The organism is Streptomyces sp. NPDC021562 (genome assembly GCF_040640875.1).
Lineage (GTDB): Bacteria > Actinomycetota > Actinomycetes > Streptomycetales > Streptomycetaceae > Streptomyces.
In genome coordinates this window covers 1-56393 of sequence record NZ_JBFACN010000030.1, presented here as the reverse complement: position 1 = coordinate 56393, position 56393 = coordinate 1, and the positions used below count along the sequence as shown (strand labels likewise).

Sequence of the window (56393 nt, the reverse complement as noted above, 5' to 3'; positions counted from 1 at the left end):
CTGGACGCCTACCTGACCCGTGTCGGTTACCGGGGCGACGTGGCCGCGGACCTCGCCACGCTGCGGGGCCTGCACGCCGCCCACGTCGACGCGATCGCCTTCGACAACCTCGACGCGCTGCTCGGGGGCACCGCGGTGCCGCTTGACCTGGACAGCGTCCAGGACAAGATCGTGCGGCGGGGCCGCGGCGGCTGGTGCCTGGAACAGGTCGTCCTGATGGCGGCGGTGCTGGACCGGATCGGCTTCACGTTCTCGGCGCTCGCGGGACGAACCCGGATCCGCACCGGGAACAGGTTCGGTCCCGCGCTCCACGTCGCCCTGTGCGTGGAACTCGACGACGAACCCTGGCTCTTCGACGTGAGTTTCGGTGCGTACGGGCCGCACGCCCCCATCCGTCTCGCCGAGAACGCGCGACTGGAGGGTGACTGGCCCTTCGACCTGGTGCGGGAACCGAACGGTGAACACGTGCTGCGGTTCCTGCGGCCCGAAGGGCCGGCGGAGCTCTACGGTTTCACCACCGACGCGCGCTATCCGTCGGACTTCGAACTCCTCAACCACTTCTGCCTCACGCACCCGCGCTCGCCGTTCAACCACCGGATGGTCCTCCAGCGCACCCGGCCCGACGTGCGGTACCTCCTCGCCGGCGACACCCTCACGGAAATACGTCCCGCGGAGCCGGCGACCACCAGGGAACTGGACAGGGACGAACTGCTCGCCGCGCCCGCGGAGATCTTCGGAATCACCCTGGAGCCGGGCGACGTCCAAGCGCTCTCGAAGATCCTGGACGGTCCCTGATGCGTACCCTGCTGCTGGACAACTACGACTCGTACACCTTCAACCTGTACCAGCTGATCGCCGGCATCAACGGCCAGGAGCCGGTCGTCATGGTCAACGACGACCCGGTGCTGTCCGGCCTGCGGCTGGAGGACTTCGACAACATCGTGGTCTCACCCGGCCCCGGACGACCGCAGAACCCCCGCGACGCCGGTCTCGTCGGCGACCTGCTGCGCCGCACCACCCTGCCCGTGCTGGGCGTCTGCTTCGGACATCAGCTGATCGCGCACCTGGCCGGGGCGGAGGTGGCCGCCGCGCCCGAACCGAGACACGGGCACCTCGCCAAGGTCACCCACGAGGGAGACCCGCTGTTCGCCGGGGTCCCGCGGGAGTTCGTCGCGGTCCGCTACCACTCGCTGTGCGTGCGGGAACCGCTCCCCGAGGAACTCGTCGCCACCGCGTGGGCGGACGACGGTGTGCTCATGGCGCTGCGTCACCGCGATCTGCCGCAGTGGGGCGTGCAGTTCCACCCCGAGTCGATCGCCTCCCAGCACGGGCGGGAGATCCTGCGGAACTTCGCCGACCTGACCCGCCGGACGCGGCACGGACAACGACCGTCCGTCACCCTCACCGACGTCACCACCGACCCCGCGCTCTTCGACGACACGCCCGGCGCGGCCGGGGGACTGGGGATCATCAGCACGGTCGTGCCGACCGCCGCCGATGCCGAGGCCGTGTTCCTCGAACTCCTCGACGACGCCCCGTACTGCTTCTGGCTGGACAGCAGCCGGGTGGAGAAGGGCCTGTCGCGGTTCTCGTTCCTCGGCGACACCTCGGGCCCGCTCAGCGAGGTCCTGACCTACCGCACCGGCAGCGGCGCCGTGGAAGTACGCGACGCGCACGGCGTCCGCCTCGTCAGCGGCAGCGTGTTCGACGTCCTCGACCAGCGGCTGCGCGCACGGCGCGTCCCCGACACGGACCTGCCGTTCGACCTGACCGGCGGCTACGTCGGCTACTTCGGCTACGAACTCAAGGCCGAGTGCGGGTCCACGGCCCGCCACACCGCCGAGACCCCGGACGCCGTCTGGATGTTCGCCGACCGCGTCGTCGCCGTCGACCACCAGGAGGGCCTGACCTACCTGGTGGCCGTCCACGACGAGCGGACCCGGAACGACGCGCAGGAGTGGGTGGACCGGACGGCCGCCCTCCTGACGGCCCTGAACCCGGCCGACGCCGAACCGCCGGACGACCCCGCCGGGGGCCCTCCCGCGCAGGCCGAGGCGCACCTCCGCCGCGACCGCGGCCAGTACCTGGCCGACATCGCGGAGTGCCGGCGGCAGCTGAACCGCGGCGAGAGCTACGAGATCTGCCTGACCAACAAGATGCACCTGCCGTTCCACGACGACGACACCTCCTTCTACCTGAGGCTGCGCCGGGCGAACCCCGCACCGTACGCCGCGCTCCTGCGCCTCGGCGACGTCACGGTCTTCAGCTCCTCACCGGAACGGTTCCTGCGGATCGAGAGAGACCGCACGGTCACCAGCAAGCCGATCAAGGGCACCGCCCCTCGCGACGCCGACCCCGTGCGCGACGCCGAACTGGCCGCCACTCTCGCCTCCAGCGCCAAGACACGGGCCGAGAACCTGATGATCGTCGACCTGCTCCGCAACGACCTGGGCCGGGTCTGCGAGGTGGGCAGCATCGAGGTCGACCCGTACCTGGCCGTCGAGAGCTACGAGACCGTGCACCAACTGGTCTCCACGGTCCGCGGACGGCTCGCCGACGGGGTGAGCGCGATCGGCTGCGCCCGGCAGTGCTTCCCGGGCGGCTCGATGACCGGAGCGCCGAAGCTGCGCACCATGGAGATCATCGACGGCCTGGAGACGGAGGCCCGGGGTGTCTACTCCGGTGCCCTCGGCTACTTCGGTCTCTCCGGCGGCACCGACCTGAACATCGTGATCCGCACCGCGGTCCGTGTCGGTGACCGGTTGACGATCGGCGCCGGCGGAGCGATCGTGCTCGACTCCGACCCGGACGACGAGTACGAGGAGATGCTGCTCAAGGCGGCGGCCTCGCTCCGCGCCTGGCGCGCGCCGACCGTGTCGCACCTGAGCGGTCCCCGGCGATGAACACCGTGGCGGGCACAGCGACGGGGACGGCGCCGGGCCAGGGCGTCCGCCGGTGGTGGGACGCCGAAGGCGGATGGGCGCCGGCCGACGCCGCCGGGACGGTCCTGGTCGCCGACTCCTGGCTCGTGGACGAGGGACGGGTACGGGGACTCGACCGGCACGCCGCACGCTTCGGTGCGGCCTGCCTCCGGTTCCCCGGACCGGCAACGGACACCACGGACCGGTTCCTGCGTGCGGTCGCCGCGTCACTGCCCGCCCGGGGCCGATGGTTTCCTCGCGTCGAACTCGTGCAGACCGGGCCGGGAACACGGCTGCGGATGTGGCTGCGTCCCGCGCCACCGCGCACCGCGACCGTCCGGCTGTGGACCGCGCCGGGACCCGACCGACGACGGCTGCCGGCCGTCAAGGGCGCCGACCTCGACCACCTGGCCGCCCTCCGCGCCGCCGCGGTCGCGGCGGGAGCCGACGAGGCACTGCTGGTCTCGCCGGAAGGCCACGTGCTCGAAGGGGCGACCACGAGCGTCGTCTGGTGGCGGGACGACACGCTGTGCGGGCCACCGCCCGGTCCCGGACTGCTTCCCGGGATCACCCGCGCCCTGCTCGGCGAACTCGCCGGCACGGCGGGCCACCAGGTCGTCACCGAGCGGGCCACCGCCGCGGATCTCGCCGGCGTACCCGTCTGGACGCTGAACGCCCTGCACGGCATCAGGCCCGTCACCGAGGGCCTGGGCCGGTTCCAGGACACCGACGTCGCGACGGCCGAACACTGGCAGTCGCGCCTGGCCGCGCTCGCCGTCCCGGCAGCCGCCGCCCTGATTCCCGTGGTGAACCCATGAGGGAGGTTTCCCGATGACCGCGGCACGTGAAGAGCCCGCCTACGAGCGCGACCTGCTGGTGCAGCTGACGCGCCGCTGGGGGAAGCGGGTGGCCGTCAAGAAGGACGAGCTCGACCTCGACGGCCACTTCGACACGGCGCTGCCGGACTTCCCCGAACGCCTCGTCCCGGTACTGTTCCTGCCGGGTGCCGACCGGCTCGACCGGGAGGCCCGCGAACGCATCCTGTCCGCCGCGTGGATCTCCTACAACGCCAAGACCGCGGCCATCGAGGACGAGATCATCCTGCCGGCCTGCCGGCTCATGCTCCAGGAACGGATCCCCGTCCGCCGCGACGACGTCGCCGTCGACGCCCTGCACCAGACGATCATCGACGAGCACTACCACATCCTGATGTGCCACAACGCCGTCGGCGTCACCCGCAGGCGGCGCGACCTGGCGGACCTGAGATTCGCGCCGGACGTCTGGTCGGTCGTCCAGGGGCGGGACGCGGTCCGCGCCGGGCTGTCCGGGTTCGACCGCGACATCGTCGACATCGCGTTCTCCCTGGCCGCGGAGACCACCATCAGCGGGTTCCTCTCCGCACTCGCCACCGCCCAGGAGATCCAGCCGATGAACCGGATCACCACCGATCTGCACCGCCGGGACGAGGGCGGACACGCGGTCGTGTTCCGCGAGTTGTGCGGTTCGCTCTACCGCAACCTGGACGGCGCACAGCAGCGGATGTTCCGCGAAGCACTCGTCGACGGACTGACCGCGTTCCGCTCCGCGGACCTGGAACCCTGGGTGACCGTGGCGGCCCAGGGCGGCCTGGAGGTCGACGCCGGTCAGCTGGGCGAGTGGGCCGCGTCCCGTCCCGTACCCGCGCGGGACACCGGGCCCTTGCAGCTGCTGCTCGACGACCTGGGCATCAGCCACGACCTCGTCGAGACGGTCCGGCGCTGACCGCCCCGCACCGCCCAGCCACGAGAAGCGGACGGAGACCATGGTGACCCGCACCGGCGAAGCCGCCGCGCACTGGCGGACACTCGTCGCCCACCAGCGGCCGGAGTGGCCCAGCCCGGCCGAACTCGGTGACGTGGTGGACCACCTGGCCGCCCGGGCCCCCTTGGTCACCCCGGAGGAATGCGACCTGCTCACCGCACGACTCGCCCAGGCGGCGGACGGCAGAGCGTTCCTGTTCCAGGGGGGCGACTGCGCCGAACGTTTCGACCGCCTCTCGACGCAGGCGATCCACGGCAAACTGCGCCTCCTCCGGCAGGTGGCGGTGATCCTGGCGCACGCGTCGGCGGGGCCGGTGGTCACGGTGGGCCGGATCGCCGGACAGTACGCGAAGCCCCGGTCACGTCCGACCGAGACAGTCGACGGCCGCACCCTCCCCGTCTACCGCGGCGACGCGGTGAACGGCACCGGCTTCAGCCAGGCCGAACGGCGGCCGGACCCGGCCCGGCTCCTGCGGATGTACGACGCCTCACGCCACACCCTGGACGTCCTGCGGGACTTCACCCGCGACGGCCCCGACCTGCACCGGCTCCACGAGGAGAACCAGGACTTCGTCTGCCGCTCGCCCGCCGGTGAACGCTACGGAGCGCTCGCCGACCGCATCGGCCAGGCACTGTCCCGCGAGGACGCGCACGCCGGCGAACCGCCCGGCGGCACGGAGGTGTTCGCCAGCCACGAAGGACTGCTGCTCGACTACGAGGCCGCGCTGACCCGCCGTCACCCGCGCACCGGCCGACGGTACGCGGGGAGCGGCCACATGCTGTGGATCGGCGAACGCACCAGACAGCTCGACGGCGCCCACGTCGCCTACTTCGCGACCATCGACAACCCGATCGCGGTGAAGCTGGGCCCGGCCGGCACGCCCGCGCAGGCACTGGCCCTCATCGACCGCCTCGACCCCGATCGGCGGCCGGGCCGGCTGACGTTCATCGTGCGCATGGGAGCGCACCGGGTGCGGGACCTGCTGCCGGAACTCGTGGAGAAGGTCACCGCTTCCGGTGCGCCGGTGGTGTGGGTGTGCGATCCGATGCACGGCAACACCTTCGAGGCGCCCAGCGGACACAAGACCAGACGGTTCGACGACATCCTCGCCGAGATCGCCGGCTTCTTCGAGGTGCACCGGGCCCTGGGCACCCACCCGGGCGGCCTGCACGTGGAGCTGACCGGCGAGGACGTCACCGAGTGCGTCGGCGGAGGCTCAGGGCTGGGTTTCGACGATCTGCACCGCAGGTACGAGTCGGCGTGCGACCCGCGCCTCAACGGGGACCAGGCGCTCGACCTGGCCTTCCACGTCGCCGAGTTGCTCAGCCCCAAAGCGTCCGGCGCCGTGGCGCCGGACGCAGCGGTGAGTGCCGCGGTCTGGAGCGGACGTCAGTGATCGCTTCCTTCCCGCGCCGCCGTCCCTGGCCCGGCTGCCGCGGCCTGCCCCGTGAGTTCCCGCCTGGCGGCACGTGCCCTCGCCAGCACCTTGTCCCGGTAGGGATGCGCCGCGCCGAGGGCCGACGCCACCGCCACCGCCTCGTCCAACAGCGCCAGCCGCTGCTCGGGCAGCTCCCGCACCAGTGCCGACATGCTCGCCTCGACCAGCACGTACGCCAGCTTGGACCCGTACACCTCCGGCGCGACCTGCGTCAGCAGGCGGTAGATCCGCAACCCCTCGGTGCCGCGTACCACTCGACGGTTGGCACTGAGCAACTGGACCCTCGCCCGTACGACCATGTCCTGATCCAACGATCCCCCTCCGTTCCCTCACCCCCACCTGCACCCGTCCCACGACGAGACAGCACGACGAACGCGTCGGCACCCGGGAACGGGATGCCGACACGGACGCCGGAGAGTGGATGACGACGAGTCTCCGGCAGGCCGCCACCCCGGACAAGCCTGGACGGACGTGTGCTCGGTCCTACCGCGAACCACGTCCGAACAGGCATGATGGACCTGACACCCGCTCACGTCGGAAGGCAGCCGGTCAGCGCACTGACAGACAGTGCGCGCAGACACGTGATCGAGCGCGGAGTGTCAACTGCCGTGCCGGCGGCGCAACTCGCTCACGGTCGCGCCGAATTCGCGTTTCAGGGCTCTGCCCAGGTGTTTCACGTCGTGCACGCCCCACTTGGCCGCGATCGCGGCCGTGGAGATGCCGGACGAGGCCGGGGCCGCGAGGTCGCGACGGATCCGCAGGAGGCGTTCGTGCCGGACCCAAGCGGCGAACGTGAGGTCGCCGCCTTTGAAGAGGGAGTGGAGGTGACGGACCGAGATGCGGTGCAGGCGCGCGACGCGCTCCGCGCTGAGATGGGGATCGCTCAGGTGGGCCAGCACATAGGCCCGGATGCGGTCGACGAGACAACTGGTGACAGAGGTCCGCTCGGGACTCGTGTCGGCGAACGCCGCGAGCAGGAGCGCTATGAGAGCGTCGGCGAGATGCGCACGGGCCGCATCGCCCTGGACGCCGCCGTCGGCCGTGGACAGTGCGTGAGCGAGGAGCCCGCCGATCCCGTCCTGCACCGGGATGGGGTGCGCGGTGCGTTCGCTGAGGGAGTCCACGTGCCTGCCGAGACGTGCACGCGGAACGCACAGCACCGTCATGTCGATCGGGCCCGCACCGGCGAGCCGGTAGGGCCTGGTGTTGTCGCAGGCGAACACCTGGCCCGGCCTGACGGTCGCGCTCCGGTCGTCCTGGACCGCGGTGAGCGGACCGCGGTGCTGGAGGTTGAAGTGCATCCACTCCACGTCGCTCGAGGTGATGCTCCGACCGTCCCGAGTCACCGTGCCGGCGGTGGCGTTGATGTGGGCAATGGTCACGGGCCCCATGACCACGTGGTTGACCACCGCTTCGAAACCCGGAGGGCCCGCGTCGCCGACGCGCAGGGGCGCGAACAAGGCTGAGGCGACCGACTCGAACGCCTCCGTCCCTCGTAACCGGAACCCTGCGCAGTCTGTCATGACGCTCTGCCTCCTCGACTGCCAGCTTGGACGGGCCCCGGGTCGTGGAGCGCGCTGTGCACGAACTGGGGTGCCTCGGTGCACGTACTGGTGCCTGCGAGCCGCGGCTTGCTCCTACGGTCGTCGACAGCGGTGCACATGGCCGACTGTGCCGCGAACTCACCGTGTCGACAACTCAGTTCGTCGAAAGCCGGCCCCTCAGGCTGCGCCTTGCGCTGCGTCACACATGAAGGAGAAGCAATATGCGTCCTCGTTTCCTGACATCGGCCATGCTCGCGGCCCTGGCGACGGCGGGGCTCATGGTCAGCGCCCCGCAAGCCCTGGCCGCCCCACAGGTGCCCCATGCGCCGGCCTCGGCGTCCACGTACAACCTCACGACCGTCATCGACCAGTGGACCCACTGGAGCCCGGACGCGAACACCTCGTCCCATGCGGGCACCCTTTACCGCGGCACCAGCTACTTCTACTGCTGGACGTACGGCGCCACCTACTCCAACAACGGCCACACGGACAACGTGTGGCTCCTGACCGACGACGACACCGGGAACCGGGGCGTCTACGTGAGCGACGTCAACCTCGACCTCTGGGGCTGGCAGCACGACCAGCAGGTCCTGCCGCAGTGCTGAGACCCCTGTGCCACGACCGGCCATGACATAGCCGGCCCGTCCGGAATCGATCCGTCCCTCGCCGCCCGCTTCCCGGGCGGCGAGGGACGTTGACGTGTGCCGCCGGCCGATCGGGAGGCCGCCGGGAGCGGCGCGCCCTTCGGCCGGTCCCGCGTGCTCACCGGCCGGACTGTGACACGGCCAGCTGGTCCTTGACCCAGGGATCGAACACCGCCAGCCGATGGGCCGCCGAAGGGTAGAACGTCGCCAGCTGATCAGCGATCCATGGATCCGTGGGCTGCCGTGCGGAGCCATCGCCCCTGACGCCCGCCGCGGCGCCGGTGACCGGACGATGCGCGCAGGCATGAGAGGTGACCGCCATGGCCGAGCCGCCTCCGGCCAGCACAGCGCCTCCGGCCAGCACAGCACAGACGGCTGCGCCGGTGATCCGTCGCGTCAACTTCATGCTCTTCTCCTCCTGGCTCGGTCCGGCTTGCGCGCTCACCCCTGCGAGGTGAGCCGCACCGCGATCCGGAAGCATTTGTTCCGGTTGGTGTGTCTACCCCTGCGGGCTCCGCGCACACCTCTGCCCGCGAGGCGCATCCACTTCCGGGGTGGTTCGGGAAGGAAAGGCGAGGGTTCGGGCCGACGTGCCCGTTCGAGCGCCCGCCGACGCGAGGGATACGGGAGGCGGCGCGCTCCCGGGCCCCTGCGCGGCGGTGCACGGGGCCCGGTCCGGAAGCCTGGGGCACCGGGCCCGGCTCCGGACCGGGAACCAAACGGGAACGGAGACGGAGAAGGTGGCGGCTGACGGACAGCGGCGGGGTCCGGTGCCGCCGCCTCGTCGTTCCTGGACTCGTTCCAGCGACCCAGCGACCCAGCGACCGTTCGGGAGACTCGTATGCACCCCCTGTTGCGTATCAGTGAGGAAGTCGGTGACGCGCTGGCCGAGAACCGGCCCGTCGTCGCCCTGGAATCGACGGTGATCGCGCACGGCCTGCCGTATCCGCAGAACGTGGAGACGGCGCTCGCCATCGAGAAGGCGGTGCGGGACTCGGGCGCCGTGCCGGCGACCGTGGGGCTGGACGGCGGCCGGTTCACCGTGGGCATGTCGCCCGACGACATGGAGCGCTTCGCGGCCGGTACCGGTGTGCCGAAGGTGTCCAGCCGGGACGTCGGTGTGGTGCTGTCGGGCGGCGGGCTGGGGGCCACCACGGTGGCGTCGTCCCTCGTGGCCGCCGATCTCGCCGGCATCCCGTTCTTCTCCACGGCGGGGATCGGCGGCGTCCACCGGGGCGCGGGCGAGAGCTTCGACGTCTCCGCCGACCTGGTGCAGTTCACCCGGAGCAAGGTGGCCGTGGTGTGTGCCGGCGCCAAGAGCATCCTCGACCTGGGACTCACCCTGGAGTACCTGGAGACGCTCGGCGTACCGGTGATCGGCTACCGCTTCGACGACTTCCCCGCCTTCTACTGCCGCTCCAGCGGCCTGCGCGTGCCGCAGCGGCTCGACGACCCCGGTGACGTCGCGCGGGCGCTGCGGATGCACTGGGCGGCCGGTCTGCCGGGAGGCGCGCTGGTCACCGCGCCCATCAGCGAGGAGCACGCCCTGGACGGGGACCTGATGGAGGGGGTGATCCAGGAGGCGCTGCGCGCCGCCGAGCGGGACGGCGTACGCGGTCCCGCCGCCACCCCCTACCTGATGAAGGCCGTCTCGCGGGCCACGCAGGGGCGCTCCGCCGCCGCCAACCGCGAGGTCCTCATCAGCACCGCCCGGCTCGCCGGACACCTGGCCGTCGCCTACGCGGCCACCGCCGACGACCCGGCCACCGCCGTGCCCGCGGAAGGAGTCGCGGCATGACCTCCGTGTTCGTCTTCGACATCGACGGCACCCTGGCCGACACGCCCGCCGCCATCGCGGAACTGATCGGTGACGTGGTCCGCGACTTCGGCGCGCGTCCCGGCCGCCGGGAGGTGCTGGCGACCGTGGGCAAGCCCCTGGAGTCCTCCCTCGCGCGCCTGCTGGGCACCGGCGTGCACGACGCCGTGACCGCCGAGGCCGCGGCGCGCTACCGCAGCCGCTTCGCCGTGGACGTGCTCAGCCGCGGGCCGGAACTCCTGCTGCCCGGCGTGGCCGAGGGGCTGGAGCGGATGCGGGCGGCGGGGCACCCGCTCGGTGTCGCCACCTCCAAGATCCACGCCAGCGCGCACGCGCTGCTGGACGCCACCGGAATCCTCGACAAGTTCGACACCGTCGTCTGCCACGACATGGTCGGACGAGGCAAGCCGCACCCCGACATGGCGCTGCGGGTCCTGTCCGAACTGGGCGGCCGGCCCTCGCGCTCCTGGTACGTGGGCGACACCGTCACCGACGTGACGATGGCGCATGCCGCCGGGCTGCGGACGGTGGCGGTCACCTACGGCGTCGACACCGCCGAGGCCCTCACGTCCGCCGGCGCCGACCACGTGGTGGCCGACTTCGGCACGGTCACCGACCTGCTGCTGCGCACGGCGGCACCGTCCGCCGGGACCCGCACCGCGACCGGCACCGGACTGACCGGAGTCCGCTCATGACCCTCCGGAGCGAAGAGACCACCGTCCCCGCCGCCCCCGCGGCCCCCACCCGGTTCACCGGCCGTATGGCGGCCGCGCTGCTGGCCCTGTCCATCGCCCAGTTCCTGGTGGCGCTCGACTACTCGATCATCTACGTGGCACTGCCCAGCATCGGAACGGGACTGGGCCTGGCCCCGGAGCGGCTCCAGTGGGTCGTGTCGGCGTACGCCGTCTTCTTCGCCAGTTTCCTCGTCGTCGGCGGCCGAGCGGCGGACCTGACCGGCCCGCGCAGGCTCTTCCTCGGTGCGTTGGCGCTGTTCGGCCTGGGCTCCCTCGCCGCCGGTCTGGCCGGGGACCAGTGGCTGCTGATCGGCTCGCGCGCCGCCCAGGGCATCGGCGCGGCCGCCCTGACCCCGTCCATGCTGGCCCTGATCGGGGCCGCGTTCCCGGCCGGGAACGTACGCTCCCGGGCGCTGGCGATCTGGGGGGCGATCGGCGCGGTGGGGCTCGCGGCGGGGGTGCTGATCGGCGGAGTGCTCACCTCGGCACTGTCCTGGCGGTGGGTGTTCTTCGTGAACGTGCCGCTCATCCTGGTCACCGTCGCCCTCGCCCTGCGGGTGCTGCCGGCCGGCGCCCGCACCAGGGCTTCGGTCCGGGATCTCAACGTCCCCGGCGCGGCCCTGTTCACCGGGGCCGTCCTGTGCCTCGTGGCGGCGCTCACCCAGGCGGCGGTGGGCGGCTGGACCTCCGGGTCCTGCCTCGGGTGCCTGGCGGCGGCCGTCGCGCTGGCCGCGGCCTGGACGGCGTACGACCGGCGCCCGGCCACCACGCCCCTCATCCCGCGGCCACTGCTGCGGGTGCGCTCACTGGCGGGTGCGAGCGCGATGTCGGCGCTGTACATGGCGAGCGTGGGCGCCGAGTTCTTCCTGATCACCCTCTTCCTCCAGGACGTGTGGGGCTACGGCGCCCTCGAGGCGGGCATCGCCTTCCTGCCGCTGACGCTGAGCGTGGTGGCGGGCAACCTCGTCACCGGGAGGCTGGCGCAGCCCTGGGGCATCCGGCGCACCCTCGCCACCGGCTTCGCGGTCGGCGCGGCGGGCCTTGCCCTGCTCGGCATCGGCACGAACGGCTCGGGCTACTGGACCGCCGTACTGCCCGGCCTGCTGGTCAGCGGCCTCGGTCAGGGCATGGCCTTCGCCGGCATGTACATCGGGGGCACGAAGGACGTGCCGGACAGCGAGCAGGGCACCGCGTCGGCGGTGCTGACGACGACGCAGTACACGGGCGGGGCCATGGGCCTGGCGGTGCTGGTCCTCATGCTCGGTGACGCACCGGGCGACGCGGCGTTCGGCCGGGCCTACGCGCTCACCGCCGTACTCGCCCTGGTCGCCGCAGCGACCGCGCTGACGACGCTGACCACCCGCGCCGAGGACGGCGGGCCGAACGCCCGGGCCGAGGTCGCCGGGCCGGGCACCGGGGGCGGGCGATGACGCTGCCCAGGGTCATCGGTCCCGGCGCCGGCCCCCGCGCCGTCGTGGGCGGCACCGCCGTCTCGTTCCTGGTCACCGGGGACGACACGGCCGGCCGCTTCGGCCTCACCGAGCACCGGATCCCGCCCCGGGCCCCGGGGGCACCGCTGCACTTCCACAGCGAACTGACGGAGATGTTCTACGTGGCCGAGGGTGACGTCCTGCTCACGCTCGGCACGGACCGGCGGGTGGCGGCTCCCGGCACCTTCATGCTGGTGCCGCCCGGAACCACCCACGCCTTCGGCAACCCCGGCACCGACCCGGCCACCCTGCTGGTCATGTTCACCCCCGACGGGGGCCGGGAGAAGTACTTCCGCGAGCTGGGCGAGCTGCTCGACTCCTCGCCCGGGCCGACCCCGCAGATGCTGGAGGAACTGGCCCGCAGATTCGACCAGTTCCCGGCCTGAGAGCCACAACCGAACCGCGAAATGAGGAGAAGACCATGCCTGTCGTGACCGTGGACTGGTGGAAGGGCAACGACCGACAGAAACGAGCCGATCTCGTGCACGAGGTGACGGCCGCCGTGGCCCGGATCGCGGGATGCCCGACGGCCGCCGTGACCGTCCTGGTGAGGGACGTCGAGCAGGATCACTGGGGGAGCGGGGGCGTGCTCGCCGACACCCCGGCCGGGGCGCCCGCGGACCTCCCGCACCAGGAGGCCGGTGTCCACTGAAATGACCATGCGCATACGGTGGGTGGCCGACAGCAGCACGCTGTCGGCCACCCACCGTGTGCGTCCTCCTCGATCGCCCCGCCGGGACACGGCCGTCCGGTGCACGTGTCCGCGGGGGAGAGGTGCCGCGCGACCGGGGATCCGGCCGGCACACCCGGCCGAGGCCGAGGAGGCACCGGAAACGAGCGACGGCTACGCACCGTGACGGCCGTGCGGAAGTGCGGGGCGCGGCGCACCCACCCCGCCCGCACCGCGTGCGCCCCCTTCACCGTCCGGCGCGCCGTGGGGACCCCCGCCCGCCGCCACCGGTCGGCCGCCGTTCGCCTCCCGCGGCCCGCCGTACCCCCCGGCCTGCGCACGGGGCTTCGGGGATCCGCGAAAACCTGTCCGATATTTGACAGCGTGCCTCCTGGCGCGCCTGGCACGACCACCAACGCGCGCCACGCGGTCCACCGCATGGGTGAGAATGTCGGCATCTACGTCGGCCGCCCTGTGCCGTTCACCGCGGAACGTGAGGAAACGGGAAGCCGTCTCCGGTCCCTCGGTCCCTGCGGTCGCGGTGTCGTGGCAGCCGTCCAGGACCGAGGAGAGGACACGCGCCATGCGCCAGACAGGGCCCATCCGCTTCAGCATCCTCGGATCCCTGGAATGTTGGGACGGGGACGAACGCGTCCACGTCGGAGGACCCGTCAACGAGCGCGTCCTGGTGACGCTGCTCCTCGAACCGCAACGGGTGCTTCCCGTCCACCGGCTCATCGAGGCCGTCTGGGACCAGGACGCTCCCGCGACCGCCGCGCACCAGGTCCGCAAGGCCGTCGCCGAGCTGCGTCAGCGCATCCCCGACGGACGGACCCTCATCGCGACGGACGGACCCGGCTACCGGGCCGCCGTGACCCTCGAACAGCTCGACCTGCTCCAGTTCACCGACGCGCTGCAGCGGGCCCGCGACCACATCGCCGCCGGCCGGACCACGGAGGCCACGGCGCTGCTGAGGACGGCCCTCGCCCTGTGGCGTGGCCCGGTGCTGTCCGGCAGCGGCGGCGCTGTCGTGGACGCGGCCTCCGCCTCCCTGGAGGAACGTCGGACGACCGCGGTGGAGCAGCTCTTCGAGCTGAGACTGGAGGCGGGCGAGAGTGCCGCGCTGATCGCCGAGATCCGCGAGGCGATCCGCGACAACCCGCTGCGCGAGCCCCTGCGCGGACATCTGATGCTCGCCCTGTACCGCTCGGGGCGCCAGGCCGAGGCCCTGGAGGAGTACGGCACGATCCGCGCCGTCCTCGACGAGGAACTGGGCATCCAGCCGGGCACCTCGCTGCGCGAACTGCACCAGGCGATCCTGCGCAACGACCCCTCGCTGAACGGCCCTGCCCCCACGGACCCGGCGGCGCCCGCGGTGAGCGGCGGCCGGTCCACCCTCCCCTACGACCTGCGCGACTTCACCGGCCGCGAGGAGGAACTGCACAAGCTCCTCGGCTTCGTCGAGGACGCCGACGGCTCCGGGCCGCTCATCGTCGCCATCGACGGCATGGGCGGCAGCGGCAAGACCTCGCTCGCGGTCCGGGCGGCGCACCGTCTCGCCGAGCGGTACCCCGACGCCCAGCTCCACCTCGACCTGCGTGGCTACACACCCGACGAGGAACCGCTGACTCCGGCGGCCGCCGCCGAGGCCCTGCTGCGCATGCTGGGCGTGCCCGGCGAGCGGATACCGGACGATCCGCAGGGCCGCATCGCCCTGTGGCGCGCCACCATGATCAAGCACAGGATGATCCTCCTGCTTGACAACGTAGTCGACGAGTCCCAGGTGCGGCCGCTGCTGGCCTCCCCCACCAGCACGATCGTCCTGGTCACCAGCCGCGCCCTGCTCGTGGACCTGGACGCCGCGCACTCCATCTCGCTCGGCACCATGGCGCCGCCGGACAGTGTCGCGCTGATCGTGAGCATCATCGGTGAACGCCGGGCCCAGGCCGAGCCCGAGGCGGTCGCCGAACTGGCGGATCTGAGCGGCCACTTACCCTTGGCGCTGCGCATCGCCGCGGCCCGGCTGCGCAAGCGCCCCCGCTGGAGCGTGCGATACCTCGTGGACCGGCTCCGCGACGACACCCACCGACTGGCGGAACTCAGCGCCGGCGAACGCAGCGTGGAGGTCACGCTGCGGCTGTCGTACGAGGGACTGGACGCCGGGTACCGCAAGTCCTTCCGCCTGCTGGGCCAGTACCCGGGCGCCGAGCTCGACGTGTACACGGCGGCGGCGCTGCTCGACCTCGGGCTCCGGGACGCCGAGGACGTCCTGGAGTACCTCCTCGACATGCACCTGGTGCAGCAGCACGAGCCCGGCCGCTACGCCTTCCACGACCTGGTGCGCAGTTTCGCCCACATGCTGTCGCGCACCCGGCATTCGGGAGGCACCGGCGAGTTCAGCGAGGAGGCGGCGGGGGCGGTCCGCCGGCTCATGGAGTACTCGCTGACGGCCTCGGACGTCGCCTGCGACCTGCTCTTTCCCGGCCGGGTGCGGATGGCGCGGCCGACGCCGTCGTTCCGTCCCGAGCTGACGCCCCTGCGCACGCCGGAAGCCGCTCGCGACTGGTTCGAACGCGAGCAGGACAGCCTCCTCGCGGCGATCGCCCTGGCGTTCCGGCGGAACCTCGACCGTGAGGTGGCGCTGCTCGCGGCCAACGTCGTCTTCCACCTCGATCTGCGCGGCCGGCTCGACGAGTTCCTCGCGCTCTGCCATACGGCGGTCGCCGCGGCCCGTCGCCTCGGCGAAGCCGATCTGCTCCGGCTGAGTCTGTCCAACCTGGCGGTCGCCTGCTGGAAACGCGGCCGGTTCGAGGACGGCATCGCGGCCGCCGTCGAGGCCCACGAGCTGGCGGTCGAACTCGGCGACCGCCGGGGACAGGCCAAGGACACCGGCGTGCTGGGGCTGCTCCTGGCCACCACGGGCCGGTTCGACGAAGCGCTGTCACGGCTGGAGCAGTCCATCGCCCTCAAGCGCGAACTCGGCGCGGAGCGGGCCGAGGCGGAGTCCCTGTCCAACATCAGCGCCGTCCACATGGAGCGCGGGGACTTCCAGGAGGCGGTGCGTACGGCCACCCGTTCCGTCCACCTGGCCCGCAAGATCGGGGCGTTGGAGAAGGAGCTGGTCGGCCTCGGCGACCTCGCGCAGGCCCAGTTGGCGATGGGGGACGCGGAGGCCGCGGCCCGTACGCTGGGCACGGCCCGCGACCGTATGCCGGCTGTCGTGGCGCCTGCCGAACGGGCGCTGCTGCTCATCCTCTCCGCGGAGGCGGAGGGCCGGCTCGGGCACCGGCACCAGGTGCTGCACTGGGTGGAGGAGGCGCTGGCCACCAAGGGACTCGAGGACGCGCCGGTGCGGGAGGCCACCGTGTGGAACACCGCGGGGCGCTTCTTCCACCGCTGCGGCGATCATCAGCGGGCGTTGCGGCTGCACCGGCAGGCACACGCGTCCGCCGCCCGGCTCGGGCACCGGGTGGAGGAGGCCTACGCCCTGGACGGCCTCGCCCAGGCGCTGGCGGCCCTCGGGCACACGGCGGAGGCAGCCGAGCGGACGGACGCCGCGCACGCGGCGTTCCGCGCCATGGGAATCCCCGGCCGGATCCACCGGGCGGACTGAACGCCGGGACCACGACGAGCCGGTGCCCGCCGTTCGTCACGGCGGGCACCGGCCCAGGACGCTCTGCACCCTCGCTCAGACGGCGACGACATTCGGCCCTTCGTCGCCGTCCGTGCCGGCCGTGATGACGTTGGGTCCTTCGTCGCCGTCGGTGGCGACCGTGATGACGTTGGGTCCTTCGTCGCCGTCGGTGGCGACCGTGATGACGTTCGGTCCTTCGTCGCCGTCCGTGCCGGTCGTCGTCGCGTTCGGGTTCCCGGTGTGGGAGGACGTCGTGGCGACGGTGCGGACGAGCGAGACGCTCGGGACGAGGTTCGGGCCCTCGTCCGAGGCGGGGTGTGTGACCGGCGCGCCGACAGCCACACCGAAGCCGAGAGCCACGGTGATCGCCGCGGTGGCGAAGAAGCCCGCCGGGTTCGTGAATCCCTTGCTGGTCATGATGCCCGCCTTCTGTCGGTCGCGGTGTGCGGTGCTGACAGAAAGAAAGGTCGCGGCCAGCGCTCCCGGCGCATTCCGCATCCGATACCGCGCCGTCGGCCCCGAAAGGGAAGGACTCAGGAACGGACCGGGCGGGTACCGGCGGCCGCCGACGACACCGACGGGAACCGCCCGCACGGCCGAGGGCCGTGCGGGCGGTTCGTGCGGACGGACGCGGTCAGCGCTGGTCGGGGCGCCGGCTCACCTCCGCCCGCACCAGCCTCCCCACCGCCGCGACGACCCCCGCGACCTCCTGCGGCGAATCCGCGGTCAGCATCACGTAACCCTCCCCGCCGTGCCCGTCGCCGGGAATGTCGTCCCCCGACCGGTACGGGAAGTGCACCCGGTGCACCCCCGCGAGCTCACACACCGCTTCCAGTCCCGACACCGACAACAGCCGCCCCGCGGGCAGCCGGTAGGACGCCACCGCCGCGTACCGGTCGGCCGTCGGCACGCCCACCGGTTTGCCGGCGAGCGCCTGCACCAGCTCCTCGTCGGCCCGGAAGCCCGTGGCGACCTCGATCAGGGAGGCCACCGGCTCCTCCGGGTACGCGGCCCGCGAGCGGACCACCCGCGGTCCGTCGGCCGTCAGCACGACCACGGTGTACGCGTAACCGAACTCGTACCCGGCGAGATCGAGCAGTTCGGTCACGAGCGCGCGCGCCTCCGCCTCGTCCCGCTCCGGCAGGGGCGCCGGGAACAGGTGGCAGCCGGCCTGCCAGGCGCCGTGCAGCGCCACCACGCCCACGACACGGTGCATCCCGTCCACGGTGAGCGTCACCACGCCGTACTCCGGGCCTTGCAGGTACCGCTCCACCAGGTAGGCACGCTCACCCGCCGCCGACGGGCAGCCGGACTCCTCGGCGCCGGAGGGCAGCGAGCGTACGGTGACCGGACCGCCGATCTCCTCGACCGCGGCGGGCAGTTCCTGGGCGGAGCGGGCCCGCGCGGCCGGGACGTAGGAGTGCCGGCTGCCGTTGAGCAGCGCCCGCATGGCGGCCGGCTCGCTCAGCAGGCGGGCCGCGTCCGGCGGGTTGGGCGTCACCTGCAGGCGGGCCGCGGTCGCGGCCACCGCGGGCAGCTCCGCCGTGCCGGCGCAGGCCAGCAGCCGTTGTGTGCCGTGGACCCGGACCGACATCTCGACCGCCTCGGCGAGCGCGGCACCGTCGGCGAGGTCCACGAGGTCCACGGGCACCCCGGGCGGTATCCGGTCGTCCGGCGACACAGGGGTGCCGGAGATGATCCGGACGGCGAAGCCCGCGCCGACGGCGGCGCGCACGAGGTCCGGTGACGGGCCGATCAGCAGCAGCCGCTGCGGAGTGCCGTCCACGGGACATGGCTCGTTCTCTCGGTCGGCCGTCGCGCTCATGGCTGGGTCCTCGTTTCCTCGTCGGCAGCCGGGATCCGCCGGACGTCGTGCCGGCCAGCGTCCCGGGTGCCCCGGACAACTGATGGTTCGCGCATGGGTGGTGCTCTCTGGAACGGGTGGGGCGCCGTACCGGCCGTCCTGGCCGTGCCCCCGCTCGTCTCGGCGCGGAGGGGCGCTCGGGGGGAGTGTCCCTCCGACCGTTCCCGGTTCGCTCCCTGGCCGCTCCCGGCACCGGCCACGCCGCCGTGGTCGCCCGCCGACGGCCGGGGACCCGGGCGGGAAGAGAACGGGAACGGCACCGGCGACGCTCTCCACGATCCCCGGACCGCGGCGACCGCCGGGCCACCCCTCCCTGCCCTGGGACACGGGTCCCGGCGCCGCCCGCGACCGCCCCCTGCGAAGACTGGAGACTCCGTGAGCGCCACCTCGAAGGAGCCCGCGTCCGTCCTTCCGTTCCGGCGGGCCGGCTCGGACGCTGCCCGCGCCGTGCCGTCCGCCACCCCGCCCGACACCACCCGCACCGGTCTGCTCCGTCTGATGCGCGAGGACCTGGGCGTCGTGGTCGAGCGGGACCCGTCCGTCCGCGGCCGCCTGGAAGCGGCACTGCACCCCGCGCTGACCGCGCTGTGGACCCACCGGGTGGCACACCGGCTGCACACCCGCGGACACCGGATGACGGCACGTCTGCTGGCCCGCTGGGCACGACGGCTGACCGCCGTGGAGATCCACCCGGGAGCGGTCCTCGGCCGCCGGGTCTTCATCGATCACGGGGCCGCGGTGGTGATCGGCGAAACCTGCGTCGTCGGCGACGACGTGACGATCTACCACCAGGTGACGCTCGGCGCGGTCGGCTGGTGGAGCGACAACGAGCGGCCGCCGGGCGCCCGCCGGCACCCGGTGGTGGGCCGCGACGTCGTGCTCGGCACCAACGCCACGGTGCTCGGTCCGGTGACCGTCGGCGACGGCGCGGTGATCGGCGCCCAGGCGCTGGTCAACAAGGACGTGCCGGAGGGGACGCGGATGCTGGCCGCCACCGCCACCGGGCGTGCGCCGGGCCGCCCGGCCGAGGACGTCGTCGCGAGCATCGCCTCGGCCGGTTCCTGGTAGCCCCGCGCCCCGTCCCGTCTCCCCTCCAGTTCCCCGCGGGCTCCTCCGCGCCGGAACCGGTCCGCCACCGTCCAGACATGACGAGGAATCACATCATGCGCACCATGACGCCGCACACAACCCTGCCCACCCTGGTCCGCCCGGCGGTCGCCGACGGGATCGACGACCTGGTGGGCGGCACCCCGCTGATCCGGCTCAGACTCGCGGGACTGGCACCGGGCGCCGAGGTACTGGCCAAGCTGGAGGCGGCCAACCCGATGTCCAGCAGCAAGGACCGGGCGGCGCTGTACATGCTCAGGGCCGCCGAGGCACGCGGTGACCTGGCGCCGGGGGGCACGATCGTCGAGGCCACCTCCGGCAACACCGGTATCTCGCTCGCCGCCCTGGCCGCCGCGCGCGGCTACCGCTGCGTCATCGTGCTCCCCGACAACGCGACCAGCGAGCGGATCCGTCTGCTGTCGGCGCTGGGCGCACAGGTGGTCCAGACGCCCGCCGAACGGGGCTACCCGGGCGCGATCGAGCGGGCCGAGGAGATCCACGCGGCCACCGCGGGTTCCTGGTTCCCGTGCCAGCACGAGAACGCGGACAACGTCGAGGCCCACTACGCCACGACGGGTCCCGAGATCACCACGGCCCTGGCCTCGACCGGGCGCCGCGCCGACACCCTGGTCTGTGCGGTGGGCACCGGCGGCACCCTCACCGGCATCGGGCGTCACCTGCGCGAGCAGGACCCCGGCGTGACGATCGTGGCCGTCGAACCGGAAGGATCCCCGCTGCTCTCCGCCGGACGCGCCGGGCGCCACCGCATCCCCGGTCTCAACGGCGGTTTCGTCGCCCCGACCACCGACGTCTCCCTGATCGACGAGGCCATCGCCGTCAGCGACGCGGACGCCCTGCGCACCGCACGTGAACTCGCCGCCGGCCAGGGCCTGTTCGTGGGCGTGTCGGCCGGCGCCGCGGTGCACGCGGCACGCCTGGTGGCCGCCCGCCCCGAGTACCGCGACCGGTGTGTCGTGACCGTCCTGCCCGACACCGGCGAGCGCTACCTGAGCATGTGGGAAGACGGCTCATGACTCTCCTGGTGTCCACCCTGAAGCGGTTCGGCGACGCCGTCACGGTCCGGATCGGACAGACGACGACCACCCGGTACATCGCGCTCGCCGAGACCACCGACGGCCGCCTCGGCCTCTTCCACCACCACATGCTGCCGGGCGCCGCCGGAGCGGCCCCGCACTACCACACCCGTATCTCGGAGTCCTTCTACGTCATCTCCGGAGAGGTCACCCTCCACGACGGCACCGGCTGGCACACCGCGCACGCCGGTGACTTCCTGCACGTGCCCGAGAACGCGGTGCACGGCTTCCGCAACGACAGCGACGCACCGGCCGAGATGCTGATCATCTTCACGCCCGCCGAGAACCGCGAGGCCTATTTCACGGGTCTGGCCGAACTGCTGGCCGACGGAAACATCCCCACGCGGGCCGAGATGGTGGCGCTGATGGAGAAGTACGACCAGTTCGAGATCGACGAACCCTGACACCACCGCGTACCCGAGTCCCCACCCCACCCCACCCCACCCCACCCCTTCCGAAACCTTCAGGAGTCATCGGATGCACCCCGCCAACTGGGCCCGCTTCGGCCTGCTCGCCGCTCTGTGGGGGTGCAGCTTCGCCTTCATCAAGGTGTCGCTGCACGCCTTCGCCCCCCTCCAACTCGCCTTCGGACGGCTCCTGGTGGGCGCCCTCGTCGTCTCGGCGATCCTGGCCGTGACCAAGGGCTCCTTCCCCGGCCGCAAGGTCTGGGGGCACATCGTCGTCGCCTCGGTCTTCGGCAACGTCGTACCGTTCACCCTCTTCGCCGTCGGCGAGCAGCACACCACCGCCAGCGTCGCCGGCGTCATCCAGGGCGCCACGCCCCTGGTGACCCTGGGGCTCGCCGCCGTCGCCATCCGCACGGAGAAGCCGACGGCCCGCAAGGTCGCCGGTCTCGTGATCGGTTTCGCCGGGCTGATCGTCGTCGTCGGACCGTGGCACACCCACGGGTTCGGCTCCGTCGGCGGCCAACTCGCCTGTGTGGGCGCGGCGGTCAGCTACGCGATCAGCTTCGTCTACGTCCGCCGCTTCATCGCCCCGCACAAGTTCCCGGCGCTCGCCGTGACCGCGGGGCAGCTCACCTCCGCCATGGTCATCACCGGTCTGATCACCGTGTTCACCGTCGGCTGGGACCTGCCGGGCGACCTGACGGCGGGCCCGCTGCTCTCCCTCCTGGTCCTCGGCGGCGCCTCCACGGGCATCGCCTTCGCCCTGATGAACCGGCTCATCGCGGATGCCGGCCCCACCACGGCGTCCGGCGTCAACTACCTGGTCCCGGTGTTCTCGGTGATCGTCGGCGCCGTCGCCCTCGGCGAGAGCGTCACCTGGAACGTGCCGGTGGGCGGCGCGGTGGTCATCGCCGCACTCGCCCTCGCGGAGGGCCGGCTGCCGCTGCCGTCCCGCCGCGCCGCCGCCGCGCCGGTGGCCAGGACGGCGCCGTCCACGTCCGACCGGTCCCCGGCACCGGCCGCCCGCGAGGCCTGCTGACAGCCCCTTCCACCGGCCGCACACGGCCTCCCCACGAACGCCGTACGGCGCACCCCTGCCCGGGTGCGCCGTACGGCGTTCACGCGTGGGGACGACCGGGACCTCCTCCCGCCGTCGTTCCCCTGAGCAGTCCCGGGCCGGGAGCGACACGGGAGACAACCGGGAACCCGGCACGCGAACCTTTCACAGACGAAGGAGAACGACACGGCGGCCCGCACCCGCCGACATGAACCCCTTCCCCGCTCGGCCACCCCGCCCCGGGCCGTCATCGGCGCCCCCGGCAGGCCGGCACCGCTTCGCCCCGTGCGAAAGGCCGCAGCCCCCTCCCGGCGCCCGGCCCGCGACGCCCCTCGGCCGAGCGGCAACCGCCCCGGCCTCTCCGTTCCGCAACCGCGCCCACGGGCCGTACCACTCCACAGGCCGCACCACCCCACAGGCCGCACCACCCACCGGCCTTCGAACACAGGAAGCAGCCACAGCATGCCCCCAACCACCCAAGCCTCCGCCGCCACCGCGCTCGGCGACGCCCGCATCATCACCGCGGCCGAGTTCACCTTCCACCCCGTTCCCGGCACCCGCACCACGGTGGCGACACCCGTCAGCCCGGCGGCCGGCGCCACCCACGTCACCCTGCACGTCGTCCGGATCGCCCCGGGGGAGTCGTACGTCCCCGAGCACAGCGCGGCCGAGGAGAACACCGCCGTCGTCTTCTCCGGCGCCGGCACCGCCGCGGTCGGCGAGCACACCCGCCCCGTCGGCCGCGGTTCGGCCGCCTACGCCCCGACCGGCCACCCCCTCACCCTCAGCGCCGACGACCAGGGGATGACCGCCTACGTGTGGCGCACCCCCCTCGCGGGCGCCCCCGCGGGCAGCGACCCGGTCCTGCACTCCTCACTGTGGGACGACACCACCCAGCTGCGCGGCTTCGGCGGGACCGGGCAGATCGAGGCGGCCGAACGCCGCGCCACCATGAACTTCGTCTTCTGGCCCGGCACCGGCAGCAGCCGGCTGTGCCTGCACTGCGGCATCCAGCAGCCGGGCGAGACCTTCAACGTCCACCTCCACCCCGACAGCGACGAGGCGTTCATCGCCTTCGAGGGCGTCGGCCAGATGTACCTGCGCGACCGCTGGATCGACGTCGGCGCGGGAGACGTCCTGTACGCGGCGCCCGGCGTCCTGCACGGGGCCCGCAACCCGCACACCGGCCCCACCGCCCGCCGGTTCGTCACCTGCGGCGGACCCAGCCCCTACGACCCGGCGCTCTACTCGGCCGCCGGCCACTCCTCACAGGTCAGGTGAAAGCAGCGTGTGCCGCATATACGGAACCTTCAACGTCCACTCCGACGAGGTCGAACTGCGCCGCGTCGCCGACCTGATGCTCCACGGCGGTCCCGACGCCCAGGGCGTCACGCACCGGGCCGACTGGGCCCTGGGCAACAACCGCCTGTCCATCATGGACCCCGAGGGAGGCGCCCAGCCCTACCACCTCGGCCGGATCACGGTGGTCTTCAACGGCGAGCTCTACAACCACCGCGACCTGCGCGAACGGCTGACCAAGCGCGGCTTCCACTTCGACGACCAGTGCGACGGCTCGATCCTGCCGGCGCTGTACCTGACCTACGGGGACCGGTTCGCGGAGCAGCTGGACGGCATGTACTCCGTCGCCGTCATGGACCTGCGGTCCACCCCGCGCATGGTCCTCGCCACCGACGACTCCGGCATGAAGCCGCTCTACTACCACTACGAACGCGCCGCCGGCCGCTTCCGGTTCGCCTCGGAGCTGCCCGCGCTGCTCGGCTTCACCGGACTGCGCGCCGAGGAGGACGAGGCGGGCCTGGACGCCTACCTGACGTCCAAGACCCCGTTCGGGGACCGCACCATGTTCCGCGGGATACGCGTGCTGCCGCCCGCCGCGACCGCCGTCGTCAGCCACCGGGACGGACTGCGGATCCGGCGCCGTCCCATGGCCCACGAGCAGGGCCTGCGCCCCGACGAGGGCCGCACCCTCGACGAGGCCGGCGAGCAGCTGCGCGCCCTGCTGTCCGAGGAGGTGGCACGGCTGCTGGTGGCGGACGCCCCGGTCGCGGCCGTCACCTCCGGCGGCCTCGACTCCAGCCTCGTCACGGCGCTCGCCGCCCAGGCGCTGTACGACGCCGGCGGCCGGGGAAGCCTGCACACCTTCAACATCGCCTACACCGGTACCTGGCCCAGCGACGAACGCGCCTACGCGGCGGAGGTGGCCCGCGTCGCGGGCACCCGCCACCACCAGGTCGAGATCGACCCGGCCACCTTCCCCGACCTGATGACCGACGTGGTCCGCCACCTCGGGCAGCCCAACGCCGACCCCATCACCCTGTCCACGTTCTCCCTCTTCCGCGCGGTGCGTGACGCCGGCTTCAAGGTCGCCCTCACCGGCGACGCGGCGGACGAACTCTTCGGCGGCTACGCGCGCATGACCCAGGCGGTCGCCGCCCACCACGGATCGGACTGGGCGGAGGACTACCTCGACCACCTGGCCGCCGTCCCGCGGGCGCTGCGCGAGAGCCTGTACACCGACGAGTACGCCTTCACCGTCCGCGCGGCCGGCTCCGCCCTGCCCGCCGACATCCGGCGGATCCTGCGGACCAGCCCCGGCACCCGGCTGCAGCGCATCGCCGCCGTCGAGCAGCGCTACCGGCTGCCCGCCTACCACCTGCGGCGCGTCGACCACCTGTCGATGGCCAGCTCCATCGAGGTCCGGCTGCCCTTCTGCCAGCCCTCCGTCGTCCGCTTCGCCAGCACCCTCACCGACGCCCACCGGCTGGTGCCGGGCCTGGGTGTGAAACGGGCCCTGTACCGGGCCGCGCAGGGCCTGATCCCGCGCAGCGTGCTCGACCGGCCCAAGCAGCCCTTCACCCTGCCGGTCACCGCGATGCTCGCCCCCGGCCAGCCGCTGTGGACCCTGGCCCGCGACGTGCTCTCCCCGGACACCCTGCGCGCCGACGGCCGGATCCGCCCCGAGCGGGTGGCCGCGCTCTTCGACGAGCAGGCCGCCCGGCCGAGCGACACCGCCTCCCTGGCCCTGTGGTCGCTGATGTCGCACCAGCTGTGGCGCCAGGAGTTCTTCGCGGCGGCGCAAGCCCCGACGGCCCTGCCCGCACCGGCCCGCGTCCTGCTGGAGGCGGCATGAGCGTCAGTCTCGCGCGGGCGCACGGCACCCCGTGCCCGACAGCCGTGGTCGACGCGCGCACGCTGCCCGAGTCGGAACCGGAACTGCTGGCACGGCTCACCCAGTTGCGTACGGTCCTCGCCGACCACGGGGCCGCCGACGTCCTGAAGAACGCGCTCGTCCAGCCGTCCCGCCACCCGCTGTTCGACCTCGACTACCGCTTCGTCCAGTCCATGCCGGACCGGCTCGACAGCTTCGACCTGCGCGGGTCCTGCGGGCACTCCATCCTGGCGGCGGTGGAGGCCGCCGCCCGTACCGGCATGATCCAGCCGCTCGTGCCGGGCTGCCGGGTCCGGGTGAACGTGCTCAACAACGGGGACAACGTGGTGTGCGAGGCGGAGGAGACCTCCCCGGAGGGCACCCGCTTCACGGCCCACTTCCTGTGCTCGCCACCCCGGCCGGTCGAGCAGCTCCTGATCACCGGCGAGCCGGTCACCGGGATCCCCTTCGAGGAGCGTACGGTCCCCGTCTCCCTGGTCTCCATGGGCAACCCGTACCTCTTCGTGAACGCCGCCGAGCTCGGCGTCCGCACGGTGCGGGAGCTGTTCGCCGACGACCCCGTGCTGTTCGACCGGATGACCCGGCTGCGCCTCGCGGTGTGCCGGACACAGGGCTGGGACACCACCGGCGCCTTCCCCAAGGTCGCCGCACTGCTTCCCGACGGCCCGGGAGCCCTCGCCGTCCGCGCCATATCCGTACCGTCCTGGCACCCGACGGTGGCCCTCACCGGCGCGACCTGCCTCGCCGCGGGCGCCGCCGTGGAGGGCACCATCCCGCACCTGCTGTCCGGTGTCTCGCAGCAGCCGGAGGGCGGCATGCTCGCCCTGCGCACCCCCGGTGCCACCGTCCGCGCCTCGGCCCGCACGACGGGCGGCCCCCGCGACCGCAGGCTCGCCTGGATCTCCGTGGCGGAGAAGCAGGTCGACTACCGCGGCCCCTTCCTTCCCGCCTCCACCTCCGAGGAGTTGTCATGGCTTCCGCTGACAGCCTGACCGTGCCCGACGTGCCGACGCTCACCCGGGCGCCGCTCGCCCGGCCGGCCACCGGGCTGACGCCCGCGCTGCGCGAGCGCCTCGCCGCCTGTGCGCGGATCGCGGACACCGACGGGGAACCCGACCGGCAGGCACTCGCCCTGCTGCGCGAGTCCGGGCTGCTGGGCCTGCCGCTGCCCTACGAGTACGGTGGCGCCGGCGTCGACGCCCAGGGCCTGAACACCGCCGTCGAGCAGGTGGCACAGGTGAACGCCTCAGCGTCGATCATGCTGTTCCAGCACTACGCGGTCAGCAGCCGCATCCTCGAACACGGCAGTCCCGCCCAGCGCCGCAGGCTGCTGCCCCGGCTCGCCCACGGGGAGTGGCTCGCCGCCTCCGCGTGGAGCGAGACGGGGGCGGGCGCGAACAAGAAGAACCTGTCCACCACCGCCCGCCGTACGGCCGACGGCGGCTGGGTCATCGACGGCGCCAAGTCGTTCACCACCAGCGCCGGCCTGGCCGACGTCTACCTGGTGCTGGCGCAGAGCGAGGAACCGGCACCGGACGCCGCCGCCGACACCGGCTACGGCGCAGCCGGCCAGACGTTCTTCCTGATACCTGCCGACACTCCCGGGCTGGAGCCGGACACCTCGCTGCGGCTGACCGGCATGCGGGGCTCGGCGACCGGCTTCGTCTCCGTCCACGACTGCCGGGTGCCCGACACCGCGCGGCTGGGGCCCGTCGGTACGGCCGCGTCGATCATCGCGGGCGTCCGGGACAGCGGCGCCACCCTCGGTGCCGTGTCCGTCGGTATCGCGCAGGCGGCGCTCGACCTGGCCCACGAGCACGCCGAGCGGCGTGGACTGACGGCCCAGCAGGCCGTCCGGCACCGCCTGGTCGACATCGCGGGCGAGGTGGAGGCGGCCCGGGCGATCGTCGAACGGGCCGGCCGGCGCACCGCCCCCGACCCGGGGATCGCGACGCTGCACTCCAAGCTCTTCGCCGCATCCGCCGCCGAACGGGTCGTCAACGCGGTCGAACGGCTGCTGGGTTCGGCCGGCTATGTGGCCTCGCACGAGATCAACCGCTACGGCCGCGACGCGCGCGCGGTCGCCCTGATGGGACCGACCAACGACCTCTGCAAGGAACTGGTGAGTCTGACGTGGAACAGCTGAACACCGTGTCCGGGCACCTTCCCGCCGATCTGGTCGTCGAGGGCGGCCGCGTCGTCACCCCCGACGGCGTCCGCGACGCGAACGTGGTCGTCCGCGACGGCCGGATCGCCGAACTGCCGCCGCCCGAAGCGCCGTTGCCGACGGGCCCGCGGGTCGACGCCCGTGGCCGTTACGTGCTGCCGGGCCTCATCGACTCCCACGTGCACTTCCGCACTCCCGGCCTCGAGTACAAGGAGGACTGGGACCACGGCAGCCGGGCCGCCCTCGCGGGCGGCGTGACCACCGTGATCGACATGCCCAACACCCGCCCGCCGTCCCTGGACGAGGCCGGGCTGCTCGCCAAGGCCGAGCTGATCGAAGGCACCTCGTGGACCGACTACCGCTTCCACATCGGCGCCGACCCGGACCGTCCCGAGCTGCTCGCGGAACTCGACCCCCGGATCGCGACCTCCGCGAAGATCTTCATGGCCGGCCACCACACCGCCCCCGTCGTGTTCCGCGACGAGGAGCAGCTGCGCCGGGCCTTCGCCGCGGCGGCCCGCGGCGGCGTCCGGCTCGTCCTGCACGCGGAGGACCAGCACGTCTTCGACCTCCTCGACGCCGACTCGGGCACTCCCGACTCCTACGCCCAGTACGAGCCCCACCGCCCGCGCTCCGGCGGCATCGTCGCCGTGGCCCGGGTCATCCACCTGGTCCGCGAGTACGGCACGAAGGCCCACGTCCTGCACGTGTCCTCCGCGGAGGAGGCCGACCTGCTCACGGCGGCGGCCGCCGAGGGGCTGCCCCTCACCTTCGAAGTGACCGGCCACCACCTGTCGTTCACCCACGACGACACCACCCGGCGCGGACCGCGCACCCGCCTCTCCCCGGCCATCCGCGAATGCCGTGACCAGAAACGCCTGTGGCGAGCGGTGCTGAACGGCGAGGCCGCCACGCTCGGCAGCGATCACGCCCCGCACACGGTGGAGGAGAAGAACCGCCCTCCGGCCGACGCGCCGCCCGGCCTGCCCGGCGTCCAGGAGCTGGCCACCGGCGTCTGGACCGGCCTGCGCACCCGGGACGTCGGCCCGGACGCGGCGGCCGCGCACCTGGCCCGGCTCATGGGCGAGGCACCCGCCCGGCTCTTCGGCCTGCCGGGCAAGGGCCGGCTCGAACCGGGCGCGGACGCCGACCTGACCCTCCTGGACCCCGCGGCACGGTGGCAGTTCTCGGCTCGTGACGTGCACGCGCTGTGCGGCTGGTCCGCGTACGAGGGCTGGACCTTCACCGGGCGCTTCACCACCACGGTGAAGGCGGGCCGGGTCTGCTGGGACGCCCGTACCGGATTCACCGGCCGCCCCGAGGGGCGCTGGCTGCGCGGCGCCGCCCGCCCGCTGGAGGTGGCCCGGTGAGCACGGCCCTGCTGGCCGACCAGGCCCCGGCCGACACGCGGCCCGGTCTCGCCGACTCCTTCCGCGCCGCGATGTCCGCCCTGGCCGCCCCGGTCACCATCGTCACCTGCTACGACGACCAGGGCCGGCCGCGCGGCCTGACGGCGAGCGCCGTCAGCTCCCTGTCGCTGGCCCCGCCGCTGTTCCTCGTCTGTCTCGACCGGACCTCACGCACCCATGACGTGCTGACCGGGGCCGAGGACTTCGCCGTCCATTTGCTCGGCCCCGGCGAGGAACACCTCGTCGAACACTTCAGGCGCCCGGCCGAGCACCGCTTCGACGGCCTCTCCCTCGGCGCACGGTCCGATCGGGCCCCCGTGATCGCCGGCGCCTCGCTCACCCTGCACTGCGTCCGCCACCAGCTCATGGAAGGAGGCGACCACACGATCCTCGTCGGACGGGTCACCGAGGTCAGCGGCGAGCCCGCGCACTCCGGCGGTCTGCTCTGGCACCGGCGCGGCTTCGCCCACGCACGGCGCGCGTGACCCCGGGTGGGGCTGCCACCGCCACGGCGCCGGGCAGCCCCACCGAGGCGGCCCCGGTGGTCACACCGTCCCGCGGTCGGTGGCCGGTGCGGACCAGCTGTAGACGAACCTGAGCGTACGCACGGCCTCCTGGGCGTGGCGCAGGGCCTCCGCGGGAGTGTCGGCGGTGGTCAGGACACGAGCGGAGCGGTCCCCGCTCTGCAGGACGGCCGTCTGCGGGGAACCCGGCTGCTTGAGCAGGTCGACCCGGTGCACGGACGGCAGGCGCCGGACGCGTTCGACCTCCTGCACCTCGACCAGGGTGTTGGTCGGAGGGCCGGACGGGTCGGCGTACCAGACGGCCGCGCCGCGGTGCGCCGTGACGGGCTCCGGCAACAGGGCCGAGACGTCCTCACCGATGCTCTGCCGGGCCACCAGGTCGTGCACGTCCACCCCGGTGGCCAGTTCCACCAGGTCCATGATCGCGTCGCCGCCGATGCGGTTGTGGGTCTCGATGATCCGCGGCCCCCGGTCCGTCAGGACGATCTCGGTGTGCGAGGGGCAGTCGTGGAAGCCGAGCACGTCCAGGACGCGTTCCACGTAACGGGTGACGGCCTCCTCGTCGGCGGCGTCCAGTGGGGCCGGGACCAGGTGCCCGCGCTCGACGAACGTCCGGTCGTCCCTGAATTTCCTGGTGATCGCGAGGACGTGGTGGCGGGTGCCGACCGAGACGGCCTCCACGCTGAACTCCGCGCCGACCAGGAACTCCTCGACCATGACCCCACGCTCGACCTGCTCCTCGCCCAGGCGGAGCAGCGCGGCGTCCACATCGGCGGGCGAGTCGATCCTGGCGACCCCGGCGCTGGCCTCGCCGTCCACCGGTTTGACGATGCACGGCAGGCCCACCGCCCGGATGGCGGCCGGCAGGGATTCGCGTCCGCGCGCCAGACGGTGGCGGCAGCCCGGGACGCCGTGCTTGTCCAGGATCTCCCGGGTCCTGGACTTGTCCAGCACCCGCTCGAACAGTTCCACGTCCACCACGGTGGGTACCCCCAGCCGGTCGCTGACGGCCCGCACGATGCGGTACGTGTGTTCGTTGAAGGCCGCCACGGCGTCGAACGGCGCGGCGGCGTGCAACACCTGGGCGACACCGGTCCACAGGCCGGTGTCGGCCTCGTCGTCGAGGACGACGACGTGTCGGTAGGGCCCGGCCGGGTCCTGCGGACTGGCCCGTCCCCGGGGCACCAGGAGCACCAGCTCGTGTCCCTGCGCGTGCAGACGGTCGTGGCACATCCGGTTGGTGCCCACCACCAGAACTCGCATGTCGCACCCTTCGCGTCGTGGACCGGTCGGCCCTGTTCAGTCGGCTGCCACCTTGGGCTCCTCGCGGGAGGAAAGGGAGCGCAGGCTCCCGTTGGTGACGCTCAGCCAGCGGGCCAGGGCCGCTGCCACGACGGCGAGCGCCGTGGCGATCAGCCAGAAGTCCGGGCCGTGCCCGCTGCCGGCCAGCCACCGGTACACCGCCACTCCGAGGCCGCCGCCGACGCCCTCGCCGACGGCGTTGGCGATCGAGAACACGCCGTAGCCCAGGGCCCGGCTCTGCCGGCCGAGCAGGCCGAGCAGGAGGACGTCCATGGTCGGTACGAACATCATCTCGCCCAGAGTGAACAGCACCACGCCGACCACCGCCCCCGGAAAGCCGGGCACCAGGTAGATCGCGGCGAAGCCCAGCGCGAACGACGTGTACGCCGCGACGGTGGTGACGGTCACCCGGCCCTTGGACAGTTTCTCCGCGAGGCGGGTGACACCCAGCTGCGCCACCACGATGAGCAGGGCGTTCAGCGTGTACAGCCAGCCCAGCCGGTCCCTCGCGCCCGGGATGGCCGACACGTGCAGGGCCAGTGCGTTGAACAGCTGGCCGTAGCAGCACCAGCCGAGCAGGTTGATCAGCATGAACGGCCGCATGCCCGGCAGACGGAGGACGGTGAGGTAGCCGCGCAACGAGGAGTCGGGGGCCCGCACCGGGCTGTCGGGCATCAGCAGGCGGTAGTTGAGGTAGGTGGTCACCCCGGCCAGGCAGTAGATCGCGGCGACCGCGGTGAGCACCTGTCCGTGCTCGTGGCGCTGGACGAAGAACAGCGCGACGGGCGCCGCCACCGCGGAGGCGACGTTCACCGCGACGTTGATCAGTGAGAAGATCCGGGCGCGGTCGCCCGACCGGTCGCTGGCGTCGGCCGCGAGCTGCTTGCTGGCGAGGGCGTTGACGGAGACGCCGAGGCCGGCCAGGGCCAGGGTCGCCGCCGTCGCGGCCAGGCCGCCGGCGATCCGCAGCCCCAGGAAGCCGACGGCCGCGGTGAGGCAGCCCAGCAGGACGGAGCGGGCCGCCGAGATCCTGTCCAGCCAGCGGGCGAGGAACACCTTGGACACTTTGTTGGCGATGGTGAAGACGAGGACCAGCAGACCTGTCCGCCCGCCGTCGAACCCGGCCGCCGTCAACGACACGGCGAGCGTGGACAGCAGGCCGAACAGGCCCAGGTTGGTCATGAAGTAGTGCAGCGTGATGGAGCGGGTGGCGCTCGTGGGGCCGGCGCCCGCGGTGTTCTCCATGGCGTCGTCCGGCCTCATGCCTGGGCGAGCGGGGCCCGCTCGATCCGCACCAGGTCGCGTGCGGCCTCGGCCTTGGCGACCGCGTCCGGTGTGTCCTCGCCCTCGCACAGGACGTAGCCCTGCCGGGAATCGGAGGACACGACGGCTCCGAGGGTGCGTCCGGGCGCCAGTGTGCACAGCACCCTCAGGACACCGGGTGCCCGGCGGGCCTCGTCCAGGCCCCGGACCTCCGTGACGGTGGTGTTCTCGAAGGCCAGGAATCGGATCGCCGCGGCCCGGGCGCGCGGGGTACGGGCGGGCGCCGGGAGACCGAGCAGTCCGGCGAGCGTCTCCGCGATCATGTCGACACCCGTCACCAGTTCGGTCATCTCCCAGATCTGGTCGCCGCCGACCCGCGTCTGGGCCTCGATCAGCCGGGGCCCGGCCGGTGTGAGACGCACCTCCGTGTGGACCGGGCCCGTCCGCTGCCCGATCACGTCGAGGAAGCGGAGGACCAGGGAGTCGATCGCCTCCCGGTCGGCGCCGTCGAGCCGGGCCGGCATCTGGTGGCCGAGTTCGACGAAGCCGGGGGTGCCGAAGGTGCACTTCTCCGTGACCATGACGATCTCGTGCTTGCCGTCCTGGGACACCGACTCGACGCTGAACTCGGGGCCTTCCAGGTACTCCTCGGCGAGGACCGGTCCCTCGGTCCACCGGGTGGTCCAGGACCAGCGTTCGGCCAGCTCCGCCTCGCTGCCGACCAGGTAGACGCCCTCGCTGAGGCCGCCGGCCGGCGGCTTCAGGACGATCGCGCAGCCGCCGAGACCGGCCATGAACTCCCGTGCGTCGGCCGGTGCGGCGCACACCCGGTGCCGTACGGGGCTGAGCCCGTGCCGGGCCAGTGCCTCGCGCGTCCTGGTCTTGTCCCGGGTGAGCAGCACGGCCGACAGGTTGTCGCCCGCCACGCCGAGGTCGATCGCGCACCGGGACGCCGGCTCCAGGCCGTACTCGGTGAACGACAGGACGGCGTCGAACGGGTCAGCCGCATGCCAGGCGCGGACGACCGGCAGGATGGTGTCGAGCCGGCGGTAGTCGAGCACGGTGTAGTTCTCCGCCGCCGCCGCGTGTTCCCGGTCGGCCCGTTCGGGGATCTGGATCATCGAGTAGCGAAGGCCCAGCCCGCGTACCTTGGGCAGCTCGTGGCCCCGCCCGCCGACCAGCAGTACGTGTCGTCCCGTCACCGGGTATGCCTCCCGACCAGTTCGTCGTCGCTCGCCGTCGCGGAGCGTCGGTGGTGTGTCCGGCTCACTGCCGCAACCTGGAAAGGTCGATGTCCATCTGATGGGCCAGCGCCCGGCCGCGGGCCATCACGACGTCGAACAGCTCGGAGTGCGTCCTGCGCAGCTCGTCCGGGTTCAGGGCGAGCGCGAGCAGTTCACCGATCCGCTGGCGGACGTGCAGGCGCAGGTTGGCCTCGTCGAGGGCCTTGCGGCCGAGCCCGATCGAGTCGCTCAGCAGCTCGATCCGGTGGAACCACCAGGCCGGCAGGTAGAGCACGTCACCGGGGCGCAGCACGAACCGCGTGAGCTGGGTCGCGGGGGAGTCGAGCAGGGCCCGGACGTCGAGTTCGCCGTCGGGGCCGGGCAGCAGCTCGGAGTCGGGGCCCATGATGTACCAGAGCTTCTCGCCGACGATCTGCGCGTGCAGCACGTCGACCGAGTAGGAGTCCTGGTGCAGCCGGGTGATCCCGCCCTTCTGCCCCAGCCACAGCTGGTGGTTGGTCGAGCCCGCGTCGCCGTACAGGTTCCGCCGGAAGTCGTACTGGGCGATGTCCAGTTCGGGCATGTCGTCGGCCAGCTCCGGGGCGGTGGTCTTGTAGTACCACTCCTGGAGGTAGATCGGGGGAGCACCGGTGCCCGCGCTCTCCTTCAGCAGCGTCACGAACTCGCCGAACGTGGTCGACCTGGCGGCCTTGCTGCTGTAGCTGTCCACGACGACCGGGACGGAGCCGCAGCGTTCGGCCAGGGAGTCGAAGGACCAGGTCCGCACGGACGGCCAGTGGGCCGCGTACCCCTCCAGGACGACCGGTCGGCCCTTCGCGCGGTACTCGCTGTCGAACTCCTCGCGGGTCAGACCGCGGCGGCGCTCGATGTCCGGCGCCGAGGCGAGGGAGTCGGCGAGTGGGCCCGAGCGGAAGGCGGCCTCCACCGCCCTGAGGCTCTCCACGTCACGGCGCTTCAAGTAGTTGGGTTCGGTCCCCATCGTGGTCAACTCCTCTGCGAGGTGGGAGCGTCGGCCGACAGCACACGCAGCATCGCCCGCACCACCCGGTCCCGGTCCTCGGGGTGGTCGGGCAGCCGTCGGTGGACGAAGTGGTCGTAGCCGTCCAGCCGGACGACCTCGGTCGAGCGGGCCCGCCGCGCGCTCTCCAGATATCCGTCGACGACCGCGGGAGCGACCACCTGGTCCTGACCGGCCGCGAAGATCAGCAGGTCGCCGTCGAACTCGCGCAGGCCGGCGTAGGCAGGCGAGTCCGGGTAGCGGCCCGGCCTCGTGAGGCTGCCGTCGAAGCGCAGGTCGGCGGCGTCGGCCGGGTAGGCCGCGGGGCAGAAGAACACGAGCGCCCGGGGCCGCAGCCGGGGCACCGCCGACGCGGCCAGATGCGCCCCCATGCTCGTGCCGACCAGCACGGGCGCGACGGCGGTGTCCAACTGGGCCGCCGCGGCGAGCGTCTCCGCCATGCGCCCGCGCAGCGTGGACTCGGCCAGGGTGCCCGCGCTGTCCCCGTTGCCGGAGAAGTCGAACGTGAGCCATCCGTGGCCGTGGGGTGAGAGGGCGTCCAGCAGATAGCGGATGCGGTGGCGGCTCGACGTGACGCCGAGACCGTGCAGGGCCAGGACGGTGGGCCGGGACCCGTCGGCCGGAGCCGTACGGGTGCCGACCAGCTTCCGGCCGTCGCCCTCGAAGACGAAGTCCTCCGTGTCCAACGTGTCCATCCCCCCGTGTCGGTGCTGCTGACTGGTGCCGGTTCAGCCCGCGTCGACCTGGCCGAAGCGCTCGCGGCGCACGTCGGGCCACTCGTCGCGCAGGATGCTGTAGTAGACGACGTCGCGGCGGCGGCCTCCGGGCATGTAGTTGAAGCTCCGCAGGACGCCCTCCTCGGTCGCGCCGATGCCCGCAAGTCCGCGCCGGGCCCGGAGGTTCAGCACATCCGTCTTGAACTCGACGCGCTCGCAGCCGAGTTCGGAGAAGGCATGGTCGAGCAGTGCCAGCTTCGCGGCGCGGTTCACACCCGTGCCCCGGGCCGCCCCGCAGACCCATGACCAGCCGATCTCGATCCGCCGGTCCGCCTCGGCGAGATTTCCGTAGGCACTGCTGCCGACGATCCGTCCGGTGGCGTTGTCGACGATGGCGAAGACGATACGGCTGCCGTTGAGGGTGTCCTTGATCGCGGTCTCCACGAACGCGTGGAGATCCTCCGGCGAGCTGACACGCGTGACGAAGTACTCCCAGGTCTCGGGCTCGTAGGCGATGCCCGAGAACTCCTCGACGTCGCCGATCCGCACCCGTCGCAGCGTCACCCGGTCGTTGGACAGCACCGTGTTCGCCAGCTTCTCCCAGCTCATCATTCCTCCGCCTTCTGCGTCCGCGGCCTGCCGACCGCCGCCGTCACCAGGACGGGGGCCCCGTCCGTGGAGCCGTCGTTGTACACCGCGTGCTTCTGGTAGACGAGATCGAGATCCTCGCCGAAGACCCGGCCGATCTCGGCCCGCACCAGCTTGAACTGCGCGTTCAGCAGACCGTTGTCGACGGAGAACCGCTCGCCCGCCACCACGACCGCGTAGATCCGCTGCTCGTAGCGCAGTTGCTCGTTGAGACGGCTGACCGCGTCCGCCAGGGACTCGGGGTCGGTGTCGGGGGCGGCCGGTGACACCACGGCCGTCAGGAAGGGCTTGCCGTCACCGAACACGGCGCAGTCGTGGATCTCCGGTATCTCCCGCAGACGCTCCTCGACCAGGGGCACCAGGATGTTGAGGGCGCTGCTCAGGGTGACGATGTCGTCGACCCGGCCGTCGATGTAGAGGAAGCCGTCCTCGTCGACATGGCCGATGTCGAAGGTCTTGACCTCGCCGGTCGGCAGGTACACCTTTTCGTTGGCGCCCGGCCCGCACCAGGTGTACCGGGTGTTGACCGGGTCGAGACCGCCGACGATCAGGATGCCGTCCTTGTCGAAGCGGATCCGCTTGTGCGGCAGCACCTTGCCGACGCTGCCCACCCGGACGGCCCCCGGGTGGTTCTTGGCGACGATGCAGGTCTCGTTGAGGCCGTACCCCTCGTAGAGCGGGACGCCGCAGTCGTTGAAGAAGTCCAGCATGGGCCGCCCGGCGGGCGCCGAGCCCGTCCACAGGTAGCGGACGGCGCCCCCGAGTTCGGCCTGGACGGCGGCGCGGCGCGCGACCGGGTCGGCCGGGGCGCCGGCGGCCTCGACGCGTGCCTTCACCTGCTCGTAGAAACCCGGCACACCCATGATCACGGTCGGGTGGACGGCCTGCGCCACCTCGAACACGGTGACCCGGTCGGCGAGGGTGACGTCGTGTCCGTTGACCAGCGCCGAGTAGATCCAGTACCGCTGCTGGAGGAACCGCGTGGGCAGGAACACCAGGACGTTGTCCCCGTCCCCGTGGTGGAACATCTCCTGGACGGCGGCCATCGACCGGTTCACGCTGGCCACCGTCGCCTCGATGCCCTTCGGGACACCGGTGCTTCCCGAGGTCTGCTTGATCGCGAAGACGTCCGCCGGGTCGTAGGCCTCCCGGGCGGGCAGTGCCGCGGGGTCGGTCCCTTCGTCCTGCGCCCACCCCCTGATGCCACCGATGTCCCGTACGGCGCCCCGCTCGGGTTCGTTCTCGGTGAAGAGCAAGGCGAGACCGAAGTCGGCGATCACCTGCTCGGGATCGTAGCGACCCGGCTCCACACCCGCGACGACCGCACCCAGCTTGACCGCGGCCAGGTCGAGGAGCACCCACTCGATCCGGTTCCGGGACATGATCCCGATCCGGTCCCGCGCCCGGACACCCGCGGCATGCAGACGGCACGCCACGCGGGCAGCGCCACGGTCCAGTTCGGCCAGGGACAGCGAGCCCATCCCCTCCTCCTCACGGAACCAGCACCGGTGCGCGGTGTCCTGACATGACGTCAGGGCGATGGTGCTGACCACGTCCGGGGGCGCGGTCATGCCGGGGACGGGGCCGGTGCTCTGCTCAGCCACTACGGAACCTCCTGGGATCGGCGGGCGCGGCGGGTGGGCGCCGGCCGGCCGCTGCCGGTGGGGAAGGACGGGGGACGGCCGCGCCGGCCGCGCCGTGCCGTCGACCGGGCCGCCCCGGCCGACGGCGCCGTCATCCGGGGGGTGCGCCCGCGAGATGACGGGTCGCGAGGGAGTAGGGCCGCAGCCGCTCCCAGCCGCGTGACTCGTACCAGACCTTGTCGAAGCCGCCCACCGGGCGCACGGGAACGGTGCCGTCCTGGAGGCCCTGGGCGAGGGTCCGCCACATCTCGTCGACGAGGGAGCAGTGCCGTACCGCTTCGAGGAGTTCCGCCATGGTGAACGGCGGGCCCTCCATCCGGACCAGCCGGATGTCGTAGCACCCCCGGTAGCCGTGACCGAAGACCGTGAAGGGCGGGTGCCATACCTGGGCGCCGGGCGCGCGGATCGTGTAGCGCACGCGCGAGGCGACGTGACCGCCGTGGTGGTGCTCGGAGTGCTCCGCGATGTCGGGAACCTGCGGCGGGAAGAAGTAGTGCCGCTTGTCCGGGATGTCCGCGCGAGCGAACTCCCCAGGGGCGAAGTGCCACCGGTTGTACATCATCCGCTGGGCGGACCGCCACAGGATCGGTGTCGTGTCGTCGCCGGCCTCGGCCATGCGGGTCGTGTGCGGCAGGCAGCAGCAGAAGAAGTCGCCCTTCTTCAACGCCAGCACGCCGTCCGGTCCGCCCGGCTCGGCCCCGCGCAGCCCCGCCAGGTCACGCACGGAACTGCTCATGCCGTAGTCGGCGTCGGTGCACAGGATCGCCGACAGGACGATCGCGCCGAGCAGCTCGCCGATGGCGCTCTGCTCACCGGGGCCGGCCTGCGCGTCGATCTCGGTGGCGGCCAGGGTCATCGCGCGCAGGTCTCCCCGGACCTGGCCGGAGGGGGACACCCCGAGATGGAGCTTGCCGTACTGGGCGACCAGATCGGGCATGATCCCCGGGTCGCGCGGCAGGGGGAACTCGACGAGGCGTTCGTTCTTCACGAACGTGAACCCGTTGATCCGCCGGTAGCGCATCATCGGTGTCCGGTCGACCTCGTGCATCAGGGTGCGGACGAGCTCCGCCAGCTCCAGCAACGGGAGTGCGTGCGCGTTGTCCGGCTCGCGCCCCAGCGCGGCGCAGTACTGTGCGCAGCGGTTCAAGAGGAAATCGCGGAGCCGGGTCGCGGAAAGCTGACTTCCGTTGAATTCCTCGAATCGCACGGAACGGCCGCTCACGAAAAGGCAGTAGGCCAGTACCACGAAAAGCCTGTCGGTCGGACGCCAGTCGCCTACGGGGCGTTCCCTCAGATTCGCCAGGAGTCTTTCCCGGGTCAGGGTGTTCGTTCCCGCGTCGGACTTCGAGAACACGTCCCGGCCGATCAGGATGTAAACCGTCTCGACTCTTTCCACCCAGTCGGCCAGTTGGACGAGCCGGCCGTCGAGTTCGCCGCTCGTCTCCCACCGGTCCAGCAGAGTGTCGGCCTCGTGCCGCTCGGCGGCCTCCCGGGCCTCGATCACCCGGGCCTCCTCGGCGACCACGTCGAGGACCTCGGGTGGCACGAGCAGGCTGCCCAGCCGCTCGGCGCCGGGTTCCGGCAGCTCACCGGGGGCCCAGAAGGACAGACCGGCGAGCGCGGACCGGGTGACGGCGACGGTGCCGCGGGCGTGCGGCGCCGGTTCCGTGACGAACTCGACGTCCGGCCTGCCCAGGACGTGCTGGACGAGCAGGTGCTCCCAGGCGGTCAGCCGAGAACAGGCGAGGCGGAAGGACAACCTTCCATTTCTGGTGAGTTCTGCGAGAAGTAAGCTCGTCGTGTTCGGTGCGTTCGTGAAAGTTTCGCCGGGACGTAACGAGCCACCAGATCCTAACGGAACCACGTTTCCCCCCAAACGCCTGGTCCTGTGCTGAGCCCGGCGATGAGAGTACACGAACGGTTGTTTCCGGAACAGGGTTCTCGAATATTTGCTGACACCGCGCGTGGTGACGGTCAATGCGCGAGGTGCGCCTGGGGTGTCCGGGTCAGGAGACCGGCCGGCGGGAGCGGGCCGCCTCGATCTCCGGGACGTGCTCCTCGGCCCAGAGCCGTACGGCGCGCAGCGGGACGAGCAGGGAGTGGCCCAGTGGTGTCAGGGCGTACTCGACGCGGGGCGGGTTCTCGTCGTGATCGTGACGGCTGATCAGACCGTCGGCTTCCAGGGAGCGCAGCGTCTCGGTCAGCGCCTTCGCGGTGATGCCCCGGATGTGCCCCTTGAGTTCGGTGAAGCGGCGGGGCCCGTCGGCGAGGGCGTTGACGACGAACACCGTCCAGCGGGCGCCGATGCGGTGCAGCACCGTGCGGCTCGGGCAGGTGGCTGCCATCACGTTGTACGCCTTGCCCATCGCTGCTCCGGTTTCGTTGAAGATACCGGTATCCAATCTATACCGTGAGGTCCGTTCCTACGAAAGGGAGAGGGAAAAGGCATGGAGCGGATCCTGGTCATCGGAGGCGCACGGACGCTGGGCGCGGCCGTCGCGAGGCGTGCGGCGAAGGACGGGTACGACGTGATCGTCGGTGCCCGTGACCTGACCGCGGCCGACGCGCTGGCGGGTGAGATCGGTGCCACGGCGGTACGGGTCGACCTGCAGGACGAGTCGACGCTCGCGGCCGCGGCGCACCGGCTGAGGGACGGAGTCGACCACATCGTCACGACCGGTTCGGCGCCGCACGACGTGCGCGCCGTCGACCTGGACCGTGACAGGCTGCTGGCCGCGTTCACGGCGAAGGTGGTCGGCCCGATGCTGGTGGCCAAGCACTTCGCGCCGATCCTGCGGCCGACCGGGTCGATGGTGCTGTTCTCCGGTGTGGTCGGCTGGCGCCCCGGGCCCGGATCGCTCGTCAAGGGGGTCACCAACGGAGCGGTCGAGTTCGCCGCGCGTCACCTGGCGGCGGATCTGGCACCCGTCCGGGTCAACGCCCTGTCGCCGGGCGTCGTGGACTCCGGCGCGTGGGACCGCCTCGGTGACAAGAAGACCGCTCTGCTCAACAGGAGCGCGGAGGGGACCCTCGTCAAGCGTCACGGTGAGAGCGAGGACGTCGTCGAGGCGGTGATGTGGCTCCTGCGCGCGGGCTTCGTCTCCGGCGAGACGATCCACGTCGAGGGCGGCGCCCGCCACAGGTCCGCCTGAAACGGGGGCGCTCGCCGAACGGGCACAGGCAGGACCAGTGCCAGTTGTCCTCCGCGCGTCACGGCCGTGAAAACGGCAGCGGTCATGGCGGCGACGGGAACCGCGTTGCCGCCCGGCGCGCGCCACCCGCGCGGGCGTAGGCTCTCAGGGATGCGGATAGGCGAATTGTCCAAGCGCACGGGCGTGAGTCCGCGCTCACTGCGGTACTACGAAGAGCAGGGCCTGCTGACCAGCTCACGCTCCGACGCGGGGCAGCGTCACTACTCCGATGGTGCGGTCCAGCGCGTGTCACTCATCCGCCGGCTGTTCGACGCGGGTATGTCCAGCAGGGTGATCGCGACCGTGCTGCCGTGTGTGGACGTCCCGGGTGACCTGGGCGTCGCCGAGGAGACGTTCGCGGCGATGGTGCGCGAACGCGACCGGATCGACGCCGACATCGCGCGCCTGATCGAGACCCGGGATGCGCTCGACGTGCTGATCAGGGCCAACAGCCGACACCGGGCGGAGCTGTCCACGGCCCCGGAGCCGGCGGCGCAGTCGGCCTGACGCTGTGATCTGCGTCTCAGCCGGTTGCCCCTCACACCGATGTCAGAGGTGAGGATGGCGACAACGCCCGGATCACCGGGTCGGTCGTACGAGAGGCGGCGGAAGATGGCGCAGGCGTGGGGCTTCAGCAGGCATGGCGGGCCCGAGGTGCAGGAGTTCTTCGATCGTCCCGACCTCGTCCCCGGTCGCGACGAGGTGCTGATCCGGGTCGACGTCGCCGGCGTCAATCCCCTCGACCACCTCCTGCGCTCGGGGCTGGTCGACGGGCTCGACGGCGGGCGTCCGTTTCCCCGCGTGCTGGGCATGGAGGCAGCCGGAACCGTTCTCGCCCGGGGCGAGGACGTCAACGGGCTCGAGGCGGGTGACGCGGTCTTCGGATTCGCTCTCACCGGTGGCGGCACCTACGCCGAGACGACGGTGCTGTCCGCGCCGAACACCGCGCGCATCCCGGAGGGACTGTCCGCGACCGTGGCGGCAACGCTGCCGGTGGCCGGGACGACCGCGGTGGACGCGCTCGACCAGCTCGGCCTCCCGGCCGGTGCCACGGTCCTGGTCAACGGAGTCGGCGGCGGGGTCGGCCTCGCCGTCGCCCGGTTGGCCAGCGGGCGCGAACTGCGTGTGATCGGCACCGGGAGTACCGCCAAACGCGAGTACGCCGAGGCCCTCGGGGTGCGGTTCATCGACTACACCGCCGAGGACGTCGCCGCCGCGGCACGCGAGCTGGTCCCGGACGGCTTCGACGGGATCGTCGACCTCGCCGGGGGCACCTCGCTGCGGACGGTCGCTCCGCTGGTCCAGGATCCCCGCAACGTCATCGCCGTGGGTGACATGTCCGTGGCCGATCTCGGCGGGCGTTTCGTCGAGCGTCGCGTCGACCGCGAGAACCTGGAACGGTCGGCCCGGCTGGCCCTCGACGGACTCCTCGCACCCGTGATCACCGCGGTCCATCCGCTCGCCGACGCCCCGGCCGCCCTCGCCACCGTCGAGAACGGCCACGCCTCGGGGAAGGTCGTCATCAAGGTGGCATGAGAAGTGCCCGGCCGCCTGACCTCAGTTGTGGCCCGGACGGTACCTCTGAGCTTCCTCAAGTCGGTTGGCGCGCACGGCCGTGGCCGTCAGGCTGACCTCCATGACAGGTATCACGGCTCTGGGCAGGAAGAACACCTTCGTGTTGACCATCCGGGACACGGACGAGGTCGCCGCTGCCCTGCGGGAGGCGCTCACGCAGGCTTCGCCGGAGGAACGCCCGGGCCTGGAACGCGCCGTCGCACTTGTGGAGTCCACCGCCGCCACCCCCGAGGTCCTGCTGCGTGCCCGTTGGGTCCGCTCCCGGCTGGCCGCCGTCGGCTTCATCGGGGACGTCGGCTCGGTCGCCGCGGTGAGGGCGCTGCGCCAGGCGGAACCGACGCTGAGTCTGCTCGCGGCGGTGCAACTTCAGCGAGAGGCGGTCGCGCACCCCGAGTGACCCGACGCCGGCCGGACCGCCGGTGCGGCGCGCCTATGCCCCACATCCCTGGGAAGTAACTCGTATGTCGCGTGCTTGTAGGGCTGAAGTAAGGGCATTCGGTGGCCAGGAGGTTGATAACGATGGTTCCCCTGCTTCTCGTTCTTCTGCTGGCTCTGATCCTATTCGGCGCGGGTTTCGCACTGAAGGCACTGTGGTGGATCGCGGTGATCGTGCTCGTCGTGTGGTTGCTGGGCTTCGTCGTCCGTACGGTGGACAGCGGCGGCCGCAAAGGCCGCTGGTACCGCTGGTAGACGGACCTGACCCGGCGCGAGGCGCGCGCCGTCCGTGAGAAGTGAGTGGGGCCCGGCCGAACACGGCCGGGCCCCACTCGCGCACGAAGTGCCTGCGGCGTGAGCGGTTGGGATGGACGGGGCGTATCGGACGCATTGCAGGGTACGTGAGTGATGCACCGGTCCCGCAGGCCCAGCAGTGGAACCCTGCTCCTCCTGTCTGCGGGGCCGCTGTGCGTGGTCGATGGGCCGGGGTCCGTCGCCCCATCGATCGGGTGATGTCGGGGGATTTGGGAGGCAGTGGCTCCCTCGACCGGGCAAGAACGGACCATGAAAAAGATGATCGTCACAGCAGTACTCGCAGTCGGCCTGCTCGGGATCGCTCCTCAGGCGACGGCCTCCGACAACGACAGCGGCACGACGAGTCTCAGCGGCAACGGCGCCGCGACGGCGGTCGGCAACGCGAAGACCGATGGGGCCATGAGCCCCCAGCTGGCCCTGGTCGAGGGCTCGCTGAACCAGCTCTGTGCCGGCGTGCCGGTCAAGGTCGACGCCGCTTCCCTCGTCGGCGTCGTGCCGGTTTCCGTGCTCCAGGACGTGCCGGTCCTGTCGGCGCCGCAGAACCAGCAGTGCACCGAGAACTCGACGCAGGCGAAGGGCGACGAGCCGCTGTCGCACCTCTTGGGCTAGGTGTACTGATCACGAGCATGGCGAAGGTGCCCGCGTGGGGTGGAGGTGTCGCATCTTCACCCCACGCGGGGCCCCGCGCCCCACCATGACGGCCGCCTGACCGTTCACGGCCGTCGGCAGGGGGGCGACAGCGGACTCATCGACCGTTCCACCCGTCCGGACACAGCGCCACAGCGCCGCGATCGAGGCCGGGTTCGCCGACTGCGACCGGCCCGCACCCGGCAACGGCCTTTCGCCGCCCGCGGCACCGACCGCATCGCGGCCACCCGGCGCGGGCGGTGTGAGGGCGAGGCGGTCGACCCAGCGCGCACCCGGGCGCGTTCACACCTCGTACGCGTCCTCCTCAACGGCCGCCCCCGGCTCGGGAGCGGGCGTTTCCCCTGTCGGCCAGGGAATCTTTAGACGGTTGGGGTGGCCGGGTGTGCCGTTCCAGCGGTGATATGTCCCCTGGACCGCGGAGGGGTGGTGGGCGTGAACCGACCGATGCCCGGGGCTCGGGGCCCGGGGGAGCCGGCGGCATGGCGTATGGGGCCGTGGCGATTCGTGGTGTGGTTCGGCACGATCAGTCTGCTCGCGGACGTCGTCTACGAGGGCGCCCGCTCGATCACCGGCCCGCTGCTGGCCTCGCTGGGGGCGTCGTCCCTCGTCGTGGGGGTGGTGACCGGTGCCGGGGAGTCGGCGGCGCTGGTACTGCGGCTGGTCTCCGGTCCGCTGGCGGACCGGACGCGTCGCTTCTGGGGTCTGGCGATCGGCGGGTACGCCCTGACGGTCGTCTCGGTGCCGCTGCTCGGTGTGTCCGGGGTGCTGTGGGCCGCCTGCGTCCTGGTGATCGCCGAACGGGTGGGCAAGGCCGTGCGCTCACCCGCGAAGGACACGCTCCTCTCGCACGCCACCGCGGCCACGGGACGAGGACGCGGCTTCGCCGTCCATGAGGCGCTGGACCAGATCGGAGCCATCGCAGGCCCGCTGCTGGTGGCGGGTGTGCTCGCGCTGACCGGCGGCGACTACGGCCCCGCGCTCGGTGTCCTCGCCGTCCCGGGCATCGCCGTACTGCTGCTGCTGTTCTGGCTCCGGGCCCGGATGCCGGACCCGGAGGCCTACGAGCGCGAGACGACGGCTTCGGCACCCGCGGCACCGGACGCGCGGGGCGGGCGGCTGCCGAGGGCCTTCTGGACGTACGCCGCCTTCACCGCGGCCACCACGACCGGGTTCGCCACGTTCGGCGTGCTCTCCTACCACCTGGTCCAGCGGCACCTGCTGACCACCGCCTGGGTTCCGGTGCTCTACGCGGCGGCGATGGCGGTGGACGCTGTCGCGGCGCTTGCCACGGGCTGGCTGTACGACCGCTACGGCCCCCGGGTGCTGGTCGCCCTGCCCGTCCTCACGGCGGGAGTGGTGGCGCTGGCGTTCAGCGACACGGTCGCGGTAGCGGTGGCGGGGTCGCTGGTTTGGGGCGCGGCCATGGGCATCCAGGAGTCCACGCTGCGCGCCACCGTCGCCGACCTGGTGCCCAGCGGACGCCGCGCCACCGCCTACGGGCTGTTCGCGGGCGTGGTCGGCGCGGCGAGCCTGGCCGGTGGGACGCTGACCGGTGGGCTGTACGGCTACTCGATCCCGGTACTGATCACGGTCGTCGTCGCCATCCAGGTGCTGGCTCTGGTGCTGCTGGCGGTCATCCGAGCCGAACGGCGCTGACACACCGGGTCAAGCGCGGGTCAATTCCCTGCGGTTCGTGCGGGGTTGCCCCGGAACGGGGTTGACGTGGTCATGCTAATCGCAGCAGAGTGTCGGCGTCCTTCAGCACGTCCTGCACCATGTTCGGTTCGGTCGGGCTCCGCCCGCTCCTCCCTGGCGCGGACGTGTACGAGGCGTGCGCCCGCCCCCGCTCTGCGACGGCGCGATGCCGGACGTGCCCCTTCTCCGAAAGGGAACGGATCATGTCCCTTGCGTCACTGCTCCACCGCCTGGCGAGACCCGGCCTGGTGACGGCGGCCCTCGCGGCCGGCACGCTCGCCCTGACCGCGACCTCCGCCACCGCCGCTCCGGCCCTCACCCAGATCAGCGCCGACCCCTACACCAACGCCACCAGCCAGCACGCCACCGAGGTCGAACCGGACACCTTCTCCTACGGCTCGACGATCGTCTCCGCCTTCCAGGTCGGCCGGTTCACCGACGGCGGCGGCTCGAACGTCGGCTTCGCGACCTCCAAGGACGGCGGCGCCACCTGGACCAAGGGGTTCCTGCCAGGGATCACCACCCAGGCGGGCGGCACCTTCCAGCGGGTCAGCGACGCGTCGGTGACCTACGACGCGAAGCACAACGTCTGGCTGATCTCCTCCATCCCCATCACCTCGTCCGTCACCGTGCCCGAGGTGTACACCAGCCGCTCGACCGACGGCGGTCTGACCTGGAGCAACCCCGTCGTCACCGCGACCGGTTCGAGCCTCGACAAGAACTGGATCGTCTGCGACAACACCGCCACGAGCGCGTTCTACGGCAACTGCTACACCGAGTACGACAACAACGGCGACAGCGACCGCATCAAGATGACCACCTCCTCCGACGGCGGACTCACCTGGGGCGCCTCGAAGAACACCGGCAACAACGCCACCGGCCTGGGCGGGCAGCCGGTCGTACAGCCGAACGGCACCGTCGTGGTCCCGATCGCGAACGCCTCGGAGACCGCGATCCGCGCCTTCACCTCCGCCAACGGCGGCAGCTCCTGGACCAGCGCCACCACCGTCGCCACCGTCAGCTCCTTCACCGTGGGCGGCAACCTGCGCAGCGGCCCGCTGCCCTCCGCCGAGATCGACTCCGCCGGGAAGGTGTACGTCGTCTGGCAGGACTGCCGGTTCCGTGCCGGCGGAAGCTCCTGCACCTCCAACGACATCGTCATGGCGACGAGCACCAACGGCACCACCTGGTCGTCGGTGACCCGCATCCCGATCGACGCGACGACGAGCACCGTCGACCACTTCATCCCCGGCCTCGCGGTCGACCCGTCCACCGCGGGCGGCACCGCGCACCTGGCGCTGACGTACTACTACCACCCGGTCGCCAACTGCACCGCTTCCACCTGTCAGTTGGACGTCGGGTACGTCTCCTCGGCCAACGGCGGCAGCACCTGGACGGCGCCGACCCAGCTGGCCGGTCCGATGCCCCACTCCTGGCTGGCGAGCACCACGCAGGGCACCATGGTCGGCGACTACATCTCGACGTCGTTCTCCGGCGGCACGGCGCACCCCGTCTTCGCCGTGGCCTCCGCGCCCAACGGGTCGTCCTTCAACGAGGCGATGTACACACCGGCCTCGGGCCTCACCGCGGCTGCCGGCACCACCGCCGCCACGACCGCCACAGCCCGCGACAACGCCTTCTCGGCCCGCCTCGCCGCGATCGCCTACGTGCAGTGGCTGGCCAACGGCGGCACCGAGGGCGGCGAGGACAGCCCCTGACCGCAGTGGGCCCCGGTGCCGCCGTCGGCGTCGACGCCGCGGTCGGCACGAGCGACGGCCCTGCGCCGCCACCGGCTGTGGCTGTCGTGTCGTCGCCGTCCGCGAGGTGCCTCGGCGTGCTGACGTGGTCGACCGCCACGTCGCGACGTGCCGGGCCCCGGACATCTCGTGTCCGGGGCCCGGCACCCTGCTTCCCCCGCCGCGTCGTCGGGACCGGTGCCCGCGCGAGCCCGCGATCAGGTGCATAGAGCGCGGCCCGGTGTTCAGCCCGAACGGCCGCGTGCTGGCCACCGCGGGCGCCGACCACACCGGACGGCTGTGGAACGTCACCGATCCCGCCCGCTGCGTACAGGTGGGGCAGCCGCTCAGGCCACTCCAGCTTCGTCGACTCCCTCGCCTTCAGCCCGGACGGACACACCCTGGCCAGCGGCGGCGACGACCGGACCGTGCGCCTGTGGGACGTGACCGACCCGGTCCACGCCACTGCCATGGGGTCGGCCCTGACCGGCCACACCGGAGCCGTCAACGACACGGCCTTCAGCCCCGACGGACGGGTCCTCGCAACCGCCGCCGGTGCCGCTGCCCCACCGGCCTGCAAGATCCGCCACCGTGCTTATGGTGAAGTCTCAGGCGCTGTCGCAGCGAAGGAGATGCCGGCGTGACGAAGACAGGTGAACGGGCCGCGCAGGTCCGCGCGGTGCGGCGACGACTCGTGCAGGACGGTCCGCCGCGCACACGCGATCTTGAGGCGGACTTCGAGACCGTCACGCTGCCCGAGCAGCACTGCGACCAGCTGCGCGACCTCCTGATCGCCGAGGAAGCCGCGACGGTCGTCGAGGTCGGTCTCGCCTACGCCGGTTCCGCACTGGCGATCGGCGAGGCGCTGGTGACCATCGATCGTCCCGACCCCCGGCACATCATCATCGACCCGTTCCAGAAGAGCGAGTTCGCGGACGCCGGCTGGGACCTCCTGCGCTCGGCGGGGCTCGAGACGATCGCCACGCTCATGGCCGCGCCCTCCTCTGTCGTGCTTCCCCAACTGCTGACCGAGGGCTTCGTCGCGGACGCCGCCTTCGTGGACGGCAGCCACCGCTTCCATGAAGTCTTCGTCGACCTGTACTTCCTGCGCAAGGTCGTCCGGCCCGGCGGGCTGATCGTCATCGACGACGACTGGTGGCCGTCTGTGCACACCGCCGTGCAGTACTACGAACAGAACCTGGGATGGGCGGTGATTCCCGACGCGTTCCCCGGTGCGACGCTCGGCGTCGGACCGAAGGGCCATCACGGCGCCCGATGCAAGGCCTACCGCCTGCCCGACGCTCCGGTCGAGCCCTCCTTCGAGGACTTCCGCGCATTCTGAGCCGAGGAAGAGGAGACGGTCCTGTACCGCAACGGAGTGGCGCTGGCCGTCGTCACGTCCCGGTGGCCGTACCCATGCAGACGAGCACCTCACCCGGTGCGGCATCGCCGGCCACTTCACCCTGCCCCGAGGGCTGTCTCCTGGCCCGCCGACGGCTGGGGTCGCACCCGGCGAAGCGGTGGTCTTCGGGGACTCCGCAGCGGGCCTCCACGCAGGCCGGCGCGCGGGCGCCCGCTGTTTCGCCGTGGGCCGGGCGGCCAGGACACCCGGCCTGTTCCGCCTGGCGGACCACGCGGTCGGGGACCTGGCGAAGGCGCCGGCCATCGCCGCGGCCGGGTGACCGACCGCGGCCCGCCCCCTCGACCGGCGGAAATCGGCGCCGGTGCGGTTTCTGCCCGGCCGGGTGCCGTCTGTCGCTGTACCGGTCGTCAGCGCCAGCCGAGTTCGGGTGCGACGTGGGTCAGAATGCTGTCGAGGATGTGGGCGTTGTAGTCGACGCCGAGCTGGTTGGGCACCGTGAGCAGCACGGTGTCGGCGGCGGCGATGGCCTCGTCCTCGGCGAGCTGCTTGACGAGCGCGTCGGGTTCGGCGGCGTAGGAGCGGCCGAAGATGCTGCGCGTGTGGGCGTCGATGTAGCCGATCTGGTCCGTGGAGTCGCGGTCGCGCCCGAAGTACGCGCGGTCCCGGTCGTCGACGAGCGGGAAGATGCTGCGGCTGACCGACACCCTGGGGGTACGGGTGTGGCCCGCGGCGCGCCAGGCCTCGTGGTACGCCTCGATCTGCTTGCGCTGCTGGACGTGGAGCGGCTCACCGCTCTCGTCGTCCTTGAGCGTCGAACTCTGCATGTTCATCCCGAGCCCGGCGGCCCATGCCGCGGTCGCGTTCGAGCCGGAACCCCACCAGATGCGCTCTCGCAGGCCCTCGGAGTACGGTTCGATGCGCAGCAGTCCCGGCGGGTTGGCGAACATCGGCCGGGGGTCGGGCTCGGCGAATCCCTCCCCCTTCAGCACCTGGAGCAGTTCCTCCGTGTGGGCGCGTGCCAGGTCGGCGTCGGTTCCGCCCTCCGGCGGCCGGTGACCGAAGTGCCGCCAGCCGTCGATCACCTGCTCCGGTGAGCCCCGGCTCAGGCCGAGCTGGAGCCGGCCGCCCGAGATCAGGTCGGCCGCGCCCGCGTCCTCCGCCATGTACAGCGGGTTCTCGTACCGCATGTCGATCACACCCGTGCCGATCTCGATCCGGCTGGTGCGCGCGCCGATGGCGGCGAGGAGCGGGAAGGGCGAGGCGTGCTGCCGTGCGAAGTGGTGGACCCGGAAGTAGGCGCCGTCCGCCCCCAGCTCCTCCGCTGCGACGGCGAGGTCGATCGCCTGCAGGAGCGAGTCCGACGCGGTACGCGTCTGCGAGTGCGGCGATGGCGTCCAGTGCCCGAAGGACAGGAACCCGATCTTTTTCATGCCGCTTTCAACAACTCGTGAACGCGTTCATTCCGCAGCCGGGTACACAGCCTCCCTCCGAGGCGCCCCTTCACCGGCTGATCGTGGTCGAGTCCGACGCCTTGCATACCCCGCCCCGGTATGGTGGGGTGGGTGATCAGGCCGCACGCCGAAGGGTGCTGCGAAGAACGCGAAGAGTGCGAAGAGGGGCGGAACGTGGGCAGCGGACACGCGGGCGGGCGGGGCATCGCCCGGCTGTCGGCGCTGTGCGCGGTGCTGTTCGGCCTGTTCCTCATGCATGGCGCCCCCGCCGCGGCCGCAGAGGGTTGCCACGGCGCCATGTCCACGATGGCCGCCTCGCCGATGACCGGCGCTCACCACCCCGCCCCGCTCCTCGCGACACCTGCGCCCGCTGCGCACGGCACCGGACCCACTGTCCGGGCCGCCGACGCCTCCGCAATGTCCGGGACGCTGTGCGTGTCGACCGCGGCCCACGAGCGGATCCAGCTGCCCGCGCCCGGTCTGCTCGGCGTGGCGGGCGCCGCGGTGTTCGCCCCGTGGGTGCCGGCCCTGCGGGTGACAGCCGGCGGGACGGGGCGGCGCGGACCACCGGGCGGCGGGCGAGATCTCCTGCTTCAGGTGTGCATCGCGCGGACGTGACAGGCGCGCACCGGATCCCGGCCCCCGGCCGGAGCCGGCATCGCGTCCTGCTCGTCTCCGCGCACCACCGGTGTGGTGCGCCCACCCGGAAAGACCCACCTCGATGGCCACCTCCTCCCGTCCCACCGCCCGTCGCCGCACCCTCGCAGCGGCCGGCGCCGCGGCCGCTCTCGCGCTGACGCTTGCCGCCTGCGGCTCCTCCAGCGACTCCGCGTCCATGCCCGGCATGGACCACGGCAGTAAGCCCTCCGCCTCCTCCTCGCCCAGCGCGCCGCAAGCGATGCCCGGCATGCCCGGCATGGACCACATGGCCTCCGGCAGCGGCCTGTCCGACACTCAGGACGGCTACCGCCTCACCTCCCAGGACGCGACCCTGCCGTCCGGCAAGCAGACCGCCTACCGGTTCACGGTCACCGGCCCGGGCGGCAAGGCGGTCACCGGATTCGCCCTCGACCAGACCAAGCGGATGCACTTCTACGCCATCCGCTCCGACCTGACCGGCTTCCAGCACCTCCACCCCGCCATGGCCGCCGACGGCACCTGGACCGCTGACCTGGCCTCCCTCACCCCGGGCTCCTGGCGCCTGTTCGCCTCCTTCAGCCCCGACGGCGGGCCAGGCAAGGACAAGGACTTCGTGCTCTCCCGCACCGTCACCGTGCCCGGAACCGCGACCGACACCCCGCTGCCCGCCCCCGCCACCAGCACCCAGGTCGACGGGTACACCGTCACCGTCAAGGGCGAGCCCATGGCCGGGATGGCGCACCCGTTGACCGTCTCCCTCGCCAAGGACGGCAAGCCCGTCACCGACCTCCAGCCCTACCTGGACACCTATGCCCACCTGACCGCCTTCCACGAAGGTGACGCCGCCTTCGCCCACCTGCACCCCACCACCAAGGTGACCGGCGACCACGGCGGCCCGGACCTCGCCTTCCACGCCGAACTGCCCACCTCCGGCAACTGGCGGCTGTTCCTGCAGTTCCGGACCGGCGGCACGCTCCACACCGCGGCCCTGACCCTGCGCGTGGGCTGACCGCGAGCGGGGCGCCGCCCTCCCTCGCGGCGGCGCCCCGCCCCGGCCCGCAAGACCCGCCCCCTCGATCCGCCCCCTCACCCCGCGTACGCCGGGCGTACGCCGCTTCGTGCGAGGAAGGCTTCTCACATGCACGCCGTACTGCACGCACTGTCGATCACCGGCTCCATGACCTGGGAGATCACCTGGGCCCTGATCCTGGGCTTCACGCTGTCCGCCGTCGTCCAGGCCGTGGTCCGCAAGTCCACCGTCGTCTCCCTGCTCGGCGACGACCGGCCCCGCACCCTCGCCGTCGCCGCCGGCCTGGGCGCGGCCTCCTCGTCCTGCTCCTACGCCGCGGTGGCACTGGCCCGCTCACTGTTCCGCAAGGGCGCGAACTTCACCGCCGCGATGGCCTTCGAGATCGCCTCCACCAACCTCGTCATCGAACTCGGCGTCATCCTCGCGCTGCTGATGGGCTGGCAGTTCACCGCCGCCGAATTCGTCGGCGGCCCCATCATGATCATCCTGCTGGCCGTGCTCTTCAGGCTCTTCCTGCGCGACAGGCTCCTGAGGCAGGCTCGCGAGCAGGCGGAACAGGGGCTTGCCGGATCGATGGAGGGCCACGCCGCGATGGACATGTCCGTACAGCGCCAAGGCTCCTTCACGCGCAGGCTCCTCTCCCGCGAGGGCTTCACCGCCACCAGCCACGTGTTCGTCATGGAATGGGCGGCGATCCTGCGTGACCTGGTCGTCGGGCTGCTCATCGCCGGCGCGATCGCCGCCTGGGTCCCGGACTCGTTCTGGCGCGCCTTCTTCTTCGACGGCCACCCGCTCGCCGCCAAGCTGTGGGGGCCCGTCGTCGGCCCACTGGTGGCGATCGCCTCGTTCGTGTGCTCCATCGGCAACGTGCCGCTGGCTGTGGTGCTGTGGAAGGGAGGCATCAGCTTCGGCGGCGTGGTGGCGTTCATCTTCGCCGACCTGCTGATCCTGCCGATCCTCAACATCTACCGGAAGTACTACGGCGCCAAGATGGCCGCCTTCCTCCTCGGCACGTTCTACCTCGCGATCGTCATCGCCGGATACGTCGTCGAGTTCGCCTTCGGCGGGCTCGGCCTGATCCCCGACCAGGCCGACGCGAAGGTCCCCATGGAAGGCATCAGCTGGAACTACACCACCTGGCTCAACATCGTCTTCCTCCTCCTGGCCGCGGTGCTCCTGGTGCGCTTCTGGCGCACCGGCGGCATGGCCATGCTCCGCATGATGGGCGGCTCACCCGACACCGACCATGATCACGCCGACCATGCGCACCACGGGCACCACGCGGCGGACCCCCACGGCGGACACCCCTGAGCGCGCACGTTCCCAGTCGTCATCCTTTGGATGACTCATCGATTGTCATCCAAAGGATGACGTGGTACAACGGTGTCAGTGAGGCGCATTGGCAGCAACTGCCCGAACCCTCTGGAGGTGTTTTCCGATGTTGATGCGCACCGACCCCTTCCGTGAGCTCGACCGGCTGGCGCAGCATCTGGTGGGCACCGGCACCGGTACGTGGTCCCGGCTGTCCCCGATGCCGATGGACGCCTACCGAGAGGGCGACACCTATGTGGTGGCCTTCGACATCCCCGGTGTCACCGCGGACGCGATCGACATCGACGTCGAACGGAACATGCTGACCGTCAAGGCCGAGCGCCGGCCGACGGCGAAGGCCGACGACGTGCAGATGGAGCTCTCGGAGCGGCCGCTGGGCGTCTTCTCCCGCCAGCTGGTACTGGCCGACACGCTGGACACCGAGCACATCCAGGCCGACTACGACGCGGGTGTGCTCACCGTGCGCATTCCGATCGCGGAGCGTGCCAAGCCCCGCAAGATCACCATCGGTGTCGGATCCGGCCGCAAGGAGATCTCCGGCTGAGCCGGACCGCCGTAGGGCTCGGCGGAGGAGGACGGGCGACCGATCTCCCCCCTGCCCGTCCTCCGCGGGCAATCCGGGGCAAGGAAGGGAGACTGCCGAGGTGACCGTGCGACGAGAGGCGTTCCTCGACCACGTGAAGGAACGCGGCGAATACCGCACCCCGCAGGAAGCCGAGCGTGCGACTCGCGTCGTGCTCGCCCTGCTGGGCGCGCACTTGCTCGGCGAGGTACGAGCCCAGCTGGCGGCGCGGCTGCCGGAAGGCTTCGCCCTGATCCTTCTCAACCCGTTGCAGAGCGCCGAGCCGCTGTCCCCGGAGCGGTTCGTGCGGGCGACCGCGGCCTGGATCGAGGGTGCCACCGAGCAGACCGCGGCCTGGGACGTCAGCGCCGTCCTGTCCACCGTCGCCGACGCCGCCGACGACGACCTGCTCCAACAGATCCTGCTCCAGCTCCCCTCCGGCTACGACCTCCTCTTCGGCCGCCCTCAGCCCGCCTGACCACCCACCGGCGACTCCGCACCGACGCCTGCGCCGGGGCCGGTCGCTTGACGACCGGCCCCGGCGGCCACTCACCCTGTCACAGGGTCACGGCAGAGGCGGGTACGCGTTCTGCATGAGCTGCTGGAACTGGGCGGAGAACCAGTGCCCGGCCAGCGGCGCGTTCGGCAGGGCGCCGGTGGGGTTGTTGCCGTTGCGGGCGTTGCCGCCGTAGGTGGGGTCGCACATGCGGTCGAAGCCCTTGCCCTCGTCGTCGGAGACGGCGGAGCTGGAGCCGTCGGACTCGCCCGGCGGCTTGACCCACACGTAGGCGTCGATGCCGGCGGCCGGGGCGGCGGTGGGCCGCTCGCCGAGTCCGGCGCCGCTCTGGTTGCACCAGTTGCCGGCGTGGATGCGCCGGTCCACACGGCTGCCGTTGACGTAGTCGTCGACGGACGTGAGCGGCCCGGGACCGGTGGGCCGGGCGGCGCCGCCCCAGCCGTCGCGGGAGGTGTCGATGAGCATGCCGATGCCGGAGCGGAACCCGGCCGCGACCAGCTTGTCCCGCAGCCCCAGGGCGAACGACTGCTCGTCCACGTACTGGTTCCAGTCGACCCACTTCGACTGGCGCACGGTCTGGCCGTTCACCGTGTCGGTGACCTTGAAGTTCGGCTCCTTGACGGGGCTGTAGTTGGCGGTGTTGACGATGAAGCCGGCCACGTCGTCGACGCTCGCGCCGTTGGTCGTGGCGACCTTGGCGAACTCCTGCACGGCCGGGCCGAGGTTGCTGTCCCAGCCGAGCCAGCCGTGGTGGCCGGCGTCGATGTAGTTGTAGACGTTGGGAATGGCGCCGAGCTTGTCCAGGGCGTAGGAGACGCCCTTCTCGTAGTTGCCGTTGCTCTTCATGGTCACGCAGGCGTCGGTCGTGGTGGGGGTGCCGCCGGCGTTGGTGACCAGGTTGGGCAGTGAGTCGGGTTCGATGACCGTGGCGATCCGCAGGCCCGCGTACTTCGGGTCGGAGAGGATGGACGCGATGGGGTCGATGTACTGGCTCTTGTACTTGTCGAGGTCGTTCGGGCCGAGTTCGCCGTTGGAGGCGAGTGCGGCACAGTCACGGCCCGGCAGGTCGTAGATGACCAGCTGGACGACGAGGTCACCGGATCCCTTCTGCTTCAGGGCCGCGTCGAGGTGGTCGCGCAGGCCCATGCCGCCGCTCACGCCGTTGATCGCGGCGATCCGGTCGAGCCAGACGGCGGTGGGCTGGTTGGCGATCCGGCTGCCGCCCGGCTCCGCAGCCGCCTTGGCCGACCACTCGGGGTTCACGTACACCTTGGCCCCGACATAGGGGTTGTCGGCCCGGCCGTCCGTGCCGCCACCGCCCCCTCCGCCGCCCGTGCCGCCGCCCGTGCCGCCACCGGTACCGCCGCTGCCGCCGTCGTCGACGTTGCAGGCGACGCCGTCGAGCGTGAAGGTGGCCGGCACGGCGTTGGTGCCGCTGTAGGAGCCGTTGAAGCCGAAGCTGACCGAACCGCCGGTCGCCAGGGAGCCGTTGTAACTCTCGTTGCCGGCCGTCACGGCGGCACCGCTCTGGGAGACCTTCGCGTTCCAGCCGTTGGTGACCTGCTGATTGCCGGCGAACGACCACTGCAGCGACCAGCTCGACTTCGCAGGGCCGTTGTTGGTGATGGTGACGGCAGTGGTGAAGCCGGTGTCCCACTGGTTCTGCACCTTGTAGTCCACGGTGCAGGGCACCGAGGAGGTGGCGGCACCGGCCGGTGCCGCGAGGAGTGCCGTGCCCGAGGTTCCGGCGACCAGCGCCAGGGCGGCCACAAGCGACATTCTGGTACGACTCATGAGTGCGGGTTCCTTCTCCTTCGGAGGTGATCACGAGGTGAGGGCGCGCGGGATCAGGGACGTCCCGGAAGGCAGTCCCCGGACTTTCATCGAGCAGGGGCGTCGACGTCGAGTGGTCGACGAGTCCTGCCCTCGGCGCCCGCGATGGGCACAGGAGACACGCGGGGCAGGCGCGTTGCCGTCAGGCGGCGGTGACACGGTCGGCCGCGGGACCGGTCCCGGGACACCGTCGCACCCCGGACCGGACAGCGCCCGGACGGAGCGCGACCGTACCGGTGACGGCTGGAAGTGCTGAACACGGGGGGTGTCGCATGAGCGAGTCCTCACAGTTGGGCGGGCCGAGACGGCCGCGTCGACTGATGGAATCGCTCCCACTGGTGCCGACGAAGCTAGCGCCAAGTGAGCCGCTTTCACAGGGTTGTTGCTTAACTTTCTTCGGCAGGTTCCGCTCGGAACGATTCAACTCCTCAACGTCTTGACGGGGTCAGCCGTCATCCCCACTATGGGAGCGCTCCCACTGGTTCAAGCCTTGTCCCCCCACCGAGCCGCACTCCGCAAGGAGGACCAGAAACGTGGATTCCGGACGCAAGCGCAGAGCCACGAGACGGTTGTGGACCGCCGTCGCAGCCGCATTGGCTCTGCCCCTGTCGATGCTCGCCACCAGCGCAACGCCCGCCCACGCGGCGGCCGTCCAGTGCAGCGTCGACTACAAGACCAACGACTGGGGTTCCGGCTTCACCGCGGACCTCACGATCACCAACCGCGG

54 protein-coding genes (1 of these 54 running past the window's edge) are annotated in these 56393 nt (G+C 71.9%); 38 read left to right on the top strand and 16 right to left on the bottom strand.

The genetic code is table 11. The annotated features are described in order from the left end of the window. The 5 genes in view from AB0G52_RS34175 to AB0G52_RS34155 are tightly spaced (at most 40 nt apart) and all read left to right on the top strand, a layout consistent with a single transcriptional unit that may run on beyond the window. On the top strand, positions 1-795 hold the 3' portion of the coding sequence (locus AB0G52_RS34175; RefSeq protein WP_361341930.1) for an arylamine N-acetyltransferase. 36 nt of this gene lie to the left of the window's left edge; only the last 795 of its 831 coding nucleotides appear in the window; the start codon falls outside the window, past its left edge; the stop codon is at positions 793-795. Next, positions 795-2903: an aminodeoxychorismate synthase component I gene (gene pabB / locus AB0G52_RS34170; RefSeq protein ID WP_361341927.1), complete on the top strand. Its 2109-nt coding sequence runs from the start codon at positions 795-797 to the stop codon at positions 2901-2903. Before AB0G52_RS34175 ends, pabB begins: the two co-directional genes overlap by 1 nt. Then, the gene (locus AB0G52_RS34165) at positions 2900-3739 is read left to right on the top strand and encodes an aminotransferase class IV (protein WP_132891796.1); all 840 of its coding nucleotides are present in this window, start codon (positions 2900-2902) and stop codon (positions 3737-3739) included. The genes pabB and AB0G52_RS34165 overlap by 4 nt, the downstream gene beginning before the upstream one ends. Positions 3740-3752: 13 nt before the next feature. Then, a complete protein-coding gene (locus tag AB0G52_RS34160) occupies positions 3753-4682 on the top strand; it encodes a diiron oxygenase (RefSeq protein ID WP_132891795.1) in 930 nt (309 codons plus the stop codon). 40 nt (positions 4683-4722) lie between these two features. Next, positions 4723-6117: a 3-deoxy-7-phosphoheptulonate synthase class II gene (locus tag AB0G52_RS34155; protein WP_361341922.1), complete on the top strand. Its 1395-nt coding sequence runs from the start codon at positions 4723-4725 to the stop codon at positions 6115-6117. Here AB0G52_RS34155 and AB0G52_RS34150 read toward each other — a convergent pair. Both AB0G52_RS34150 and AB0G52_RS34145 read right to left on the bottom strand, forming a co-directional pair. Further along, positions 6111-6470 carry a hypothetical protein gene (locus tag AB0G52_RS34150; protein WP_361341919.1) on the bottom strand — a complete coding sequence of 120 codons (360 nt, stop codon included), beginning with the start codon at positions 6468-6470 and terminating at the stop codon, positions 6111-6113. The two genes, AB0G52_RS34155 and AB0G52_RS34150, sit on opposite strands and share 7 nt — an antisense overlap. 288 nt (positions 6471-6758) lie before the next feature. After that, entirely contained in the window at positions 6759-7682 is a 924-nt protein-coding gene (locus tag AB0G52_RS34145; RefSeq protein ID WP_132891792.1) for a helix-turn-helix domain-containing protein, read from the bottom strand. 242 nt (positions 7683-7924) lie between these two features. Here AB0G52_RS34145 and AB0G52_RS34140 point away from each other — a divergent pair, with 242 nt between their 5' ends. Beyond that, positions 7925-8308: a hypothetical protein gene (locus AB0G52_RS34140; protein WP_132891791.1), complete on the top strand. Its 384-nt coding sequence runs from the start codon at positions 7925-7927 to the stop codon at positions 8306-8308. Positions 8309-8465: 157 nt separating this feature from the next. Here AB0G52_RS34140 and AB0G52_RS34135 read toward each other — a convergent pair whose 3' ends face one another. Continuing rightward, a complete protein-coding gene (locus AB0G52_RS34135) occupies positions 8466-8753 on the bottom strand; it encodes a hypothetical protein (protein WP_361341915.1) in 288 nt (95 codons plus the stop codon). A 435-nt stretch (positions 8754-9188) separates the two neighbouring features. On the opposite strand from AB0G52_RS34135, the gene AB0G52_RS34130 reads away from it, so the two are divergent. The 6 genes from AB0G52_RS34130 (at position 9189) to AB0G52_RS34105 (ending at position 16670) form a co-directional block, all read left to right on the top strand. Next, on the top strand, positions 9189-10145 hold the full coding sequence (locus tag AB0G52_RS34130) for a pseudouridine-5'-phosphate glycosidase (protein ID WP_361341912.1): 957 nt from the start codon (positions 9189-9191) through the stop codon (positions 10143-10145). Continuing rightward, positions 10142-10858, top strand: a complete 717-nt coding sequence (locus tag AB0G52_RS34125; RefSeq protein ID WP_361341909.1) for an HAD family hydrolase — start codon at positions 10142-10144, stop codon at positions 10856-10858. The genes AB0G52_RS34130 and AB0G52_RS34125 overlap by 4 nt, the downstream gene beginning before the upstream one ends. Next, positions 10855-12327, top strand: coding sequence for an MFS transporter (locus tag AB0G52_RS34120; protein WP_132891787.1), 1473 nt, complete (start codon positions 10855-10857; stop codon positions 12325-12327). Before AB0G52_RS34125 ends, AB0G52_RS34120 begins: the two co-directional genes overlap by 4 nt. Next, positions 12324-12773: a cupin domain-containing protein gene (locus AB0G52_RS34115; protein ID WP_361341905.1), complete on the top strand. Its 450-nt coding sequence runs from the start codon at positions 12324-12326 to the stop codon at positions 12771-12773. The genes AB0G52_RS34120 and AB0G52_RS34115 overlap by 4 nt, the downstream gene beginning before the upstream one ends. A gap of 35 nt (positions 12774-12808) precedes the next feature. Then, positions 12809-13039 carry a 4-oxalocrotonate tautomerase family protein gene (locus tag AB0G52_RS34110; RefSeq protein ID WP_132891785.1) on the top strand — a complete coding sequence of 77 codons (231 nt, stop codon included), beginning with the start codon at positions 12809-12811 and terminating at the stop codon, positions 13037-13039. A gap of 601 nt (positions 13040-13640) precedes the next feature. Then, positions 13641-16670 carry a BTAD domain-containing putative transcriptional regulator gene (locus AB0G52_RS34105; protein ID WP_361341901.1) on the top strand — a complete coding sequence of 1010 codons (3030 nt, stop codon included), beginning with the start codon at positions 13641-13643 and terminating at the stop codon, positions 16668-16670. A 75-nt stretch (positions 16671-16745) separates the two neighbouring features. On the opposite strand, the gene AB0G52_RS34100 is transcribed toward AB0G52_RS34105, so the two are convergent. Continuing rightward, positions 16746-17108 (bottom strand): hypothetical protein, encoded by a 363-nt coding sequence (locus AB0G52_RS34100; protein WP_361341898.1) that lies wholly within the window; start codon positions 17106-17108, stop codon positions 16746-16748. A gap of 217 nt (positions 17109-17325) precedes the next feature. Next, the gene (locus AB0G52_RS34095) at positions 17326-18516 is read right to left on the bottom strand and encodes a hypothetical protein (RefSeq protein ID WP_132891782.1); all 1191 of its coding nucleotides are present in this window, start codon (positions 18514-18516) and stop codon (positions 17326-17328) included. Between the two features lie 537 nt (positions 18517-19053). Between AB0G52_RS34095 and epsC the strand changes: the two genes are divergently transcribed. From epsC to AB0G52_RS34045, 10 genes are all read left to right on the top strand, one after another. After that, positions 19054-19623 (top strand): serine O-acetyltransferase EpsC, encoded by a 570-nt coding sequence (gene epsC / locus AB0G52_RS34090; protein ID WP_207921862.1) that lies wholly within the window; start codon positions 19054-19056, stop codon positions 19621-19623. A gap of 104 nt (positions 19624-19727) precedes the next feature. Next, entirely contained in the window at positions 19728-20696 is a 969-nt protein-coding gene (locus AB0G52_RS34085) for a cysteine synthase family protein (protein ID WP_132891781.1), read from the top strand. Then, entirely contained in the window at positions 20693-21160 is a 468-nt protein-coding gene (locus tag AB0G52_RS34080) for a cupin domain-containing protein (RefSeq protein ID WP_132891780.1), read from the top strand. The genes AB0G52_RS34085 and AB0G52_RS34080 overlap by 4 nt, the downstream gene beginning before the upstream one ends. 73 nt (positions 21161-21233) lie before the next feature. Then, positions 21234-22202 carry a DMT family transporter gene (locus tag AB0G52_RS34075; RefSeq protein WP_132891779.1) on the top strand — a complete coding sequence of 323 codons (969 nt, stop codon included), beginning with the start codon at positions 21234-21236 and terminating at the stop codon, positions 22200-22202. Positions 22203-22682: 480 nt separating this feature from the next. Then, positions 22683-23501: a cupin domain-containing protein gene (locus AB0G52_RS34070; RefSeq protein WP_132891778.1), complete on the top strand. Its 819-nt coding sequence runs from the start codon at positions 22683-22685 to the stop codon at positions 23499-23501. Between the two features lie 7 nt (positions 23502-23508). After that, positions 23509-25371 (top strand): asparagine synthase (glutamine-hydrolyzing), encoded by a 1863-nt coding sequence (gene asnB, locus AB0G52_RS34065; RefSeq protein WP_361341892.1) that lies wholly within the window; start codon positions 23509-23511, stop codon positions 25369-25371. Next, positions 25368-26402 (top strand): PrpF domain-containing protein, encoded by a 1035-nt coding sequence (locus AB0G52_RS34060; RefSeq protein ID WP_361341889.1) that lies wholly within the window; start codon positions 25368-25370, stop codon positions 26400-26402. The genes asnB and AB0G52_RS34060 overlap by 4 nt, the downstream gene beginning before the upstream one ends. Beyond that, the gene (locus tag AB0G52_RS34055) at positions 26381-27556 is read left to right on the top strand and encodes an acyl-CoA dehydrogenase family protein (protein WP_361341886.1); all 1176 of its coding nucleotides are present in this window, start codon (positions 26381-26383) and stop codon (positions 27554-27556) included. The genes AB0G52_RS34060 and AB0G52_RS34055 overlap by 22 nt, the downstream gene beginning before the upstream one ends. Then, positions 27544-28947 (top strand): dihydroorotase family protein, encoded by a 1404-nt coding sequence (locus AB0G52_RS34050; RefSeq protein WP_132891774.1) that lies wholly within the window; start codon positions 27544-27546, stop codon positions 28945-28947. Before AB0G52_RS34055 ends, AB0G52_RS34050 begins: the two co-directional genes overlap by 13 nt. Beyond that, on the top strand, positions 28944-29471 hold the full coding sequence (locus tag AB0G52_RS34045) for a flavin reductase family protein (RefSeq protein WP_361341883.1): 528 nt from the start codon (positions 28944-28946) through the stop codon (positions 29469-29471). The genes AB0G52_RS34050 and AB0G52_RS34045 overlap by 4 nt, the downstream gene beginning before the upstream one ends. A 60-nt stretch (positions 29472-29531) precedes the next feature. Here the strand turns inward: AB0G52_RS34045 and AB0G52_RS34040 are convergent, their stop codons facing one another. From AB0G52_RS34040 to AB0G52_RS34000, 9 genes are all read right to left on the bottom strand, one after another. Further along, complete coding sequence (locus AB0G52_RS34040) at positions 29532-30773, bottom strand: ATP-grasp domain-containing protein (protein WP_361341880.1); 1242 nt, start codon at positions 30771-30773, stop codon at positions 29532-29534. A gap of 36 nt (positions 30774-30809) precedes the next feature. Then, positions 30810-32057: an MFS transporter gene (locus tag AB0G52_RS34035; RefSeq protein WP_132891772.1), complete on the bottom strand. Its 1248-nt coding sequence runs from the start codon at positions 32055-32057 to the stop codon at positions 30810-30812. Positions 32058-32071: 14 nt separating this feature from the next. Further along, positions 32072-33277: an ATP-grasp domain-containing protein gene (locus AB0G52_RS34030; protein WP_361341877.1), complete on the bottom strand. Its 1206-nt coding sequence runs from the start codon at positions 33275-33277 to the stop codon at positions 32072-32074. Positions 33278-33341: 64 nt separating this feature from the next. Beyond that, positions 33342-34298 carry a cupin-like domain-containing protein gene (locus AB0G52_RS34025; RefSeq protein WP_132891771.1) on the bottom strand — a complete coding sequence of 319 codons (957 nt, stop codon included), beginning with the start codon at positions 34296-34298 and terminating at the stop codon, positions 33342-33344. Positions 34299-34303: 5 nt separating this feature from the next. Then, on the bottom strand, positions 34304-35032 hold the full coding sequence (locus tag AB0G52_RS34020; protein ID WP_361341873.1) for an alpha/beta fold hydrolase: 729 nt from the start codon (positions 35030-35032) through the stop codon (positions 34304-34306). A 33-nt stretch (positions 35033-35065) separates the two neighbouring features. Continuing rightward, the gene (locus tag AB0G52_RS34015) at positions 35066-35665 is read right to left on the bottom strand and encodes a GNAT family protein (protein WP_361341870.1); all 600 of its coding nucleotides are present in this window, start codon (positions 35663-35665) and stop codon (positions 35066-35068) included. Then, on the bottom strand, positions 35662-37305 hold the full coding sequence (locus AB0G52_RS34010; protein WP_361341867.1) for an AMP-binding protein: 1644 nt from the start codon (positions 37303-37305) through the stop codon (positions 35662-35664). The genes AB0G52_RS34015 and AB0G52_RS34010 overlap by 4 nt, the downstream gene beginning before the upstream one ends. A 130-nt stretch (positions 37306-37435) precedes the next feature. Then, complete coding sequence (locus tag AB0G52_RS34005) at positions 37436-39103, bottom strand: hypothetical protein (RefSeq protein WP_361341864.1); 1668 nt, start codon at positions 39101-39103, stop codon at positions 37436-37438. 247 nt (positions 39104-39350) lie between these two features. Next, positions 39351-39710, bottom strand: a complete 360-nt coding sequence (locus AB0G52_RS34000; protein ID WP_132891767.1) for a helix-turn-helix domain-containing protein — start codon at positions 39708-39710, stop codon at positions 39351-39353. 81 nt (positions 39711-39791) lie between these two features. Between AB0G52_RS34000 and AB0G52_RS33995 the strand changes: the two genes are divergently transcribed. The 10 genes from AB0G52_RS33995 (at position 39792) to AB0G52_RS33950 (ending at position 48281) form a co-directional block, all read left to right on the top strand. Next, on the top strand, positions 39792-40496 hold the full coding sequence (locus AB0G52_RS33995; RefSeq protein WP_132891766.1) for an SDR family oxidoreductase: 705 nt from the start codon (positions 39792-39794) through the stop codon (positions 40494-40496). Between the two features lie 150 nt (positions 40497-40646). After that, the gene (locus AB0G52_RS33990; RefSeq protein ID WP_132891765.1) at positions 40647-41042 is read left to right on the top strand and encodes a MerR family transcriptional regulator; all 396 of its coding nucleotides are present in this window, start codon (positions 40647-40649) and stop codon (positions 41040-41042) included. A gap of 105 nt (positions 41043-41147) precedes the next feature. Continuing rightward, positions 41148-42071 carry an NADP-dependent oxidoreductase gene (locus tag AB0G52_RS33985; RefSeq protein WP_361341859.1) on the top strand — a complete coding sequence of 308 codons (924 nt, stop codon included), beginning with the start codon at positions 41148-41150 and terminating at the stop codon, positions 42069-42071. A gap of 100 nt (positions 42072-42171) precedes the next feature. After that, a complete protein-coding gene (locus AB0G52_RS33980) occupies positions 42172-42507 on the top strand; it encodes a hypothetical protein (RefSeq protein WP_361341856.1) in 336 nt (111 codons plus the stop codon). A gap of 122 nt (positions 42508-42629) precedes the next feature. After that, on the top strand, positions 42630-42800 hold the full coding sequence (locus tag AB0G52_RS33975; protein ID WP_132891762.1) for a hydrophobic protein: 171 nt from the start codon (positions 42630-42632) through the stop codon (positions 42798-42800). Between the two features lie 309 nt (positions 42801-43109). Further along, positions 43110-43469, top strand: coding sequence for a rodlin (locus AB0G52_RS33970; RefSeq protein WP_361341853.1), 360 nt, complete (start codon positions 43110-43112; stop codon positions 43467-43469). A 525-nt stretch (positions 43470-43994) separates the two neighbouring features. Continuing rightward, a complete protein-coding gene (locus AB0G52_RS33965; RefSeq protein WP_165939492.1) occupies positions 43995-45164 on the top strand; it encodes an MFS transporter in 1170 nt (389 codons plus the stop codon). Between the two features lie 242 nt (positions 45165-45406). Further along, a complete protein-coding gene (locus tag AB0G52_RS33960; RefSeq protein WP_361341849.1) occupies positions 45407-46921 on the top strand; it encodes a sialidase family protein in 1515 nt (504 codons plus the stop codon). Positions 46922-47253: 332 nt separating this feature from the next. Further along, complete coding sequence (locus AB0G52_RS33955; RefSeq protein WP_361342003.1) at positions 47254-47583, top strand: hypothetical protein; 330 nt, start codon at positions 47254-47256, stop codon at positions 47581-47583. Beyond that, positions 47580-48281: a class I SAM-dependent methyltransferase gene (locus tag AB0G52_RS33950; RefSeq protein ID WP_361341846.1), complete on the top strand. Its 702-nt coding sequence runs from the start codon at positions 47580-47582 to the stop codon at positions 48279-48281. Before AB0G52_RS33955 ends, AB0G52_RS33950 begins: the two co-directional genes overlap by 4 nt. Positions 48282-48709: 428 nt before the next feature. On the opposite strand, the gene AB0G52_RS33945 is transcribed toward AB0G52_RS33950, so the two are convergent. Then, entirely contained in the window at positions 48710-49732 is a 1023-nt protein-coding gene (locus AB0G52_RS33945; protein ID WP_132891758.1) for an LLM class flavin-dependent oxidoreductase, read from the bottom strand. Positions 49733-49927: 195 nt separating this feature from the next. On the opposite strand from AB0G52_RS33945, the gene AB0G52_RS33940 reads away from it, so the two are divergent. The 5 genes from AB0G52_RS33940 (at position 49928) to AB0G52_RS33920 (ending at position 53794) form a co-directional block, all read left to right on the top strand. Next, a complete protein-coding gene (locus AB0G52_RS33940) occupies positions 49928-50371 on the top strand; it encodes a hypothetical protein (RefSeq protein ID WP_132891757.1) in 444 nt (147 codons plus the stop codon). Positions 50372-50474: 103 nt separating this feature from the next. Further along, a complete protein-coding gene (locus AB0G52_RS33935; RefSeq protein WP_361341843.1) occupies positions 50475-51401 on the top strand; it encodes a hypothetical protein in 927 nt (308 codons plus the stop codon). 129 nt (positions 51402-51530) lie between these two features. Beyond that, entirely contained in the window at positions 51531-52733 is a 1203-nt protein-coding gene (locus tag AB0G52_RS33930) for a permease (protein WP_132891755.1), read from the top strand. A 127-nt stretch (positions 52734-52860) separates the two neighbouring features. Continuing rightward, positions 52861-53298: an Hsp20/alpha crystallin family protein gene (locus AB0G52_RS33925; RefSeq protein ID WP_132891754.1), complete on the top strand. Its 438-nt coding sequence runs from the start codon at positions 52861-52863 to the stop codon at positions 53296-53298. Between the two features lie 100 nt (positions 53299-53398). Next, a complete protein-coding gene (locus AB0G52_RS33920) occupies positions 53399-53794 on the top strand; it encodes a DUF2267 domain-containing protein (protein WP_132891753.1) in 396 nt (131 codons plus the stop codon). Between the two features lie 87 nt (positions 53795-53881). On the opposite strand, the gene AB0G52_RS33915 is transcribed toward AB0G52_RS33920, so the two are convergent. Further along, entirely contained in the window at positions 53882-55627 is a 1746-nt protein-coding gene (locus tag AB0G52_RS33915; RefSeq protein WP_361341839.1) for a glycoside hydrolase family 6 protein, read from the bottom strand. Positions 55628-56199: 572 nt separating this feature from the next. Between AB0G52_RS33915 and AB0G52_RS33910 the strand changes: the two genes are divergently transcribed. Then, on the top strand, positions 56200-56393 hold a 194-nt coding region (locus tag AB0G52_RS33910; protein WP_361341836.1), incomplete at its 3' end, for a hypothetical protein.

Bases quoted from the DNA above. Each gene is read 5' to 3' on its own strand.
- AB0G52_RS34135 (WP_361341915.1), bottom strand. From the start codon at position 8,753: ATGAAGTTGACGCGACGGATCACCGGCGCAGCCGTCTGTGCTGTGCTG.
- AB0G52_RS33915 (WP_361341839.1), bottom strand. From the start codon at position 55,627: ATGAGTCGTACCAGAATGTCGCTTGTGGCCGCCCTGGCGCTGGTCGCC.
- AB0G52_RS34055 (WP_361341886.1), top strand. From the start codon at position 26,381: ATGGCTTCCGCTGACAGCCTGACCGTGCCCGACGTGCCGACGCTCACC.
- AB0G52_RS34070 (WP_132891778.1), top strand. From the start codon at position 22,683: ATGCCCCCAACCACCCAAGCCTCCGCCGCCACCGCGCTCGGCGACGCC.
- AB0G52_RS34100 (WP_361341898.1), bottom strand. From the start codon at position 17,108: ATGACCAGCAAGGGATTCACGAACCCGGCGGGCTTCTTCGCCACCGCG.
- AB0G52_RS34125 (WP_361341909.1), top strand. From the start codon at position 10,142: ATGACCTCCGTGTTCGTCTTCGACATCGACGGCACCCTGGCCGACACG.
- AB0G52_RS33985 (WP_361341859.1), top strand. From the start codon at position 41,148: ATGGCGCAGGCGTGGGGCTTCAGCAGGCATGGCGGGCCCGAGGTGCAG.
- epsC (WP_207921862.1), top strand. From the start codon at position 19,054: ATGCGCGAGGACCTGGGCGTCGTGGTCGAGCGGGACCCGTCCGTCCGC.
- AB0G52_RS34120 (WP_132891787.1), top strand. From the start codon at position 10,855: ATGACCCTCCGGAGCGAAGAGACCACCGTCCCCGCCGCCCCCGCGGCC.
- AB0G52_RS34115 (WP_361341905.1), top strand. From the start codon at position 12,324: ATGACGCTGCCCAGGGTCATCGGTCCCGGCGCCGGCCCCCGCGCCGTC.
- AB0G52_RS34035 (WP_132891772.1), bottom strand. From the start codon at position 32,057: ATGGAGAACACCGCGGGCGCCGGCCCCACGAGCGCCACCCGCTCCATC.
- AB0G52_RS34040 (WP_361341880.1), bottom strand. From the start codon at position 30,773: ATGCGAGTTCTGGTGGTGGGCACCAACCGGATGTGCCACGACCGTCTG.
- AB0G52_RS34085 (WP_132891781.1), top strand. From the start codon at position 19,728: ATGACGCCGCACACAACCCTGCCCACCCTGGTCCGCCCGGCGGTCGCC.
- AB0G52_RS34075 (WP_132891779.1), top strand. From the start codon at position 21,234: ATGCACCCCGCCAACTGGGCCCGCTTCGGCCTGCTCGCCGCTCTGTGG.
- AB0G52_RS34095 (WP_132891782.1), bottom strand. From the start codon at position 18,516: ATGAGCGCGACGGCCGACCGAGAGAACGAGCCATGTCCCGTGGACGGC.
- AB0G52_RS34015 (WP_361341870.1), bottom strand. From the start codon at position 35,665: ATGATGAGCTGGGAGAAGCTGGCGAACACGGTGCTGTCCAACGACCGG.
- AB0G52_RS34160 (WP_132891795.1), top strand. From the start codon at position 3,753: ATGACCGCGGCACGTGAAGAGCCCGCCTACGAGCGCGACCTGCTGGTG.
- AB0G52_RS33965 (WP_165939492.1), top strand. From the start codon at position 43,995: ATGGGGCCGTGGCGATTCGTGGTGTGGTTCGGCACGATCAGTCTGCTC.
- AB0G52_RS33945 (WP_132891758.1), bottom strand. From the start codon at position 49,732: ATGAAAAAGATCGGGTTCCTGTCCTTCGGGCACTGGACGCCATCGCCG.
- AB0G52_RS33990 (WP_132891765.1), top strand. From the start codon at position 40,647: ATGCGGATAGGCGAATTGTCCAAGCGCACGGGCGTGAGTCCGCGCTCA.
- AB0G52_RS34060 (WP_361341889.1), top strand. From the start codon at position 25,368: ATGAGCGTCAGTCTCGCGCGGGCGCACGGCACCCCGTGCCCGACAGCC.
- AB0G52_RS34080 (WP_132891780.1), top strand. From the start codon at position 20,693: ATGACTCTCCTGGTGTCCACCCTGAAGCGGTTCGGCGACGCCGTCACG.
- AB0G52_RS34155 (WP_361341922.1), top strand. From the start codon at position 4,723: ATGGTGACCCGCACCGGCGAAGCCGCCGCGCACTGGCGGACACTCGTC.
- pabB (WP_361341927.1), top strand. From the start codon at position 795: ATGCGTACCCTGCTGCTGGACAACTACGACTCGTACACCTTCAACCTG.
- AB0G52_RS33930 (WP_132891755.1), top strand. From the start codon at position 51,531: ATGCACGCCGTACTGCACGCACTGTCGATCACCGGCTCCATGACCTGG.
- AB0G52_RS34145 (WP_132891792.1), bottom strand. From the start codon at position 7,682: ATGACAGACTGCGCAGGGTTCCGGTTACGAGGGACGGAGGCGTTCGAG.
- AB0G52_RS34140 (WP_132891791.1), top strand. From the start codon at position 7,925: ATGCGTCCTCGTTTCCTGACATCGGCCATGCTCGCGGCCCTGGCGACG.
- AB0G52_RS33975 (WP_132891762.1), top strand. From the start codon at position 42,630: ATGGTTCCCCTGCTTCTCGTTCTTCTGCTGGCTCTGATCCTATTCGGC.
- AB0G52_RS34025 (WP_132891771.1), bottom strand. From the start codon at position 34,298: ATGGGGACCGAACCCAACTACTTGAAGCGCCGTGACGTGGAGAGCCTC.
- AB0G52_RS34110 (WP_132891785.1), top strand. From the start codon at position 12,809: ATGCCTGTCGTGACCGTGGACTGGTGGAAGGGCAACGACCGACAGAAA.
- AB0G52_RS34105 (WP_361341901.1), top strand. From the start codon at position 13,641: ATGCGCCAGACAGGGCCCATCCGCTTCAGCATCCTCGGATCCCTGGAA.
- AB0G52_RS34130 (WP_361341912.1), top strand. From the start codon at position 9,189: ATGCACCCCCTGTTGCGTATCAGTGAGGAAGTCGGTGACGCGCTGGCC.
- AB0G52_RS34000 (WP_132891767.1), bottom strand. From the start codon at position 39,710: ATGGGCAAGGCGTACAACGTGATGGCAGCCACCTGCCCGAGCCGCACG.
- AB0G52_RS34165 (WP_132891796.1), top strand. From the start codon at position 2,900: ATGAACACCGTGGCGGGCACAGCGACGGGGACGGCGCCGGGCCAGGGC.
- AB0G52_RS33995 (WP_132891766.1), top strand. From the start codon at position 39,792: ATGGAGCGGATCCTGGTCATCGGAGGCGCACGGACGCTGGGCGCGGCC.
- AB0G52_RS33960 (WP_361341849.1), top strand. From the start codon at position 45,407: ATGTCCCTTGCGTCACTGCTCCACCGCCTGGCGAGACCCGGCCTGGTG.
- AB0G52_RS33980 (WP_361341856.1), top strand. From the start codon at position 42,172: ATGACAGGTATCACGGCTCTGGGCAGGAAGAACACCTTCGTGTTGACC.
- AB0G52_RS33970 (WP_361341853.1), top strand. From the start codon at position 43,110: ATGAAAAAGATGATCGTCACAGCAGTACTCGCAGTCGGCCTGCTCGGG.
- AB0G52_RS33925 (WP_132891754.1), top strand. From the start codon at position 52,861: ATGTTGATGCGCACCGACCCCTTCCGTGAGCTCGACCGGCTGGCGCAG.
- AB0G52_RS34020 (WP_361341873.1), bottom strand. From the start codon at position 35,032: ATGGACACGTTGGACACGGAGGACTTCGTCTTCGAGGGCGACGGCCGG.
- AB0G52_RS33935 (WP_361341843.1), top strand. From the start codon at position 50,475: ATGGCCACCTCCTCCCGTCCCACCGCCCGTCGCCGCACCCTCGCAGCG.